Here is a 56,094-nt window from a genome sequence, read left to right as displayed (position 1 = left end):
GCTTCGTGCTCGCCGGTGACCAGCCCTGGTCCCGGATGCCCCTCGGCGACAAGTTCAAGGACGTCACCGTCAATCCGTCGGGTACCGCCGCGGCCGGCGCCGCAGACAACTACAACAGCGCGATCTGGCTCAAGGACTCCACGGTGCCCGGGAGCGGCGACGAGTACGCCGAGCCGCTCCGCTTCGGTCCGATCCCCTTTGGCTTGGCCAACAAGGCACTTCCGGGGGGCGATAACGTCCCCCAGTGCACCCCGAAGTTCTGGATCGACGACCACAGCCTCTTCTGCGTCGGCAAGGGCTTCTCACGCGTGGTGTTCTCGGACTCCCTCGACTCCGTGCAGAAGGTCGAGCAGCTCCTGCCCGACAACGACCGCGACAACAGCTCCGTCGCCCCCTCACCCGACCTGAAGTCCGTGGTGTTCCTGTCCCGGCAGGGCAAGGACGTCGCCGAGCTGTACCGCCTCGACCTCACGCCCGGCGCCACCCCCAAGAAGATCGGCTCCATCGCGCCCAACAGCCCCGGTGTGAAGTCCGAACTCCGGCTGGTCGCCTGGCAGTAGCCCACCGGCCGAGACTGCTGGCCGGTCCGTGACCCCGGGGCTTGCGGCGGCCATGGGTCGACCTGCTCGCGGTTTACGCCGGTGGCTGCGCGGCCGGCCACCGTGGTAGACCTCAACGGGGACCCGCCGTACCGCATGCGATGCCCGGGCACGACGACCTGGCGATGCCGGGCACGACGCCCCGAAGAGCTACCGGCTGGATCCTCCGCAGACCATCGGTGAGTTGACCCGCGAGCCGGACAGCCCAGGGCACTTCGCAGAGGCGGACCGCGTCATGTTCCCAGACCCGCCGGACAGAATCCGCTATCGGGAGCACTTCGTGGCCGCCTACCGGCTGCCCGGCAGTGACAGGCCGGACTTTGTGGTGGGCGGTGCCACGGGCTCGTTCGCGAGCCGGTCGGAGAGCTGGACCGTCTCCTCGACCCGACGCCTAGACCCGGGTCCTCCCCCACTCCGTACACGGTGTTTCCGGCAGGCCCGCTCCGCGGCTACTTCAAGTGCAGGGGCAACCGGATCGGGATGGTGCCCGGATGTGCCTGGGCGGCGGACCAGAACGGAACCACTATTGGGTTCATCGCCGACCACCGCGCCGGTGCCAACGCGGACGACCTACCCGATCTCGCCGCGCGCCCCCGGGCCATCCGCGAGGCGATGACGCACCAGGCGACGTAGCGCGAGAGTGTGACGGCGGTTCACGCCGGCATCTCGGCGGCCGGCCGGTCCGGCAGAGGCTCGGTGATGGCGGCCGCCGGGACGGCGGGCCGCACATTCGACGGCAGCGGGCGCAGCTACGGGTGGTGCTGGCCGTTCCCCCTTGGCCGGGGCCGGGCTCTGGTGGTCGGGCTGGGTGGTCACCCCGCGCCGGGGAGACGGCGCGGGGGTGCCGGTCCCGTACGGACGACGAGGGTCGCGACTGTTTGGGGAGTCGGCACCGACTGCGGCTTCACCCGGACATTCCTGGGCCGTGTGGAGCCGCTTCGTGTGTTCGGCCCGGAGACGGCCCCCGCGGCCCGGAGCGTTCCTGCTGGCATTGCGCCGAGTCGGGGCCAGACGTTGAACCATATGGCCGTTTGTGGCGTCTTCTGCCCCAGCACCTGTTCCGATCAAGGAGTTCCCCCACCGTGAAGGTCCACCCCGTCACCGCCCTGTTTCCGATGTTCGGCCCTGACGAACTCCTCGACCTTGCCCAGGACATCGAGAGCAACGGCTTGACCGAGCCCGTCGTCCTGGACGCCGACGGTGTCCTCCTGGACGGCCGCGCCCGACTCGCCGCCTGCGAACTGGCCGAGGTCGAACCCCGCTTCACCACCTATCAGGGCGATGATCCGGTCTGCCTGATCGTGGCCGCCAACCGCCACCGGCCGAACACCACCCCCGGCCAGCACGCCATGATCACCGCGATGGCCCGCTCACTCTCCCCGCACTCACTCCCGTCCGACACCGCCCACTGCGGCATCAACGTCACCCGACTGTCCATCGCCACCACCGTGCTCGAACACGCCCCCGACCTCGCCGAACAGGTCCGCACCGCCACCCTCACCCTCAACGCCGCCTACACCGCCGTCCGCAGACGAAAGGCCGACGCCAAGGCCCTCCTCGCCCAGCACGCACGACTGCGCCAGCACGCCCCCGACCTCGCCGAACAGGTCATCGCCGGCCACCTCGCCCTCACCGACGCCACCGCGGCCCTCGACGCCCGACAGGCGGAGGAACACCTCCGCCGACGCGTCGAGGAGATCGACGCCATCCGCCTCGCCGACGGCGACACCACGCCGGCCTTCGCCCGAACCGCCGAAGCAGGCGACATCGACTGGCACCACGCCCATCAGAAGGCCGAGCAGTACCTCGCCCGGCGCCACGACGCCATCCGCCACGTCCAGCACAGCCTGGCCGGCATCGCCGAACTCTGGAGCGCCGTCCAGGACCTCGCCCACCACCCCCGCAGCCCCTACGCCCGGGAAATCCTCAAGGGCCTCACCGGCCCGGCACGCACCCTCGCCAACCGCCTCATCGCTCTCGAAACCACCTGCGCGACAGGCGCAGCCTGACCCACACCCCGCCGCCGTTACGACTGTGACAGCGGGGAAGTCTTCTGCGGCGGCGGGGAAATGACCCACCGCCGCTGACCGGGGGAAGACTCCGACACGCTCCGACGGCACCCCGGACGCTGCACTTGGCTGGCGGCTTCGTGTCCACCCAGGGCCTGGCCGCTGACCGGCGCGCCGCCCTGCCCGCCCGGCTCCGGGCGGGCGGACACCGACAGCCCTCATGCCCGCAGCGCCCCGATGGCCGCCACGCTGCCAACCGAAGCTGCCCACTCCGCGTAAGCAGGGCCGCCGCACCGGCTTTACTGTCGTACGTTAACGATCATTAGCCTCGTATAAGTGGCAATACACGAGGCAACCTCTGTCGAAGCGATCCGCAACAGAAGGGCCTCCGCGCGTGACCCAGCACTTCGAGACCCCAGGCGCCGACAGGGCCGATCGTGACCCTGCCGCGACCGAGCACCGCGCCACCGACGCCGAGGCGCGCGCCGGGCTGGCCGACCGCGCGGCCGAGCGACTCTCCGCCGAACTGCGCAGGTACGGCCGACGGATCGACGAACTCGGCACCACGCTCGCGGCCCAGGCAGCGGCCGACCGACGCGAACGGCAGGCCGCCGCCGCCCACAGCGCACCAAGTGAACCCGGGCCCTCCGACAACTCTCCGTGGCACGGCCGGAGTTCAGCGACCGGCCTGACCCTGATCGTCGCCGGGCACGCCACCGACCCTGGGCTCGCCGACACCTCGATCCCCGGCGGCTGGCCGATGGTCAACCACGGCAAAGGCTGGGAGGTCGACCGTGGCCCGCACCGCGTGCCCTACAGCCCTCACCCCCACATCCCCACCCCGACGGAAGGCAGCGGGTGAGTAAAGCTCGTGGGGATGGGCGCCGCACAAGAGGCCAGTGATCGTCACTGCGGAGGTTGAAAACACCCCGGCAGGCTTCGGGCGGAGACGGCGCGGCATGGTCTCACCAGGGAATCGGCCCGCCCTCGGCCCAAAAGGCGCCCGTCGGGCCGTCCTCGCCCGCCGTCGCCAGGTCAACCGCCACGGCCGCGCCCTCCTCCGCCGTGCGTATCCCGGTGTGGCGGTTGAGGTCGGTCGCGCAGTAGCCGGGACTCACCGCGTTGACCAGGATCCCTTCGGCGCGCAGTTCATTGGCGTAGAGCACGGTGATCGCGTTCAGCGCGCTCTTCGAGGTGCAGTAAGGGAGGAGGATCGAGGAGTAGGCGGACCACGGGCTGTCGGGGTCGGCCAGGTGGGTGAGGGAGCCGAGTTCGCTGGACATGTTGACGATGCGTGCGGCGGCAGAGCGGCGTAGCAGGGGGAGCATGGCGTGGGTCACCGCGATGACGCCGAACACGTTGGTCTCGTAGACCTGCCGGACGGTGGCGGCGGGGGTTTCACTCGGTTCTTGCGGTCCGGCGGCGATCGCGGCGTTGTTGACGAGGATGTCGAGGCGGCCGAACGTGGCGTCGATGTGCTGGGCGGCGGCCTGGACCGAGGTCTCGTCGGTGACGTCCAGCGGTACGAACCGTACGTCGGCGCCGCCCACGCGAAGCTCCTCGGCCGCCGCCTCGCCACGTTCGGCGTTGCGGGCGCCGATCAGCACGGTGATGTCGAGGGCTGCGAGCCTGCGCGCCGTTTCCTTGCCGATGCCCTTGTTCGCGCCGGTGATCAGAGCAGTCTTCTGCGAAGTCGTCATGGCACCCAGCCTCCCCTCACCCACGGGCGTCAGGGAAAGACCGGAAGACTCTGGATCTATAGTCCACAGATATGAGTGAGCTAGAGGTGCGGGAGCTGAGGTACTTCATCGCGGTCGCCGAGGAACTGAACTTCAGCCGGGCCGCGCAACGCCTGGGGATGGCGCAGCCCCCGCTGTCGAAGGCGATCGCTCAGATGGAGTCCCGGCTCGGGGTACGCCTGCTGGAGCGCACCACCCGGCAGGTGAGGCTGACCAACGCCGGTCAGGTGCTGCTCGACCAGGCCCGGATCGCGGTCGACGCGGTGCACGCGGCGGCCCGGCGAGCACGCCGGGCCGGTCAGCCGACACCCCAGCTCGTCGTGGCGGTCAAACCGGGAGGCGATGCCGGGCTGCTGCGGGAGATCCTCGCCGCCTACCGGGGAACGGGTTCGCATCTGCCGCCGCCTGAAGTCGTCGTCGGCGGCAGCGGAGAGCCGATCGCCATGCTGCGGGACGGCCGTGCCGACGTAGCGCTGCTGCGCAGCCCGTTCGACGGTCAAGGGCTGGATTCCCAGACGCTCGTGGTCGAGCCGCGACTGGCCGTCCTCCCCGCCGGGCACCGCCTGGCCGGACGCCGGCGACTGCGGCTGACCGACCTCAAGGGTGAACCGATTCCGCGCTGGAAGGGGGCCGCCCCCTCCACCACCGCCTACTTCACCGGATACGACGGAGCGGAAGCAGGCGATGGCCACACAGGATTGGCGCCGGCTGACGCTCCTGAGGGGCCGCTCGTGGCCAGCGTCGAGCAACTCCTTGAGGTGGTCGCGCTGGGGCAGGCGGTGGCGTTCCTGTCACGCTCCACCACCGAGCGGCACCAGCGTCCGGACATCGTCTACCGGCCGGTCACCGGCCTCAGCCCCAGCGCGGTCATGGTCGCCTGGCCGGAGACGTCGCGATCCGCAGCCGTCGCCGCCTTCGTCCAAGCCGCCCACGACGTCGCCGCCCACCACCCCGACCACATGACCGCACTGGCCTGACCGCCGTACTCAACCCTGGTCGCGCCGACCACGCGCTTCTTTCCTCGCCCCGGTACCAGACAGCAACCGACGCGAAGAATGGCCAGCCCCCACCCGTCACCGTCATGCGCATGCCGCGGGAACACGACCAACAGGCAGTGATGACGACTGACCGCTAGCCGCTACCTTCAGTCACGGCAACTACACATAGTTACCTTTCGCTTGGTCGCGCCGACCCGCGCGGAGGGCCGACAACGCTACGGCGTCTGACCCGCGTCGGAGTCCCCACCTGCGCGGCGGCACCTGCCGCCGCCGCGCGGTGACGGCATGTCAGCCTATGGCCTCCCGGTCTGTATCCGCCCGGTCAGCAACTGGAGGACGGCACGGCTCCCTGCCGCAGGGTCGCCTGGTCGGGACTGCGCCTGCCGACAACCTCATCCCTGCAGCTCAAACAGCATGGCTTGTGCCGATCCGGGCAGCGGCTTCGTGCGCGCCGTCAGCATCACCTCCCGCACAGCGGGTTCATCGAGCCATGCGCCGAGCCGATCGTAGCCGGGCGCCAGCGGCGCCGTGCTGATCCTGCTGCCCCGAGACCAGTGGAGAACGAAGCCGAGAACGGTCTGGTGGTCCGCGGACGAGGGCCCTGCTCTGCGGCGCACGTACGCCTCCATCAGGCTGGAAGCCTCTCGGCCGAATGTCCCCGAGAAGTCCCAGCGGCCGGATCGGGCTAGCAGTCGCACGTAAAGTGCCTGGTCAGAAGGGTCGGGCCGTGGCCGTCGCCGAGGTTGACCCAAAGTAGGCGTACAGGCCAACCAGCTCGCCGAATCTGAGCAATTGTCAATACCCTTGGATCTGCTAGCTGGTCTGACGCGGAGGTGATGGTTCGGTGTCGGTGGGTGGCGTCAGCATGGTGGCGAGTCGGTCGACGCCGAATCCGCCGATCAGGAGGCGTTCTTTGCGGTTTCCGGTGAGGCGCTGGGTCCAGTCGACGAACCCGCCGTCCGCGATCTCCAGTTGCTGACCATGGATGGTTGCGTAGATCTTGTAGCACAGGTCGGTGTAGTAGCCGCGTCCGGTCACCCGGTCGGGATCGTCGATGATGTCGATGCCCGGTGTTCCGGCCAGCTCTGTACGTGTGCGGGCCAGGATCGGAGCGGCGGACTCGTCGAGGCAGGTGATGCGGATCTCGGTCCGGCGTACTCCAGCACGTGCCATCGCCCGGACGGCGAACTGTAGGTGCTCGACCAGGTGCTGTTGCTCGAAGGTCCGGCTGCCGGTGTCCCGGCCCGCGGTCACCAGGGCGAATAGTTGGAAGTGGGCGAGCATGCCGGGCGCGTCGAAGTGCTGGGCGCGCACGACTCGTTGGCTGGCGGCCATCCGGACCGGCACGGCCGAGCGGGGATCGGCGGCCAGGGCCTGGGATCTCCGGTGGGCTGCCTCCAGGGCCAGTGCATTGGTCGGGTCGGCTGCGACCTCGCTGCCACGAATGGTGGCGACGACCTTGCGCGGGTCGACGGTCGCCACCGCCGTGTGCGCTGCCAGGGGTACGAGCGGAGCCAAGGTGAGCATCTGGAAGTCGTCCGGCAGTGCCGAGAGCAGGAAGTCTTCGGCTCGTCGTATTTGTGCGAAGCCTGTCGGGGCCGGGGTCACGAACCGGTCGGTGCGATAGCGCCGCATCACCTCGGCCGGGGTGAGCCGATCGGCGCGGCGTCGGAAGACTTCCAGGAGCAGCGTGGTCAGATCCGTCCCGGTCAACCCGTTGGCCAGCAGGTCCAGGAGTTCCAGTCCGCCTGCCTTAGCCAGAACTCGTCGCAACGCCGGACCGGCCGAGTGTTCATCGCTCGTCATGGCGGACCAGTATCGCCTGGCCGGCATCGGGGAGACCATCGATTTCCGCGCATCGTGGCAGTTGTGCCGCCGCTCGGTCACGCTCCATCAGGACTCCGCGCTCGAAGGGGGCTCCAGGGCGGACGAGCGGGACGAGGTGGGCGCCGTTGACGGCCCCGCCATCGGACCTGGGCCGACTCGACGAGCTTGAACACCATCGCCAGGCCGGCGGCGCGCGAGCCGGCACCCTTGGTGACTTTCGTGCGGAGCCGGACGGTGGCGAAGGTCGACTCGAAGCTCTCTTGTCAAGCGGCTGCTGGGAAGGCGGTTCCCGAGGTCTTCCGGAGGGCCTCGTCCTTCCACATGTGACGGATGATGACGTTGGCGAGTTGTCGCTTGTGGGCCCGGCGAGCCTCGCGTTTCGTCTTGTTCTCGGCGATCTTCCTCGCGACGTAAGTACGGGCTGGCTCGTGGCATCTGACCTGGGTGACGTGCACGATGTGCAGGATCGAGTTCACGTTGCGGTTGCCACCGACATCGAGCCGATGGCGACGGGCCGGCCCATGGCCTTCGCCGGAAGACAAGGCGATGGGAGCCGACCCGCACCAGCGGGCGAACTGGGCCTCGGTGGTGAACCGGCAGGGGTCGCCGACCTCGACGAGCAGGTCCATGGCGGTCACCGGGCCGATGCCGCAGATCTCCGTGAGTGTGCAGCCGAGCTGTTCCAGCAGCGGCGGGATCCTCTTGTCGAGGATCTTGATCCGGCCGGTCAGCAGGCGGATGTCGTCCAGGGCCGCCTGCAGCCGGTCCAGTCGGACCCGGTCGACCGTGCTGAGTCCGTCCCACTGGCCCGCAAAGGTCTCCAGCATCTCGAGCTGTGGCAGTACGCGGCTGGTCGAGGGCAGTTGCGACCGGATGCTCAGCGGCAGCGAGACCAGGACCGCTTCTGCCTCGGTCAGCTGGCGCACGCGCTGCAGGATCAGCGAGTCCCGCCAGTCATGGACCGCGGTGAGCTCCTCCCAGGCCGCCTCAGGGGCCGCGTGCTTGCCAGCGGGCGGCAGTTGAGGATCGGCCAGGGTCTCGCGTGCGATCGCCTCGGCATCCTCGATGTCGGTCTTCGCGCGACGCCGGCGCCTTCGGCGTTCGGCCGTGCGGTTCGGTTGCACCTCACGGACGTCGTATCCGGCTGCGGACAGCGCCACGGCCACGGGCTGCCCCAGCGCGGCGGATCCTTCGACCCCGATCCGGTCGATGACCAGCTCCGTGTCGGTGAGGAACTCCAGGAGCTCGCCGATCCCCGCCGGGGTCACCGGGACGGAGACCACGTCGACCAGGTGGCCGTGGCTGTCGACCACCGCCAAGGTGGCGCTGTGCTTGTGCGGGTCTATCCCGCCGACACCATGTCCTGCTTCCAACTCCACTGCCTTTCCCAGAAACCGGCTACGGTGGGAGCGCGGGCCTCGTGGTGTCGGCAGATCTGGGTTGAGTCGGACAGGCTCTCTTCAAGCCAGGCACTCGAGGCCCGCGCTCACGGAACCGCCCGACACTTCGAATCCAGGGCAACCTGTCAGGCGCCAATCGCGTTCAGAGTCAGGGCGGACCGCTTCAAGCGCCGAACGGGGTAGCTACTCCCCGGTCGGTGGCAGAAGTACAACACCCAGATCGGGTTGGTGGTCCGCAGCTGGATCCAGTGCTCCGCGGGGTAGTCGTAGAGCTCCAGCAGCACGTCCTGGTCGTCAGTGATCTTGGCAATGGTCTTGGGGAACTTCGCTCCGTAGAGCTTGGCAAGGTCTGGACGGCCTGTTCGGCGTGCTCGCGGTCCTCGGTGTTGTAGATGTCCTGGATCGCCTTCTTCGCCGCCGGCTGGGCCGACTTCGGCGTGGCGTCCAGGACATTGGCCGTTTTGTGGACCCAGCACCTGCACGAGGGGCTGGGGCCGAGGATGCGGCCGTCAGCGGTTGCGGCGGGCGAGGACCTTGAGAACCTCGCGGGCGCCGCGGCGGTGCGCGCCGCATCCCATTGCCCGTGGCGCGCACCGCCTGACCGGCCAGGCCGGGGGTGGGACACCGCGGCTTCCATCGCAGGACCCAAACGGCGGTCCGGGTACATAGCGCCCGATGCTCCGGTGTCACTTCGTGATCTTGTTCCGGATTCGGATTGTGACTGAGCAGGCTGTCTGTCAACTGAGCGCGTTTCCTGTCACCACGGGCAGCGGCAGGTGGTGTTACTCGCTCCGGGTGGGTTCGGGCTGAAGTGCGGTGATGAACTGCAGGAGGCGTTCGTTGACCAGTTCGGGACGCTCCAGATTGAGGCCGTGGCCGGCCCGCTGAACGATCTCGGCCTGAACATTCGGGATCAGCGCGGTGACCCGCTTCAGCACCTGACGGGGCCGGAGCAGGGCACTGCGGCGTCCCAGCAGGACGAGGGTGGGCAGCTGGATCGAGCTCAGTTCCTCGTCGGTGAACGGTCTGGCCGCAGGGCGGGTGTTCGGCTTGTAGGTCCGCATGCCCAGCATCAGTGGAGCGATCATCTCGGACGGTGAGCTCAGGGCGGGGTTGGCGAGCAGGCGCCCGAGGGCGGGTCGGAGCGGTCGGGGGGCGAGCATTCCGAACAGCCCGCCGATCATGTGCGCGTAGAACCGCGCGGGGACCTTCTCGATCCCGCCGGGGTCCAGCGGGACGATCGAGGCGAGGCGCTCGGGTGCGTGAACGGCCTGGTTGAGGGCCAGCCATCCGCCATAGGACAGGCCGACCAGGTGGACGCGCTCCAGCCCGAGTCCGGCGAGGACCTCGCCGAGCCAGGCCGCGTTTTCCTCGGAGCCGGCCGCGACGGCGCGTTGCACGCTGCGGCCGGGGTCGTCCAGCGTGTCGATCGCGTAGACCGGGTGGTTCTCCCCCAGGGCGGCGATCTGCGGGTACCAATTGGAGGCGTGTCCGGCGTGGCCGTGCAGGAGCACGATCGGCTCGCCGGTTCGGGCCCCGTAGCGGTGGACATGGACGGTGCCGTAGCCGGTTTCGACATCCAATTCCTCGCGCGGGCCCGGCCACAGCTCCATGGCACGGTCGTACGCCTCGAGGAACTTCCCGCGGGCTTCCTCGCTGACGAAGCGTCCGACACTTGTTCTGGTCATGGTCCCCCCAACACGCGAAACAGCAGTACTTGATGGTATGTTTGTACCATAAAAGAGTTTGGAAGGAACCCGATGCCAAAGCTGGTGGACCATGACGAGCGACGGGCCCAGATCATCGACGCCTTGCTCCGCGCGGCGGCGGACACCGGGCTGCACGCCGTCACCATGCGGTCCGTCGCCACCGAGGCGGGCATCTCGGTGCGGCTCGTGCAGTACTACTTCGATACCAAAGAACAGCTGCTGCTCGCCGCACTCAACCGCCTGACGGCGCGCATGGGTGAGCGGGTCCGCGACCGGGTGAGGACGGCAGGCTCCTCACCGACTCCGCGCGACATCGTCGAAGCGGTCCTGCTCGAAGCGGTACCCACCGACGAAGAGAGCCGGATCTTCCACCTCGTCTACACCGAGTACGCGGTGCTCTCCATCACCGATCCCGCCCTCGGCGGCCAGCCGTTCCTCGCGGCACCCAACGAGATGGAAGGGTTCCTCGTCGGGCAGCTCGAAGCCGCCCAGCAGGCCGGGGACGCCGATCCACGCGTGGATGCCGGCCAGGAGGCCGTCGTACTCCTGTCCGTCTCTGCCGGCCTCGGCCTGAGCGTGCTGCTCGGCCAGCGCACGGCAGGCGACGCGACTGCCGTTCTGCACTACCACCTTGGTCGGCTCTTTCCCGGTTCCTAAGCCCCCACGAGTGCCGAGTCGGGACGCCAACCACCCGCTGGTGACAAGCAGTCCGTCATTCCGGTGACGACTGTCGCCGCAGCCGGCGCAGTTTGGTAGATGTGGCCGTCGCCGCCGACCGCGACCACGTGCGTGTCGCCGTTGACACCAGCGTCCGAAATCGAACCCACGGCGCCGATGTCACCGGTCTGGCCCGCGATGTCTGGGAACGATGACCAGTTGCCCGACGCGTCGCGGATCGCGTGGTGGATCCCGCCACCGCCGTTGACGATCACAGCGCTCCAGTACCGCCCCGGCGTCGGTAACGCCCGCGCTTCGTCCGCTGTCGAGCGCGCTCGAAACGGCAGTCCGTCCACGCCCTCACAGGCTCGCGAGGAGGCCGTCGAGCGGGGCGGTGTCCGGTCCGGTGCGAGAGCCTCGACGAGGAGACGGCCGTAGCGGATCTTGCGGCCCTTCTTCGTGCCGAGGAAGCGCCGCACCTGCTGATGCCGGGGCCGGCCGTGCTGTGCGGGCTGACGCTGGAAGGAATGCCAGGCACGGAAGTCGCCCTCAGCCCGGAGGATCTCCTCGACTGCTGCCGTGCCGAGCGCGCGGATCAGTTCGTCCTCCAAATCTGCGGTGCATACGTAGATGTCCCGGAGCGGAGCCTGTGACCGCGTCAGGGCCGCGTGGAAACCCACGGCAGGCGCGATCCGTCGGAGCCGCCCCTCACCGGGGACTTCGCCCGCGAGTAGCGCTCGGAATCGACGGGTTCTGGGCGGCGTCCCCGGCACTGTGTTCTCCTGGGACGCGCTGTCCGAGGGCTATCACCCCACTGGTGTGACTCGTACCTACTTGTCGGCTTCTTTTCGTTCCTGTTCGGGCCGCCCTTCCGGCGAGCCGGTCATCGATTTGGACCGGCCCTGGCTCGGTGCGCCGGTCGGGGCTGCGGTCGGGTTGGTCTCGGGCGAGCGTTGGCGGGCGAGAGCGAGGCTGGCCATGGTCGTGATCGCCATCGCGGCGATACCGACCAGCGCTGCCGTGGTGTAGGCGCCGTCCCTCGGGAAGAGACGGCCGGTGTCGGTGCCGGCGGCCAGGACCAGGCCGCCCATGGCGCTGCCCAGGGAGTACCCGACGCTACGGACGACATAGTTGAAGCTCATGGCGCTCGACGTCTCGCTCTTGGGGGTGACGGCCAGGATGACGCCAGGCATGGCGGCCGAGAAGCTGCCGACACCGAAGCCCAGCACGCCCATTGCTACGAACAGTTCGGCCAGGTTCGACCGGGCCGCCGCGAAGAGGACGAACCCGCCACCGACGACGACGGCGCTGCCGGCCAAGAGCAAGGGGGCGTCGATCCGCATCCGAACCCGAGGCGTGAGCTTGCCTGCGACGAACCCCAGCACGGAGAACGGGACCAGGACCAGCCCGGCGACGAAGGTGGTCAGCCCGAAGCCGTAGCCGGCGCTGTGCGGCGTCTGCGCGTACCGGGTGATGAGCGTGAGTAGGAGGTACATGCCGATCCCGCCGACGAACATGGCGAGGTTCGCCCCGGCGACCGCCGGATGCCGTACCGCCCGGACATCGACCAGGGGCGCCTTACTGCGCAGCTCGGAGGCGGTCCAGACGCAGAGCAGGAGCACGGCAACGATGGCGAGGACCACCGCCACGGCGAGGTGACGGCTCCATAGACTCGTCTCGCTCGCGAGGAACAGGACGAGGAACAGTCCACCCGCCAGGACGAGTGCGCCCGCCACGTCCACGTGAGCGGAGCGGCCTTTCGGAGCCACGGGCATGGAGCGCCACGCGGCCAGGAAGGCGATAGCGGTGACGAACAGACCGAGGCCATAGGCGGCCCGCACCCCGCCGAACTCGGTGAGCAGCCCGGCGAGCGGGTAACCGACGCCGGCCCCGATGATCGAGACCACCGAGATCAGGGCGATCGTGTCCGCGCTGCGCCCCTCGGGAAGATGGTCGCGGGCCACGCCCATCATCAGCGCCGTCAGACCGAGCCCGACGCCTTGGGCCGCCCTGCCGACAAGCAGCCACGCGAACGGCAGCGGCAGCACGGTGAGCGCACTGCCAGCGACGACGACCGCCAGCGTGGCGAGAATCGTGGCTCGTCGGTGTGGGCCGGCTCCGAGCCGGCCGAGGACGGGCGTAGCGACGGCGCCGCTCAGCAGCGAGATGGTCAGCGTCCACTGCGCGCTGTCGAGTGAGACGTGGAACGTGGTCGCCACGCTGGTGATGAGCGGCGTCCCGAGGCTGGCGACTGCCGCCACGACCAGGGCGATGAACATCAGGGAGGGGACCAGCAGCCGCGCCTCGGAGTGCTCCCGGGTCGTGCTCATCGGTGGCTCCCGGTCGTGACGTGGTCGAACAGGCCGGGACGGATGCGAGCCCGGACCCTTTCCGCCCACGGCTCGGAGTTTGCAGTGACCCTGCCGAGTGACCACCCTGTCACTGCTTCGGCCCTTCCTGATCTTGGCTGTCGAGCGCTGCGAGATGCAGCAGCGCCGGAAGGGCTGCCGTCAGGGCCTCGACCTCGTCGTCAGTGAGTTTGTCGATCAACCCCGCAAATGCCTGGGCGCCCGCCTGGCGCCGCGCGCGGACGTAAGACGCGCCGGCCTCGGTCAGCCACACCAGCGTGACCCGCTTATCGGACGGGTCGCCTCTCCGCTCGACCAGCCCGGATTCCTCCATCACCCGGACCAGGACGGTCATCGCGGGCTGGGTGACACCCTCAATCCCGGCTAAATCGGTGATTCGTCGTGGGCCGGTCCTATCCAGGGTGGCCAGGGTGGCAGCGGACGTGAGGCTCAGGTCACGTGGAAGACGCCTCACGGCCCTGGTGGCCAGTCCGTAGAGGGCCGACCCGATTGCAGTGGAGGCGCGACGAGTGGCATCTTGACGGCTCATGCTTGAAGCATAGCACTTTTATATGAATGCTTTATGCATCTCCGGGCCGGGACGGCCCGGTGAAACTCACCAGCTGGCGACCGTCCTCCAACGCCGCCACAGCGTCCACGACCCGCGCCGCGCCGTCCTCCTCAGCCATCGCGCGGGACGCCGCCTCCGCCCGCCCTCGCAAGGCCCCGCCCTCCACGGCCTGACGAATGGCGTCAGCCAGCCGGGCGGCAGTCAGCTCGGCGAACGGTATCGGGCGGGTAGCCGCGCCCAACCGGGTGAGCCGCCCGGCCCAGAACGGCTGGTCGGCCGTCACCGGGACCGGGACGCTCGGGACACCCGCCCGCAGCACCGCAGCCGCCGTACCGGCGCCGGCGTGGTGGACCACCGCAGCCATGCGTGGAAACAGGTGCGAGTGCGGGATCTCTCCGACCGTCAGCACATCGTCCCCGTCGGCCGCGATCCCGGCCCAACCCGACTGCAGGACACCGCGCACCCCCGCACGCCCCAGCGCGTCGACCACGAGGGCGCCAAGACGCTCACCCTGCCCCGCCGCCATGCTGCCGAAGCCGATGAACAATGGCGGTGGCCCCGCCCGCAGGAAGTCCTCGACCTCCGCCGAGAGGCGGTAGTCGGCCGCCACGTGCGGCCACCAGTTGCCGACCACCCGCAACCCCTCCCGCCAGTCCGCCGGGCGCGGCACCAGGGTGGGACTGAACCCGTGCAGGACCGGCCAGTTCGCCCTTTCCTGTGCGCGCCGTCGAGCCGTCGGGGAACACCCCGGCAGCCCCAACCGCGCCCGCAGCCGCCGCGCGGCACCCGTGTGCAGCCGGTCCACCACGCGCTGGCCGAACGCACCCGCCACCCGGTTGCCGAACCGGCCGAGGGAGCGGGCTGGGCCGACGACCGGCGGAAACTCCCTGGTCGGCAGGGTGGGTTGGAGGTAGACCCCGAGGCTCGGTACGTCCATTGCCTCCACCAGGTGCCAACCGAGCGGGGCGGTCGTGGTGGCGAGCAGGAGCAGGTCGGCGCCGGGGGCCGCCGCGTCGGCCAGCCCGTCGCCGAGCCGGTCGATGAAGGCGGCGGCCCGTGCCAGCAGTGCCGACCGCCCCTCCTTCCGCTCGGACGGTGCCCCGCGCGGGTCGACCGGCAGCGGACGGAACTCGAGACCGCTGCCGCCCACCAGTTCGCGGAAGGTCTCCGGCGCTGCCAGGGCGACCTCGTGCCCCGCGTCACGGAGGCGGGCGCCGAGCCCGGTGTACGGGGCCACGTCGCCGTGCGATCCGGCGGCCATGACGAGGATCCTCATCGCGTCACCTCCGGGCCCGTCCCGGTGCGCCGCTCAGCGTTGACGCCGATGGCGCTGCGGAGGTACCCGGCCAGGCCGGGGCGCTGCTCGGCCGGGGGCACGACGAGGGCGAAAGCCCGGGCGTCCGCCTCGTAGTCGTCGGCGATCCGGCAGTGCATCTCGGGCGGGCAGGGCGTGAACCAGCGGGTGATGTGCTGCCGGTGCTCCTCGGCGAGGTCCAGTACCACCTGATGGTCGGCCGGGAGCTCCTCGTCGAAGGCGGCCAGCACTCGTGCGCGCCACTCGGCGGCCTCCGCCATCAGCTGCCGCCAGTCCTCCTTGGTGTGCGTGGCGGCGCGGGCCAGCGACTCCTGGTGGCCCTCCCGTTCGCCCCACTTGAGGTGGGCGTCGGCGGCGTAGCTGAGGTCGAAGACGACGTCGCCGAAGACCTCGAACCGCTCCTCCGGGGTGAGGTCGATCCCGGTCCGCTGAACCTCGATCGCCCGTTCGGCGACGTCCACCAGCTTCTGCAGCCGCGCGATCTGCTCGGTGAGGGCGTCACGCCGGGCGATCAGGTGGTCCAGTGCGTTGACCTGCGGGTCCGCCAGGATGTCGGCGATCTCGTCGAGCGGGAAGCCGAGTTCCCGGTAGAAGAGGACCTGCTGGAGCTTGGCGAGGTCCGCGCCGTTGTAGAGCCGGTAGCCGGCCGGGCTGCGTTCACTGGGTGACAGCAGCCCGGAGCGGTCGTAGTAATGCAGAGTTCGGATCGTGACCCCGGCGAATCCGGAGACCTGTCCCACCGACCAGCTCATCTGCTCCTCCGTACATCCGTGCATCCGTGCGTTCGCTGCGCCCCACCGTGCGGCCTGACGTGGGGTAAGGGTCAACACGCGCAGCTCAGCGGCCGGGTGCCGGGCCGCGGGTTGCGCTTGCGGCCGGCCTTCAGGACCAGGGCGCAACGCGACCCAGCTGAACGGTGTTTGGTGCTGCCTCGATCCGAGGCCACTTACCGGTGGTTGCTCGTGGCCATTTCGAAGCGATCGGTAAGCGGTTCCGTCAGGCCGCCAACAGCTCGGGCGGCACGTGGCCCGCATCCGCTACTGCGCGAACTGCGGCGCCCGGCTCCCCATTCGTAGGTCGGCCCGGCGCCGGTACTGCGACAAACGTCTGCCGCTCGCAGGCGTACCGATCGCGGAGGGTCGCGGTCCTGGTGGTCAGCCGCCCCAACACGAAGCAGGGACAGTGAACCGCCGTCCGACCGCCGGCGTCGCCCTCCCCCACCCCCGGCCAGGCGGTTGGCTTTCCCCATCGCGACGCGGCTCGACCACGATGGCCCCACAACTCTCAGCCACGAGCAGCCGATTCCGGGTACACCGCCATCAGCCGATGCGCGAGCTGGCGCAGGCGGGCGGCGGGACCGCCGGACGGGTAGATCCCGCCGACGGCAAATGCGCCGACGATGGCGACATGAAGCTGATCGGCCAGAAGGGCACTGTCGGCAACGTCAAGTCGCTGTGTGAGTTCATGAAGTCTGCGGCCGAGCTCCCGCTCGTGCTGGAGGCAGCGCCGGCGGATGTCGACCTTGCCCGCGTCGAACTCTGCCGCGGTGTTGACGAACGCGCAGCCTCGGTAGCCGTCTCGGGTGGCGAGCTCCTCGATCCAGGCGAGCTGAGCCTCGAGTTCGGCCCGTGGATCACCAGGGTGTGCGGCTGCCTGGGCGTCCCATCGCTGCCAGAAGTCGTCATCGCGCCGTTGGAGGACGGCGAGGATCAGGTCGTCCTTGCTGGGAAACCACCGGTACAAGCTTGCCTTGGCCATGCCGGAGCGGCGTACGACTTCGTCGACGCCGACCGCGTGCGTGCCGTTCTCGTAGAAGAGCCGGGCCGCCGTGTCGACCAGGTGGTCGCGCACGGCGACCCCGCGCAACTGCTTGGGCTTGTCAGTCACGTTCGAATTCCTCGGTGTCCATCACGATGGCGACCTTGCCGAAGCCACGCCGATCCGACACCCACCGTTGTGCTTCGGCCGCACGGGTCAGACCGTACTCGCCGCCGATGACCACCCGCAGCCGGCCGGCGTCGATCCGAGACGCGATACGGCTGAGTCCTTGGGGATCGGGCTCGACGAGGCACGAGGCGACGCGGATCCCACGGTCGGCTCCATCAGCGGTGTACGTGGGGATCGACCAGGCGGTCGCGAGGGCGATCGAGCCACCGCGGGTGACACGGTCGAAGAGCGAGCGGCCGAACTCACCGCCGACGAGATCGATGACGGCGTCGAACCGCCCCGCCGAGGCGATCTGCTCAGGCTCGTTGTAGTCCACGCAACTGTGAGCTCCCAGGCCGAGGAGTGTCGCGTGGTGACTCGGCCGCGCGAGCGCGACGACCTCGGCACCGCGGTCTGCGGCGAGCTGAACGGCGAGGTGACCCACTCCGCCCGATGCTCCGCTGACCAGGACCCGACCGCCGGGCTCCACGTGCGCGGCATCGAGCATCTGCCCCGCGGTCAGCGCCGACATGGGCATGCACCCGGCCTCGGCGAACGAAGCGGAGGCCGGCATCGCCACGACATGGTGGGCGGGAACGGTCATGTACTCGGCGTACGTGCCGGCGGGGTAGGGGAACCAGGCGAGCCCGAAGACCCGGTCCCCGACGGCGTGGCGGGTGACGCCGTACCCCACGGCATCGACGACACCGGCGACATCCCAGCCAGGAATGAACGGCAGGCGCATCGACTGCTCGTAACCGGCGTTGCGACCGGTATGCATGTCGATGGGGTTCACGCTGGTGGCGCGAACCCGGATCCTCACCTCGCCGGCCATCGGCTCGGGTCGATCGACCTGCACGATCTGGAGCGGTGATCCCCACTCGACGTGCTGCGCCGCCATCATGGTCGCGAGGCTGGGCCGACGAGTTCCGACGATCACGACTCCCCCACGAGGTCGGTCGCCGCGACGCCGCACTGCCGTGCGAGGGCTGCGACGTCGAAGTGGAAGCTCTCCCAGAGCACCTTCCCCTCCCGGAAGCGGAAGAGGATGAACGCGTTCACCCGGGCCGACTCGCCATTGGGTACAGCGCCGCCGACGGTGAATGCCGGTGTGAGGCTGATGTACCCCCAGCAGCACAGCGTCCGCCCGTCCAGTGCGTAGCCGTCCAGGTCCACCTGGTAGTCCGGCGCGAAGGCGAACCAGTTCTCGAGCACCTTCGTGATCGCGGGGCCCTCGTGACGCGAACCGAGGGTGGGTGACTCCAGCACGGCTTCAGGGTGGTAGATCGCTGCAGCAGCCTGAGCATCCTGGTGGTTCTTGGCTGCGGCCAACTGCCGGACGATGCCGATCGCACGTTCTCGCGTTATCGGTTCCTCGAGCGTCACCACGGGCGTCTCCTCGTGAGGTAACAAGACGGATCGGTCTTCATTCATGTGGCCCTTTCTAAACGAGACAGATCTGTCTTGTCAATGGTGGGATCCTGGCAGTTCACTCCGACTGCGCCTGCGAACACGTCTCCTGACTGACCATCACGATCGCCGGACCTCCCGGCGCGGTGAAGCGCCCCGACCGGGGCGGCAGCGGCGCAGAATGCGGTGAAGGCCCGGTTACGGCTCCATCGTCGGCGAGGTCGCAGCGTGGAGGGTGGCGTCGTCCCAGCCCTGGCCGTACCAATACAGGCCGGCCAGAACGGGTAGCGCAGCGGCAGCCCCGACGGCGCCGGAGAGGTGAGCGGCTTGCTGCTCGACGACCAGAGCAGTGGCACCGGCGTAGCCGAGGGCTGCTCGGCAGGCGAGTACGACCCGCGGCAATGCTGGGCTTGCGGTACAGACGCCCGACGACGGGCCGCAACCGGGGGCCGCGCGGCGGCGTCCACGCGAATGCGAACGGTTGCCCAACCGTCGTACTCCTGGGGGGAATTCCGCACATGCCGATCAACGATGCCGTACCCGCGCCGCCGCCGCACGGCTCCCTGCCGCCCTGCCCGCGCTGCGCGCTGACCGACCAGGTCCGCAGCGTGCCGGCCGTCCACCTGAGCGAGCGGCGGAACGTCACCGTGCGCGCCTCCGGCCATGACGGCCGCACCGAGACCCGCGAAGAGGTCTCCGCCCTCGGCCGGGCCCTGGCGCCCGCGCCGCCGACGACCAGCACGGCGGTCCAGGCACTGGTGGTCCTGGGCCTCGTGACGCTGGTCGGGGCGGTCTTCACCTTCATCCAGGGCGCCATGGCGCGCGACGCGCCCGTCCACCAGAAGCCCGACCTCTCGCCGCCGGACTGGGTGACCAAGCACCCGGGGTTCCCGAACGACTTCCCCACCGACCTCCCGGGCGTCTTTCCGAAGGCCGCTCCGGCGTCCCCGGCCACGCACGCGGCGGGTCCGCTCGCCAGCGCGAACGACGCGCTGCTCCCGCTCTGGGGGTCGTACCTGATCCTGGCCGTCGCGATCGCCCTGCTGGCGGGCGCGACCGCGCTGTTCCTCTCCAGGCGGCGGCGTCTGGAGGGCCGGCCGCAGGCCGAGCGGCTCTGGAACCAGGCCTGGTACTGCGCCCGTTGCGGCACCGCGCACTTCCCGCCCACCGCCGGGCAGGGCACCGAGGCGCTCGGCCTCGCGGAGTTCCGCAAGGCGGTCTGGACGGCGGGCGGCTACGGCGACCTCGCCGAGCGGTACCGGCCGTAGGCGTGTCGACAGGTCCCGCCATGTCGGCCGGCCGCGCCCCGTTGTGGCCGACCATCAGGATCAGAGACCATTCCCCGCCCCCACATGCGGACAGGTCGCACCCTGCGCTCCCTGACCGGGTACAGCTTCGCGTGCAGCACCAGCACCTCCCACCATGGATCATCCGGAACGGACACCAGAGCAGCCACCAGCTCCCGCTTCGCGGGGCTGAACAGCACAAGCGGGCCCAACTCCTGCGCGGCGTGGGCCTCCACGCACCCCGGGCACTCCAGCCGGTCGCCGTACATGCTGGTGGGGCGGCTCGGGGTCGGCGACATGGGCGCGGTGTACCTGGGGCCGGTCGGCCGGCGGGCGGACCGTCGCGGTCAAGGTGATCAGGCCGGAGCTGGCAGAGGACGGGTCCTTCCGTGCCCGCTTCCGGCACGAGGTCGCCGCGGCCGGCCAGTTCTCGGGGGCGTTCACCGCGCCCGTCGTCGACACCGACACCGAGGGGGGACGCGCCTGCCGGACGGTTTCCTCGCCGCTGCCTTCGCGCACTGGCTCTGTGACGCCGACAGACGGTCAACCCGTGCGAGCGTGCTCCTTCGACAGAGGCGTCGCCCGTGGGCCCGGGCCCGGTTCTGGGGGTGCCGACCGGGCGCCGGTCAGCCGGTGGGTGTGCCGACCTGGTCGCGTTCGAGCGCCGATCGCAGGGTCGAGAGGGCGCGCGCGACCGTTGACAGCGAGCGGGCGTCCAGCGTGCCTCCGAGCAGTTCGGCGAGGCTGCCCGTGAAGGTCTGCTGCGCCTCCTCGACGAGCAGCGCGCCGTCGTCGGTCAGGGCCAGCAGCGAGGACCGGCGGTCCGCCGGGTTCGGCCGGCGGGCGGCCCACCCCTGCTTCTCCAGGCGGTCGATGCCCTTGCTGGTCGCCCCGACGCCGATGGCGAACTCGGCGGCGAGGTCCGCGACCCGGCACCCGGGATGGTCGCGCAGGTAGCTCAGGAACTCGTACTGCGAGGTGACGATCCCGTGCCGCTCGCGGAGACGGTCGTTGAGGGCGTTGTACAGGCGCGTCTCGCACCGGACGAGGTCGGCGAACAGCTCGGACAGGTCGGCCCCGGCGCGGTCTCCGCTCGATGTATATTCCATGGCATATAGTGTACAGGAAGCTACTTATGGCGGGAGTGTGCCCATGAGCAGGGAGCAGCGCATCCGGATCGACGAGGTCCTGCGGCAGCCGGGCCCCGAGGGGCCCCGGTCGGTCGAGGAGATCCGGGCCGGATTCCGGGAGTTGATGGCCCGGATGATCGTGCCCCACGGCAGCATACGAACGGCGCAGACGACGCTCGGCGACCGGCCCGCGCTGCGCGTCGAACCGAAGGGTGGGCCGGCCGAACAGGCGGAGGGCGGCTCTGCCGCCGGGACGATCCTGTACTTCCACGGCGGCGGCTGGGTGTTCGGCTCGCCCGAGACCGCCCTCTCGCTGACCGGGAACCTCGTGGCCAGGACTGGCCTCGGGGCGTACTCGCTGGACTACCGGCTCGCCCCCGAACACCCCTTTCCGGCCGCGATCGAGGACGCCCTGTGCGCCTACCGCGCCCTCCTCGACCGCGGCGAGGCGCCCTCGGCCATCGTCTTCGCGGGGGACTCCGCCGGTGGCGGCCTGGCGGTCACCACCTGCCTCGCCGCCCGGGATGCGGGCCTCCCTCTCCCCGCTGCCATCCTGGCCTTCTCCCCGGGTACGGACGCGACCCGGACCGGCGAAAGCATGGACACCAAGGAGGGCATCGACCCGATCTTCACCCGCGCGGGCCTCGAACACACCGGAGCCATGTACCTCGCCGGAGCCGACCCGCGCCAGCCCCTGCTGAGTCCGGCTGTCCACGCCGATCTGACCGGCCTTCCCCCGATGCTGATCCAAGTCGGTACCAACGAGGTGCTGCTGGACGATTCCACCCGCCTGGCCGCGCGGGCGAGGGCAGCGGGCGTGGACGTCATCCTCGACGTCACCGCCGACGTGCCGCACGTGTTCCAGTCGTTCGCCGGCGTCCTCGACGAGGCGGACGAGGCATTGGACCGTGCCGCCTTCTTCCTGCGTCAGCGGATCCGCGCCGGAGGCGCCACGCGGACGTCGGCCGGATAGGCGCGCACCGGTCGCCGGTTCGCTCGCGACCGGGCGCCAGGGCGATTGCCGCTCGCCGCGACGCATCGTGACCGAGGCTGGACGCGCCACTTCCGGAATCGGCTGGAGCGCCCCGACTGAGCGAGGCACAGGCCCGGAGCGGCGCCGCTCCGGGCCGCCCAGCTCAGGAAGCCGTTCCTCCTGATGGTTACTGCAATTAGCGGCCGAGTCCGTTCCACCAACTACCCGGACCGCTACATCGGTCACCGTGACTCCCCTGTGTGGGTCGAACCGGAAGACAGCGCCAACCTGGCACCCGACGCGACCTTCCTCAAAGCGATCCGTATCGACTGACGGGGAGGAAGACGGTCACTGCGCTACTGCGAAGCAGCCCTGGCCGCATGCCCTGGCTGCTGGACGTCGATGTTGGTGTCCTGGCCGCAGGGCAAGCGGCGGGGCACCACGGCCCGGCCGCGGCGCGGCGGTCAGGGCAGTTCGTCGGCGATCGCGTCGAGGAAGACGGCGAGTTCGGCTCTGGCGGCCGGGTCGGAGACGGCGTCGGGCAGCGCTTGTCCCGCCAGGTGGATGTGCTCTCTGATCCGCGCTTCGAGCCAGGTCCGGCCGCCGCACGCTTCGATCAGGGCGGCGACCTGCACGAGTCGGTCGGGGTCGGGCTCGCTGGTGTCGTCGTAGAAGGCGGCCAGCTGGTTCCGGGCCGGGCCCTGGGAGTCGAGCGCGTAGGCCACGAAGGCCCGGCTCTTGCGCTGGCGCAGGTCGGCGAGGGAGTCCTCCAGGGACTCGCGTGAGCGGCTCCAGACGCCTTCCCAGTCGTCGAAGAACGCCATGGCCATCCCGGCGTGGTAGCCGAACCGTTCGGCCGCCGCCACTTCGGCGTCCGTGGCTCCGCGTACCAGCGCGCCGACCAGTGAGACACCGGCGGTGGGCAGCGCGATGGTGCGCTCCAGCAGGTCGAGCGAGTTCCGCAGGCTCATCCGCGAACTGCCCTCGGACTCCAGGTCGCGGATCTGGCCCGAGCAGCACTCCCGGATGGCGAGGGCGGCGCGGCGGCTCAGTTCGACCGCGACCCGTGGCTCTTCGGCGGCCAGGAGCTCGAAGGCCAGGCAGTGGAGGGCGACGCCCACCTGGATCGCGGCCGGTACGCCGAACGCGTTCCACAGCGTCGCCCGGCCCTTGCGGATCAGCTCGCGGTCGATGATGTCGTCGTGGACGGTGCCCGCTGCGGACATCAGTGTGCCCGCCACGGCGGCATTGCGGACGCCGTCCCACGCTTCCTCGGTACTGCCCGCACACAGCAGCGACATCAGTGCCGGACGCCGACGGAATCCCACCGGGGTGGATGACCGCCCGTCGGCATCGATCCAGCCGAAGTGGTACTCCGTCATGCGCCGGACGGGTTCGCTGAGCCTGCTCGTCGCCTCGCGCAGTGCGGGCTCCATGTAGGCGATCACATCGTCGGTGATCTGCTGTGAGGTTCGTACGGTCCGCAAAGGGGCCTCCTGCAGTGGTGGGCGGAACCGGCGCGGGTGTTCGGTGCCTCGGGGGGAGCAAGGGCGATCGACCGGGAAACCCCTCGGAAGGGCTCCGTCACCCGGCGTCACACGTTGTTCCACTATCGGGGATCGCCGTCGGCAATCGCGCAATCTCGCGGTGATGGGCAGGCTTCGCGCCGCCGCCGGGCGCTGGTGCTGGCGCTGATCGACGGCGCGCGGCGGCCGCGTGTCGTCGCCGTCCAGCACCGTGTATTCCAGCGCGAACCTCGCGGACACCCACGGTCTGCACTGGGAGGCGCGCTGGTGGCAGCCCTGGGAAACCGCGGATTGCCCCCACGGGATCAGACCCGAATCCGCAGGTAGTGGCGGTGATCGGTGACTGATACGACGACAGGTGCGCTTTCGGTTTGAGTGGACGTTAAGTCCCTTTTCTCTCGGCTCGTGATCGCTCGTTCGTGTGAACGTTGGCCGTACTGGCGTGCCAGTCGTGGTTCGGGTGATGTTCTGCGGCGCATGGACAGACGGGCGTATCCGAGCGACTTATCGGACGAGCAATGGGCGTTGATCGAGCCGATGATCACGGCCTGGAAGCAGGACCGGGTGGCGCGATCGGCGACCGGGGATCCGGGGTCCTGTGATCTGCGGGAGATCGTGAACGCGGTCTTCTACCAGAACCGGACGGGCTGTCAGTGGCGCTACCTGCCCCATGACCTGCCGTCCTGGTCGGCGGTGTTCTACTACTTCGGCCTGTGGCGCCAGGATGGGCTCGACCAGCGGATCCAGGAACTCCTGCGTTGCCAAATCCGGGAGAGGGCCCGCCGATTAGAGGACCCGTCCCTCGTGATCATCGACACCCAGTCCGTCCGCGCGGCCGCCGGTGTTCCGAAGAGCACCACGGGACTGGACGCGAACAAGAAGGTGTCGGGCCGCAAGCGGGGACTGGCCGTCGACGTCATGGGGCTGATCATCGGTGTCGTCGTCCTGGCCGCCTCCGCCCACGACAACGCCGCCGGCACCGCCCTGCTCGACCAGGCCGCCGAACGGTGCGGGATGCGTCTGGAGAAGGCCCTGGTGGACCAGGGCTTCAAGGACGAGGTCGTCATCCACGGTGCACTGCTGGACATCGACGTCGAAGTCGTCCGCCGCAACCCGGCCGACCAGGGCAAGGGCTTCGTCCCGCAGCCGAAACGGTGGGTGGTGGAGCAGACGAACGGCACCTTGATGCTGCATCGACGCCTCGCCCGCGAGTACGACCACCGGCCCGACACCTCCGCCTCACGCGTCTACTGGGCCTCCACCGCGAACATGACCCGCCGCCTCACCACACCAGCCCCGGCCTGGCGCGACACCCTTGGACTGGCCGCGTGAACGTCGCCCGAACTCCTGGCAGACCTCCAGACCCGGCAGGACGAGGCCGCCGCCCGGGCCGCAGAACTACGGGTCCGGATTGAAGAGCTCGCCGCCGACCTGACCGAGACCGAAGCGCGGCTCACGGACCTGGCCACCACCCGAAAGATCATCGCGGAGGTCACGCCGGCAGGAGCCGAATCCGAACCACCCGAGACGAACACCACCTACCAGGCAATCGTGAATGCCTTCAACCAGCACCCCGACCAGGCATTCCGGGCACGCGAGCTGCACAAACTCCTCGGCATACCCACCGACGAGGCGTCCGTCAACATCACCCGCAGCCGCCTCGGACGCCTCACCCGCCAAGGCTTCCTCACCCAACCCGGACGAGGCCGCTACCAGAAACGGACTTAACGTCCACTGAGAAGATCGGGGTTCCTACACCGTGACCAGCTCAAACGTGAAAGTGCACCTGTCGAGTGAAGACGATATCGCGTCGCCGTACCGTATCCGGTGCCCCCGGTCGTCGCTGGACCAGGCTGAACGCTCGGGTGGGGGTGCCGAACGGGTCGCTGACGGAGAACGGCGGCCTGGTGCTGGTGGCCGAGCTGGACCGGACGCTGGGGATCACCGCCGCCCTGGACACTGGGATCGGCCCGGTCAAGATGCGTGACCGTGGCCTGTCGGGCGGGGAGTTCGCGCTGGCGTTGGCGGCAGTGCAACTGTGCGGCGAGGACCACTTGGTCGGCTTCGACCGGCTGCGTGCGGACACGGTCGGCGAAGGGCTGCTGCCCGCGCCCGTCCCGGCCGCGACGACGGCCGCCACCTTGGCCGCCCGCTTCAAGCAGGTGCAGCGCGAGGGCCTGGAACGGGCCTCGTCGCAGGTCACCGCCCGTGCGCTGGCCGCACTCCCGATCACCGAACGAGCCCGGATCCTGACCGGGCCGGTGACGATCGACCTGGACGCCAAGGACATCGAGGTCTACTCCACGCGCAAGGAGCAGGTCGTCCGTTCCTACAAGGGCGAGATCGCCGGACGGGTGCACGCCGCGCACTGGGCCCAGGCCGGTGTGCTGTTCTTGGGTTCTAGGAGTCGTTGCAACACCCCAGTTCAGGGGATGCATTGGACTTCGAGATCCGCAAGGACCGGACGGCCCAGGGGCCTGTGAAGCTGCGCCGGGAACGGGAGGCATACTCCCGGCTCATGCAGCAGGGCTACACGAACACCGAGGCGTGCCGGATCGTCGGCATCGCCCGCCGGACCGGCCAGAAGTGGCGTCACGGCCGCGGAGCCGAGCAGCGGCAGAAGGCGGCACCACCGATTCGCATGGTGGTGCCGCCTTCCGGTGTCTCCCGGTATCTGAGCGAGGACGAGCGGATCCACATCGCCGACCGGCTGCGGGAGAAGGCCACCGTGCGGGCCATCGCCGCGGAGCTGGGCCGCAGTCCGTCCACCATCAGCCGGGAGATCCGCCGCAACCGCACCGAGGGCACTCGCGGGCAGTGGCACTACCGTCCGCACGCCGCCCAGGCCAGGGCGGACGCTCGCCGGCCCCGCCCCAAGGCCCGCAAGATCACCGAGAACCCCGAGCTGCACGCCGCCGTCCAGGCGATGCTGGACGAGCAGTGGAGCCCGGAGCAGATCTGCCACGCTCTACGTCGACAGTTCCCCGACCGGCCGGAGATGCACGTGGTCCACGAGACCGTCTACCAGGCGCTCTACGTCCAGGGCCGCGGCGAGCTGCGGCGCGAGCTCGCCGGTGCCCTGCGCTCAGGCCGGGCCCGCCGCAGGCCCCAGCGGCAGGCCAACTGCCGGCGTTCCCGCTTCACCGACCCGATGGTCATGATCAGCGAGCGCCCCGCCGAGGCCGAGGACCGGGCCGTCCCCGGCCACTGGGAGGGCGATCTGATCCTCGGCAAGGAGCACAAGTCCACGATCGGCACCCTGGTCGAGCGTTCGACCCGCTACGTGATGCTGCTGCACCTGCCCGGCGACCACACCGCCGAGACCGTCCGCGACGCCCTAGTGGCCACCGCCCGGACACTCCCGGTCCAGCTGAAGCGGTCCCTGACCTGGGACCAGGGCAGCGAGATGGCCAGGCACGCGGAGTTCAGCCTGGCCACCGACATCCCGGTCTACTTCTGCGACCCGGCCAGTCCCTGGCAGCGCGGCTCCAACGAGAACACGAACGGCCTGCTGCGGCAGTACTTCCCCAAGGGCACCGACCTGTCGGTCCACACGCCCGAGCACCTGGCCGCCGTCGCCGACCAGCTCAACCGCCGCCCACGCAAAACGCTCGGCTGGGAAACCCCAGCCGAGCGTCTGGCTAAACTCCTCGCGGCCTAGACAACCGACCACGTGTTGCAACGACCACTAGAAACCGCCGTTGGCCGCGGACCTGCTGGACGGCCGCTCGGACGGCCGCACCCAGTCCCCGGACCAGATCGACCGGGCAGTGGACGCCGCGCGAGCCGCCGGGGCCACCGGCCGGATCTTGTTCCAGGGCGACTCGGGCTACTACTCCGGGAAGGTCGCCGAGAAAATCGTCGCCCGTGGTGGACTGTTCCGGCTCGGCGTCCCGCGTTCCAAGCCGCTGTGGCGGGCCGTGGCGCGGGTGTACGAGGATGACTGGACCGACGCGCTGGACTACCCGGGCGCGCAGGTCGCGCTGCTGGACTACGCGCCCACCGGATGGCCCGACGGTACCCGCGTGATCGCCCGGCGGGTGCGCTACGACGCCGCAGAACTGTCCGCCGACCCTCGCTCGCGCCGCTCGCGCACCGTCGGCCGCGACCAGCTCGCCCTCGTGTTGGACGGTATCGCCGACACCGCGTACGCCTACTCCTTCATCGCCACCGACGAAGAGCTGGACCTGGACGAGGAGATCGCGAGGGCGGAGTGGGAGTTCCGCCGCCGCACAAGCATCGAGGAGCTGTTCCGCGACACCGCCCACGGCGCCGGCCTGAACCACCTGCCCTCCGGCTCCCACGCGGTCAACAGCATGTGGATGTGGGGCGCGCTGCTGGCCTACAACCTGTCCGCCTGGCTGCAGATGCTCGCTCCGATCGGCACGGCACGTCGCCGGATCGCCACCGTTCGGCGCCTGCTCATCGCCCGCGCCGCCCGCTGGACGCTCACTGCCCGCCGCCACGAACTCCACTTCACCACGGCAGCGGCCGATTTGATCGCGCAGGCGCTGGCCCGGATTCGCGCCCACCGGCCCCTCCTGCCCGCCTGACCGACCGCCCGACCCGGGCCCGAACCACCCCCAACCGCCCTGGAAAGCCGCCCACCCGGCACGACAGCCGGGCCCTCGACCTACCCGGACACACCACAACCGCACTGACAGCCAGCACAGAGATCAACTGATTGACCGTCGGCCACTATCTGCGGATTCGGGTCAGAGGTCGGGGGTGGTGCTGGTGAGGCGGTGGGTGACATGGTGACAGTTGGTGTGCGACGCTGCGGAGTGCTCGCCGTCGGGCGGGCTGCGGGGGAAACCGGGGGGTTGCCGCATGGGGCACGGGGTGCCGTTGTGTACGGGTCGGCGGGGCGGCCGGGCGGTGGGGGTGCTGCTGGTCGTCGTCGGCCTGGTGGCGGCCGCGGTGGCGCTGCGGTCGGACGGGGGGCTGCTGGGGAGGGCCTCGGCCGGGCCGGTGACCACGATCGGGCTGGTGGTGCTGCTGGGGCTGGGCTGGGCGGTGCTGGTCGGACGGTTCGCGGTGCGGTTCCGCGAAGAGGTGCGGACGCTGGACGGGCCGACGCCGCAGGCGGAGCGGCTGCGGGAGGCGGCCGCGCTGCTACTGCCGCTGGCCGCCGGCGCGGTGCCGGTGCTGATGCTGGTGTTCCACTCCCGGGTCGGCGCCGGGCTCACCCTGCCGCACCCGGTACCGCTGCCCTCGCTCAGCCCCAAACCACAGCCGGCCGCACACGCGCCGTGGCCGCAGGTGCCGGTGGAGGCGGGCGGGCTGCTCGGGGGAATGTTCGCGGCCCTACTGGGGGTACTGGCCCTGGCGGCGGTCGCTCTCGCGGTCACCCTCCTCGCGCTGCTGCGTCGCCGACGGGCGGGCCGACCTGCGGCGCCCGCGCCCTTGGCCGCCGCGCCGACACGACAGGAGGAGGTCCTCGCCGAGGCCGTCGCCTCCGGACGCAGGGCGCTGGAGGGCGGGGACGCACGGGCGGCGGTCATCGCGTGCTACGCGGCGATGGAGGGCTCGTTGGCGGCCTCCGGGGTCGCACGGAAGGCGTCGGAGAGCCCGACGGAGCTGCTGGAGCGGGCGCTTGCCGACCGGCGGGTCGACGCCGTGCCGGCACGGAAGCTCACCGCGCTGTTCCGGGAGGCCCGGTACTCCACTCACGAGCTGGACGAGAACCATGTACGCCGAGCCCGGGCAGCACTGGACGAGATCGCCGCCGGGCTCGCGGACGCCGCGGACGTGACGGGGGTCGGCGATGAACGGTGAGTCGACCAAGCCGGCGGACGCGTCGAACGTTACGGACGCTACGGATCCCCAGAGCGTCGTCCCGGGGTCGGTGCGGCACAGCCTAATCGAGCTCACCGTCGCCGCCGTCCTCGCCGAGGTGGTGTTCGCCCTGGTGGGCGGGGTGCCCGCGGCGACTGCCGGGGCGGTGCTGCTCACCACCGCCGCCCTGCTCACCGCCCGCTACGTGGCCGGCGCCGGTGTCGGGGGGTCGACCTGGGGCCGCCGGCCGCGGTTGATGGAGGCGTACGAGCCCGGCCTCGGCGACTGGCGCTGGACCGTCCGTCAGGGGCTCGACCCGCAGGGCGACACCGGGCCGCTGCGCACCCGCCTGCAACGGCTGTTCACCGTACGGCTCGCGGAGGTCCACGGCCTGCACCTGCCGGCCGACCGCGAGCGGGCCGCCGAACTGCTCGGGCCCCGGCTGTGGCCGTGGATCGACCCGGAGGCGCCGGCACCCGCCGAGACCTTCCCGGCCCCGGTGCTGCGCGCTCTCGTCGAACGCCTCGAATCGCTGTGAGCCGCGGTGATCCTCAGTAGGCCACGCCGCGTTCCGAAGTCCCTTTCATTCACCGACAGTTGCGCAGGAGAGCCATGTCCGTCCTTCCCGACGCCCCCGCCGATCCGATACCCGCGCTGACCCCGCAGGAGGCCGGTGAGCACGCCCGCGCGGTGCTCGAGGAGATCGAGCGGGCCGTGGTCGGCAAGCCCGAGGCGCTGCGGCTGGTGCTGCTCGGCGCCCTGGCCGGTGGGCACGTCCTGATCGAGGACCTGCCCGGGCTCGGCAAGACCCTGCTGGCGCGCTCGTTCGCCACCACCCTCGGCCTGGACTTCCGTCGGATCCAGTTCACCCCCGACCTGCTGCCCTCGGACGTCACCGGCGCCCCCTTCTACGAGCGCGGCAGCGGCGAGATGGTCTTCCGGCCCGGCCCGCTCTTCACCCAGCTGCTGCTGGCCGACGAGATCAACCGGACCCCGCCCAAGACCCAGGCCGCCCTGCTGGAGGCGATGGCCGAGGGCCAGGTCTCCGTCGACGGCGCCACCCGGACCCTGCCGCAGCCCTTCCTGGTGATCGCCACCGCCAACCCGATCGAGTACGAGGGCACCTACGCCCTGCCCGAGGCCCAGCTGGACCGGTTCCTGGTCCGCGTGCGCATGGGCTACCTTCCGGTCGGCACTGAGGCCGCGATGCTGCGCGCCCGGCTCGACCGGGCCGCGCCGGAGGCGGTGCTCCGGGCCGTCAGCAGCCCCGCCGAACTGCTCGCCATGCGTGCGGCGGTGGAGCGGGTGGAGGTCGACGACGACCTGGTCGAGTACGTGGTCGCCCTCGTCGACGCCACCCGCAACGACCGGCAGATCCAGGTCGGCGCCTCGCCCCGCGGCGGCCTCGCCCTGATCCAACTCGCCCGGGCCCGAGCCATGCTGGAGGGTCGCGACTACCTGACTCCGGAGGACGTCAAGGCGCTCGCCGTCCCCGCCCTGGCCCACCGCATCACGCTCGCACCGGAGTTGTGGGTCCGACAGATCGAGGCGGACGACGTGGTCACACGCCTGGTCGACTCCGTCCCGGCGCCGCAGACCCTGCCCCGCGCGGCCGTCCGGTGAACCCCACACGAACCGCCGGCGACGCCGGCGGGCAGCCCGACGATCGGACCACCGACCCGGCCACGCGTCGAACCGCCGATCCGGCCACCGACCGGGCCGCCGAGAAGCTGCGCACCCTGGCCGCCGCCCGCAGCGCCCGAGCCACCGCCGCCGGCCTGCCGGACAGTCCGCCCTCGCCGCACTGGCGGGCCGACGAACGCACCCTGCGCCTGCTCACCGTGGCCACCGCCGGTGCCGGCGCCGCCCTGCTCACCGGCCACGCCTGGCTGCTCGCCCTGGCCGCCGGCCCCGCCGTCCTGCTCGCCCTCGCCTCTCCCGGACACACCCGCCCCACCCGGCTGTCCGTCGAGGCCGCCGTCGAACCGCGGCGCTGCTTCGAGAGCGAGCACGTCACCGTGCGGATCACCGTGGGGCACGACGGGCACATCGGCCCGCCGGAGCCCACCGTGGCGCTCGGCCCGGACGTCGCCCTGGACGCCCTCACCGTCACCGCGGACGGCGTGGACCTCGTCCTGCGCCCCGAGAGCTGGGGCCGGCGACGCCTCGGCGTCGTCGACCTCGACGTCCCCGACGCCGGCGGCCTGACCCGCCGCACCCTGCGCACCGACCTCGGCACCGTGGACGTCTTCCCGGTGCCCACCGCCGCCCGCCTCACCCCGATCCCGGTCCGGCTGCCCGAGCGGATCGGCGAGCACACCGCCGCGCACGAAGGCACCGGCGTCGAGGTCGTCGGCGTACGCCCGCACGTGCCGGGTGAGCGGCAGCGACGCATCCACTGGCCCTCCACCACGCGCCGCGACGCCGTGCAGATCAACCAGTTCGCCGCCGAACGCGCCGCCGACGTGGTCGTCCTGCTGGACGCGCTGGCCGACTTCCGCGACGCCGCCACGGGGAGGCGCAGCCTCGACGAGACGCTGCGCGCCGCCGCCGGACTGACCCGCGCCTACCTGCGCCGGCACGACCGGATCGGCCTGGTCGCGGTCGGCGGGCAGTTGCGCTGGCTCACCGCGGGCAGCGGGGAGCGGCAGTTCTACCGCATGGTGGAGAGCGTGCTGGAGGTCCGACAGGACCGCCCATGCCGCGGGCCCGTACCACCCAGGATCCCGCTCCCGGCCCTGCCCGCCCGCGCCCTCGTCTACGCCGTCACCCCACTCGCCGACCAACGGATCCTCGAGGTCCTCGGGCAGGTCCGCGAGCGGGGCAACCCGCTGGTCGTGGTCGAGATCCCGGTCGGCGACCCGGCGGTGGAGCCCGGTGACGCGACGGACGCGCTGGCGCTGAGGCTGTGGCGCGCCGAACGGGAGGCGATGCGCTCGACGCTGCGCGGGCGCGGCATCCCGGTGGCCCGCCACACCCCGGGCGAGGCACTGGACCTGGCCCTCGCGCCCCTGTTGCGGCGTCGGATCGAGGGAGCGACCCGATGACCCCCTTCCCTGACCCGACGCCATCCTCCGCCCGGTGGGCGCCGCGCCTCGATCGCGCCGCCCTGCGCGCCGTCGGCGCCGCCCTGGCCCTCGCCGCCGCCGGGGTCGGGGACGGCGGCAGCGGGACCGCGGTCGACCGGTTCGGTCCGGCCGCCTCCGTGGCCGCCGCCGCCTTCGCCCTGTGGGCCTCCCCGCCGTCGGAGGGCGGCGCACCGACGGCGACCCTGCCCGCAGGACTGACCGCCACCCGTACCACGGCCCTCGCCACCGGCTCCGTCCTGCTCGCCGCGCTCGGCGAACCGGCGCCGTGGCGGGCGCTCGTGGTGACCGTCCTGCTCACCGGCTACCTGCTGCTCCTGGACGCGCTCGACCCGCGGCATCGGCCCCGCCGACCCGCTTCCGCGGCCGCCGCCACCCTCGCGTCCCTGCTGGTCCTGCCGGCCGCGTTCGCCCCCACCGCGGCGCTCGCGTGGTCCCGCCCCGTCGCCCTGCTGGGTCTGGCGGCCGCCGCCTGCGGCACCGGCCTCGCCCTGTGCCCACCGGGTGCCCCCTCATCGCCGGACCCGCCGTCCCCGAGCGACGAGCCGGCGCAGGGTGACGCTGCCAGGCATTGATCGGGAGCGGCACGCCTGTCTGGTGGCGCTGGGATTCCTGGAGCGGTCATCCGGGGGCCGCCGGGCAGGGGCTGAGCGAGGAACAGCCGGCCGAGTCCGCTCGAAGGTCCCCGCCCCGCGACCGCCGTTCCGGCCGGTACGTCACACTGTCGCGAGCAGTCGAGCACCACCAACGGACGGGGGCCGCAGGATGGGCGGGAAGAAGCAGAAGAGACCGCCGGCCGAGGGGGTCGTACGGCCGAAGCGGACGCCGAAGCGGAAGCCCGCGAAGGACCGGCGGGCGTCGGCCCGGACGGTGCGGTGGACGGCGGGACTGGTCGCCGTGCTCGCGCCGCTGCTGATCGTGGGGCTGATGGTGGGCGCGGGGAATCCGGACGTGGCCGCGCCCTGCACGGTCGCCGCCGTGGTCGTGCTCGTCGCGGCGCTGGGCGGGCTGATGGTGGTGCGGACCAGCGGATGGGTCCTGTGGCCGGGAGTGCTGCTGGGGATCGTGATGCTGGCCCTGCCCACGGCGGTGTTCCGGGCGGAGGTGACCGCGCACCGCGCGGTGCGGACCGACGTGGTCGTCACCTGGGTGCACGAGGAGCGGGACCGGCGCGGGCACGCCGGGTGGAAGTGCGGGATACGCCGTCCGGACGGGCAGCCCGTCCCGCACGGCGAGTTCGTCGGTTCGGGCTGCTCCGGCCCGCAATCCACCGGCGCCACCGCCACCGTCCTCCTCGACCCGGACGGCTGGGTCCCCCCGGCCGGGACGGACCTGGACCTGGCCTTTCTCAGCGAGGGTGCCTACGCCGTGGGCGCCGCGGCCCTCCTGTGGGCCCTCATGACCGTGGGAGCCGCCCGCCGCACCCTCCGGGAGTCCCCGCCGCGCGCCGAGCGCCGGTAGGGGCTGTCTTGGGACTCTCGTCTGCGGGTCGGCCGGGCCAGGGCTCTCATCAGATCCTCAGGCACACACCGTCAGGCTCTTCCCGCGTACGGACGGCGGGAACGGGAGGAGCGGGGCGGTGCGGGGATTCATACGGGCTCGGCGTCGGCTGCGGGCGCAGGCCGGGCGGGTTCTTCGGCAGGCCGGATGGGTGGTCGTCGCGTTCGCGGCGGTCATGGCGACGGGGGCGGCGGCCAGGGTGGTGGCGCATGCGGGTGCGAAGCCGCTCGAGGTCGTGTGCGGGCGAGCCGAGGCTGCGGGGCACCATCGGCTCGCGATGCGCTACTGCCGGGGAGATCAGGGGCGCCGGATGCCCGTGGTGCGTCCGGCGGACGGGGCGTCAGCGCCAGGGCACGGCGGGGCTCATCAAATCCTCAGGCTTCCGCTGTGATGATCTTCCACGTCGGCGGCCGCGCCTTCCCGCTCCCCCACGGGGAGGCGCTCCGCCGATGCTGCCGGCTCGCGGCCGTGGACGACGGACGTGAGCCGGCGAACGGTCGTCGACAGCGCACGTCGGCGCCTGCGGCCCCGCCGGCGGCCACGGCTATCCTGTCCCGCATGCGCGTACTGGTGGTCGAGGACGACGATGACCTGCGGTTCGCGGTGGCCGCAGCACTGCGCGGCAGCGGTCTGGCCGTCGACGAGGCCGCCGACCTCCCCGCCGCGGACGAGGCGCTGTTCGTCACCGCCTACGACTGCGTCGTCTTCGACCGGATGCTGCCTTCCGGCGACTCGGCGGCGTACGTCCAGCGAATACGGCGGGAGGGCCGGACGGTGCCGGTACTGTTCCTCACCGCCCGGGACACCGTCGCCGACCGGGTCGAGGGCTTCGCGACCGGTGGCGACGACTACCTGGTCAAGCCCTTCGCCGTCCCCGAACTGGTCGCCCGGATACGGAACCTGTGCCGGCGCACCGCCGTCGCCCGCCCGCCGGTGGTCCGGTGCGGCGGCCTGGAGATCGACACGGCCCGCCGCACGGTGCACCGCGACGGTGTGCTGCTCTCCCTCACGACCAAGGAGTTCGCCGTCCTGGAGACCCTCGCCGCCCGGCCCGGCGAGGCGGTGCGCCGCACCGAACTCATCGAACGCTGCTGGGACGAGCTGACCGAGCCCAACTCCAACGTCGTCGAGGTCCTGGTCTCACAGCTGCGCCGCAAACTCGGCGATCCGCCGCTGATCCACACCGTGCGCGGCGTCGGCTACCGGCTGGAGTCTCAGGCGTGAGACCACCGGCCCCGGCCGGCCTGATCCGTCGGTCGCGCCGTCGTCCGCACCGCCGTCTGCGCCGCCGGGTCCCGCCGACGCCGGCCGGCCGGATCCGCCGGCTGCGGCGGCGCATCGCGCTGCTGTTCGCCCTGGTCAGCGCCGCCGGGCTGGTCGGCATGACGGTCATCGCCGTGCGCGCGGACGACTCGTCCTGGCGCGCCCAGGTCGATGTCGACCTCAAGCTCCGGACCGGTGAGTTCGTCGCCGACCTCCGGTACGACGACGCGGGCGCACTCGAATACCCGGATCCGAAGGAGGGCGGGTACGACTGCCCTCCTGTGACGCTGTTCACCGGCACCGCGGACCGGCTCACCGCCCTCGCAGGCCCGCACCGGCCCTGCCTCGCGGTCCCGGCCCCGGCGGCGCAGGAGCTCGCCGCCGAGGCCGGCAGGGAGCAGGACGTCGCGTTGACCACCGCCCGGGCGGACAACGGACACCAACTGCGCCTGTCCGCCCAGCCGTTCGCCGGACCACCCGGGGAGAACGCGGACGCCGTCGTGGTCGCGGCCGTTGACATCTCCGGAAGCCAGAACGACCACGAACGGCTGACGCTGCTCCTCACCGTCGTCTGCACGGTCCTGGTGGCCGTCTCCGCGTTGGCCGGCCGCTGGCTCGCCGGGCGGGCCGTCCGACCGGCGCTGACCGCGCTCGACCAGCAGGAGGCGTTCTTCGCGGACGCCGCCCACGACCTGCGCACCCCTGTCGCCTCCCTGCGGCTGCTCGCCGAGACCGGCCTGCGCGGCGAGGCCGACTCCACCGAGGTCATGCGCCGCACGCTGCGCCAGTCGACCCGGATGAGCGAGCTGGTCGACGACCTGCTGACCCGCGCCCGGCTGAAGGCCGGCGCCGTTGCGCTCGACCTCGAACCGCTGCGGCTCGACCAGCTCGTCGACGCCGTGGTCGCCGACACCCCGGTGGACAGGCACCGGGTGCGCGTCGAGTCGGTGCCGGTGGTCGTACTCGCCGACGCGGGCCTGCTACGCCGTGCCGTCGCCAACCTGCTGGGCAACGCGCTCGCCCACGGCCACGCCCCGGGCGAGCAGGCCGACATCGAGATCACCGTCGGCGCGGACGGCACCGTCGCCGTCGACGACGCCGGGCCGGGTGTGCCACCCGAACAGGCGCAGTCGCTGTTCGAGCGCTTCCACAGCGGCGCCGGGTCGAGCGGCCTGGGGTTGTCGATCACCGCCTGGGTGTCGCACGCGCACGGCGGCTCGCTCACCGTGGAGCGCAGCGCGCGGGGCGGGGCCCGCTTCCTCCTGCGCGTCCCCGTCCACAAGCGGCCCTGAGCGTCCTCGCCTACCTCCCGCAGCAGGTGCCCGGCGCCAGCCTCGTCGACAGCGACAACTGGCCGTCACTGCCGTCGGGTTACTGGATCGTGCGCGCCCCCGGCGCGTTCGCCAACGGCTACGAGGCGCTCGCCTTCTGCGCCGAGTACGGCCCCGAGCACTGCTCCGGCCGGTACCTCAGCGAGGACCGCGACGACCGCGGCTACCTCTGCCAGGCCTCCCCCGCGCCCGATCCCGCCGCCTGCCGCCGCCCCGACGACCGGGCCTGAACCGGGCTCCCCCCGGTACTGACTACCGATACTGAACGGAATCGGAGCAGTGCACCGATCAGTCCACCGCCCGGACGCCCCGTGCGCGGTGGCCCGACGCGGCGCCGCCGTCCGCCTCGGCACCGCCGCCCTGGCCACGACCGCGCTGGGCACCGGCGCGCTCGGTTCCTGCCCTTCGTCCACCACGACGCCGCCCCGGTGAACCTTCGTGGTCGTAGATTCAGACGTGCAGCGGCGCGGCTCCGGGGTCGCGGCCGAAGAATCCCGCGAGCCGGTCGTACGGCGGCGCGTCCTCCGGCACCGCGACCTCCGGGCCGAAGCTGTGACTCTCCTCCTCCGGCCCCCGGAACTCGGGCTTGAGCGCGCCGCGCGCCCAGGCGAGCGAGGCGAGTGCCACCTCGTGGTCCAGCCCGTCCGTGGACTGGCCGGTCGCGCGTGCCAAGTCCCAGGCGTGGACGGCGAATTCGGCAATCGCCTGGTCGACCGGGAACCGGGCGGGCAGCATGCCCATGCCGGGGACCTCAATCGTGCCGGAGAGGTCCCCGGCCGCCCGCCAGGCGTCCATCAGTTCCTCGGCGCCGGCCTCGAAGGCGTGCAGCCAGTCGTTCTCGACCCGCTCGAAGGGCTGCGACCAGTCGGGCCGGCCGCCCTCCGCCCGGACGGTGAACTGCCTTACGTCGTGCAGCAGATGGCTGATCAGCATCCCGACGTCCCACGAGCGGCACGGCGTCGGATGACCGGCCAGCTCGACGCCCACCCCGTCGATCAGCCCCGCGGTCTGCGCGAGCGCCCGGGCGAGCAGGTCGATCGGGTCTTCCGTTGCGGTCATGGCGCACCCCTCGTGGGCCGGTACACGTGGTCGGACCCGGCGATGGTAACCGCGTCCACAGACAACGGCCCGGCCTCCGGCCCCGACGCCACGCCGGAACCGGAAGCCGGGCCGCCACCGGCACCGTCAGGCCGCGAAGCCGCCGTCGACCGCGAGCTCCGCGCCGGAGACGTACCGGCCGTCCGCGCTCACCAGGTACGCGACGGCGCCCGCGACGTCCGTGCCCGCGCCGTACGTCCCGAGTGCGGTGAGCCCCCGCTGGAACTCGGCCGAGTCGCCGTCCGCCGGGTTCATGTCGGTGTCGATCGGCCCGGGGTGGACGACGTTCACCGTGATCCCGCGCGGGCCGAGCTCCCGGGCCAGCGCCTTGGTCAGTCCGATCGTCGCGGCCTTGCTGGTCGCGTAGAGGCTGGCGCCCGGGAAGGCGACGCGCCGGGCGATGCAGCTGCCGATCGTGACGATCCGTCCGCCCTCGGCCAACCGGTCCGAGGCCGCCTGCGCGAACAGGAACGGGGCCCGGACGTTCACCTCCAGCACCCGGTCGACGTCCTCCAGCGCCATCTCGCCGATCGGGCCCAGCACGCCCACGCCGGCGTTGTTCACCAGGATGTCGAGCCGCCCGAACCGCTCGGCGACGGCCGCGACCACCGCCTGCACCTCCTGCGGGTCCGCGCTCTCGGCCCGCACCGCCCAGCCGCGCCGCCCGAGCGCGGTGATCTTCGCGGCGACGGCCTCGGCCCGCTCGGCGCCGCCCTGGTAGGTCAGGGCGACGTCGGCGCCGTCCTCGGCCAGCCGGAGCGCGACCGCCGCCCCGATCCCCCGGCTGCCGCCGGTCACCAGGGCCACCTTGCCGTCGAGCCTCGCCGTACCGTTCATCGTCATATCTCCAGAACTCCTCGTCCCGTTGTCGGACATGACTCGATCCTCGGCCGCGGCGCCCGGGACGTCCGGCGGTATTCGGACGTCGCGTTGAATCTTCAACGACAACCTGAACCGCCCCGCGCACACCCCTTCATGCCGGCGCCCGGTAGTACGACCCGACCGCCGGCTGGCCCGTGTAGTTCGGCCCGGCTCCCGCGTCCGCCCCGACGTAGCGGAACGGCGGCCGCACCGCCCGTCCGCCCTCCAGCACCAGCAGATAGACCGGCGCGGCACCCAGTCCGCGACCGCCGTCGCGACCAGCCGCAGCCCGGGCAGCGCCGCCACGTCTGGCGGCGGCGCCAGCGGGCCGACCAGGTCCACCCCGGTCAGCTCCACCCCGTCCGGCTGCCGGCGCGCCGCCTCCGCGAGCGCCCGACCCTGCCCGCTGCACAGGTCCAGCCAGCCGGGCGCCTCGCCGACACGCCGAGCGGCCAGCTGCCCGGGCCAGCCCCACCCCGCCGACACGCCGAGCGGCCACCCCCGGTCGAGGGTGGCCGCTCGGTGCGTGCGTGAGGAGGCGTCAGACGGTGAGGGTCTGCCCGGGGAAGATCAGGTCCGGGTTGCCGCCGATGACGCGGGCGTTCTTGCCGTACAGCGTGTCGGTGGCGACGCCGAACTTGGCCGCGATGTCGCTCAGCGTGTCACCGCTCTTGACGGTGTAGGTGCCGCCGGAGGTGTTCTTCCCCACCCCGGACGGGGGCGACGCGGGCTTGGCCGGCTGCTGGAACGTCTGCGGTGCCTTCTGCCGGGTCTTGGGCGTCGACTTGGCGGCCGGCTTCGCGGCAGGCTTCGACGCGGGCTTCGAGGCCGGCTTCGCCGGTGCCGCCGGCGCGGTGTCCTCGGAGGTGTCGACCGCCGCCGGCGCGCCGCCCTTGCTGAGGCCCGCCTTGCGGGAGCACACGGGCCACGCTCCGGGGCCCTGCGAGGCGAGCACCTTCTCGGCGACGGCGATCTGCTGCGCCCTGCTGGCCTGGTTGGCCTGCGGCGCGTACGCGGTGCCGCCGTACGCGGCCCAGGTGGAGGGGGTGAACTGCAGTCCGCCGTAGAAGCCGTTGCCGGTGCTGATGCTCCAGTTCCCGCCGCTCTCGCACTGGGCGACGGCGTCCCAGGCGGAGGTGGTCGCGGCGGAGGCCGAGGTGGCCGTGACGAGGCCGGCCACGGGCAGGGCCGCGACGGCGGCACCCGCGACGACGGCCATCCGGACGCGGTTGCGCTTGGGAGCGGCGGTCGCATCGGTGGCAGTGGTGGTGTCGGTGGCAGCGGCGGTCTCGTGACGGAAAGTCATGAAGTTCCTCTCGTCAAGCCCCGGGCAGGCAGGTGGAACCAGACCCGGGACAGGGCCAGTTGTCGCGCTTGCCTCACTCGATGGACGGCTCTGCACGTGTCGGACGTGCCGCACCGTCCCGGCCACCTCCGCTCGCCGACGGCCTGTACGAGCCGGTCGCGTCGGCGGGCACGGCCCTCGCATGCCGGGTGTCAGTCGGCGGGCCGTGCGTCGGGGTGAACCCGGGTGGCGCTCGTTGCGCCGCCAATGAAGCTAGGGGGCCATCCCGGCGCGCAGCAAGCAATTCTTGGACGCCGCAGGTCAGTTGACTGTTACCGCCGGTATCGATCAAGGAGCGGGGCTCAGTTCGACCAGGTTTGACCGCATTTTCAAGATCAACCGGTCAACTTCCGTGCCCCCGCTCACATCTGTCGATCGGTAGGATCCGGCGCATTGTCTACCGACAGCAACCGAGATCTGACACACCGTCACCGCAGCAACCGGAGTTCCCGACTCCATGCCGCCGCCACGTGGCATCCGCCACACCCACCACGCTCCGCGACCACATGGATGCGCTCAGTCGTGGCCGTCCAGCTCGGCGTCCCGCGCCAGCAGCGCCGCCTGCACCCGGTTCTCGCAGCCCAGCTTCGCCAGGATCCGGCTGACGTACGTCTTCACCGTCGCCTCGCTCATGTGGATCCGCGCCCCGGCGTCGGCGTTCGACAGGCCCTCACCGAGCAGCGCCAGCACCTCCAGCTCACGCTCGGTCAGCACGTCTAGGCGGCGCCGGGCCTGCGCGCTCCGGGCGGCGGCCGAGCCGCTGCGCCCGGACGCCAGCGAGTCGACGATGTGCCGGGTGGCGGCCGGCGAGAGGAAGGCGTTCCCGCTCGCGGCGGCGCGCACGGCCTGGATCAGCTCGGCCGGCGCGGTGTCCTTCAGCAGGAAGCCCGCGCCGCCCGAGGTCACGGCGCGCAGGACGTTCTCGCGCTCACCGAAGGTGGTGAGGACCAGCGCCCGTGCGCCGGGGGCGGCCTTCGGCAGCTCCGCGAGCGCCGTCAGCCCGTCCATCACCGGCATCTGGATGTCCAGCAGCACGACGTCCACCCGGTGCGCCCTTACCAGTTCCAGCGCCTGCCGCCCGTCGGCGGCCTCCGCGACCACCTCGATGTCGTCGGCGGAGCCCAGGATCATCCTGATACCGGCTCGGATGAGCGGCTCGTCGTCGGCGACGAGGACTCGGATCACGCTGGTCATCCCCTCAAGCGGTGCTGGTGCCGGTGCCGCGGCACGGTACGTCGGCACCATCCTCACATCCGGGCCGACGGCGCCCTCCGGCCGGTCAGTTCTTCGCCTCGTAGTGCTGCTTGTCCACCAGCACCCCGTCCTTGAAGCAGAACCGCACCACGTTGTCCCGGTCCCACTTCTCGCTGACGTCGCTGGACAGGTAGTACCGGCAGTGCGAGCCCGCGGGCGCCGGCGGGCCGCTCCCCTTGAAGGTGTCGGTGAAGAAGCCGTTGCCTGAAGGCAGTTCGCGCATCACGTCGGCCTCCGACCGGCCGAGCCGGACGTCGTCGTACACCGACGTCTTCACCGTCGCGTCGCCGGTGGCCTGGACGAACGCCCACAGGCCCCAGACGAGCAGGCCCAGCACGGTCAGCCCGACGGCGACCACGCCGACCGCGCAGCCCAGCGCCGGGCTGCGCCGCCGCGCGCCGCCGCCGTCCGCGACCGGGGGCAGGCCCTCCAGCACCCAGTCATCGACCCCGGCGAGGCCCGCGACGCCGTCGCCCGCGCCGTCCGCCGTGCCGCCGTACGGGAGCACGGCGGCCAGCCGGAAGCCCTGGTCGGGCGTCTGCCCGGCGTGCACCATGCCGCCCACCAGCCGCGCGCGTTCGCGCAGGCCGGTCAGCCCCTGCCCGCCGCTGACGACCTGGCCCGTACCGGCGCGCACGCCGACGGGCTCCGGCGCAGCCGGGTTGGTGACCTCCACAACCAGGGCGTCCGGCTCGTAGCGGAGCGCGACCCCGATCGGCGCGCCGGGGGCGTGCTTGTGCGCGTTGGTGAGCGCCTCCTGCACGATCCGGTACGCCGCGTGGTCGACGGCGGCGGCCAGCGGGCGCCGTTCGCCGTCCCGCGAGAGCGAGACCAATGTCCCGGCGGCGCGCGAGGACTCCACCAGCCCCTCGATCCCGTCCACGCCGCCCCGGCCGGGCGCTCCGCTCGCGCCGGCGGGCGCCGGCGGGACGGCCGTCGACTCGTCGTGCAGGACGCCGACCACCTCGCGCAGCTCGCGCATCGCGGCCACCGCCGCCTGCCGCAGCACACCGACCGCCTCGCGCTGCCGGTCGGTCAGGCTCCGGTCCACCTCCAGCGCGCCCGAGTGGACGGAGATCAGCGCGAGCTGGTGGCCCAGGCTGTCGTGCATGTCCTGGGCGATCCGGTGACGCTCGCGCAGCCGCGCCTGGTGCACCACCATCAGACGCTCGCGCACCAGCTGGTCGTTGCGCTCGCGCAGCGCGTCCTCCAGCTCGCGGCGCTGCGCCTGGTAGCGGCCCCACAGCGCGGGCAGGACGGCCATCAGCAGGAAGCCGCCGAGCGAGAGCCCGACCAGCAACTTGGGCGACGCCGTGCCCACGTCCTTCAACACCCCGGTCACGGTGAACAGCACCCAGCTGAGGACGAAGGTGCCGACCAGCGGGCCGGCCCGGCGCACCCGGGCCCCTGCTGTCCCACCTGCGAGGACCAGCAGCAGGAACGGACCGGGCGCCCAGCCGGTCGCGGCCGCCGTCACCAGCAGCACGCTCGCCGGGAAGGCCCGCCGCAGCAGACACAGCACCGCGGTGCCGAGGCCGACCGGCACGGCGTAGCCGGTGTGGCCGGCCCACTCCAGCAGGACGGCGAGCCCGCCCATCACCAGGGCGAGCAGTGCCTCGCGCACCACCAGCCAGGGCCGCCAGGGCCCTGGCAGCGCCTTTCCTACCGCCTTCTTCCAGGCCCGTGCAATCGCGTTCACCCGCTGAGGCTAGCCGGATGGACGAACCGGCCGCCGTCACCGTTCGTAGCGCCTGCGGCCGACGAAAGTCGTGATCCGAGGGTTCACCCGGCCGCCGTGCCCCGGAACTCCGTGAGCAGCAACGCGACGTCGTCCACCCGGTGCGTCGAACCGACCTCGCGCAGCAGCCGGTCGGCGAGCGACTCCAGCCCGGCTCCGCCGGGTGAGTGCCCGAAGGCGACCCGCAGCCGGTCCACACCCTGGTCGATCGGTACCGCCGGATCCTCCACCAGCCCGTCCGTGTAAAGGGCCATCACCGAGCCCGCCTCCAGGCACAGCTCACTCACCGGGTACTCCGCCCCGTCGTCGACGCCCAGCAGCGGCCCGCCCGGCACGTTCAGTGCCTCCGCCCGGCCGCCGGGTTGGCGCAGCAGCGGCGGCAGGTGCCCGGCCCGGGCGATCCGGAGGGTTCCGTCGGCCGGGGTCAGCCGGACGAGGCAGCAGCTGGCGAGCAGCCCCGGGTCGAGGTCGAGGAGCAGCCGGTTGGTGCGGGCGAGCACCTCGCCGGGCGGTTCCCCGCCGCTGGCGAAGGCGCGGACGGCGCTGCGCAGCTGGCCCATGGTGGCGGCGGCGCCGACGCTGTGGCCCTCGACGTCGCCGATCACCAGGGTGAGGTCGCGCCCGGTGACGATCGCGTCGTACCAGTCGCCGCCGATCTCCATGCCCTGGGTGCCGGGCAGGTAGCGCGCGGCGATCCGGATGCCCGGCACGTTCGGCAGGCGGTGCGGCAGCAGCGCCTGCTGGAGGCCACGGGCCAGCGCGAACTCGGCGTCGTAGAGGCGGGCGCGCTCCAGGGCCTGGGCGATGAAGCCGCCGAGGGCGGTGAGCAGGCCGCGCTCCTCCACGGTGAAGCGGTGCGGCTCGTCGAAGCCGAGGATGCAGCTGCCGACCGGGTGGCCGGAGGCGATGAGCGGCAGGAAGGCCCAGGCGCGCATCTCGTCCAGGGCGATGCCGGGGTAGGCGGCGGCGAGTTGGCGGACGTTCTCGAAGAAGATCGGTGTGCCGGTGCTGAGGGCCTCCGCGCCGGGGATCCGGGCGGCCACCGGAGTGCCCTCGAAGCCGTCCAGGAAGCCGTCCGGGTAGCCGCTCTGCGAGACCAGGTGGAGGCGCTTGTCTCTGACGGCGTAGATGGCGAGCTCCTGACCGCCGAAGGCCGGGAGGATCTGCTCGGCGACGGCCTGGCAGACGTCCCGCACACTGGCCGCCTCGGTGAGCGCGCTGGCGAGCTGGAGCAGGTGGTAGGTGCCGCCGATGTCCGGGCGGGTGCCGGGCGGCGGGGCGGCGGGCGGCTCGGCCGCGCCCGCCGGCGCCTCCGCGGCGACCACCCGGCCGGTGACGCCGTGCGCGTCCGGGTAGAGCGAGAAGGCCAGCCAGCCGTCCGGCGGGCGGGCGGCGAGGAAGGCGGTGGGCTGCTGGGAGAGCATCGCGGCCCGGTAGCGGTTCTCGTAGAAGGGGTCGGCGAGCCAGGGCAGCACCTCCCACGGATGGTGGCCGATCAGCTCCTCGCGGGCGGCCTGCAGCAGCGGCTCCACGCCGCGGTTGGCGTAGGTGATCCGGCCGTCCGGGTCGAGCGAGAACACACCCTCGCGCAGCCGCTCGACGGCCGCGGCGGCGGCGGTGAGCGTGCGGACGTCCAGAACGGCGCCGACCAGATGGGTACGGCCGTCCTCGATCGTGGACGGGACACGCGCCCACAGCTCCACCGGGTAGGGGTTGCCGTCGCGCCCAAGCACCCGCACCCGCGCGGCCAGCACCTCGCCGCGTTCCAGGGCGAGCTTGGCGGCGGCCCGGAACTCGGCCCGGTCGCCGGGCGCGATCCTGCCGGTGAGCGTGGTGACCCGGCCGTCGAACTCGCCGGGCGCGAAGCCGAAGATCTCCCGGAACTGCTCGTCGGCGGCGAGCGCGCCGGTCGCCACGTTCCAGTCGAACAGCCCGACCCGGGTGGTCGGCGCGGACGGCGGCGCCAGCTCCACCACCGGGTTGTCGCCGTTCGCTTCTACCATGTGCCCTTCCGCCTCCAGACCGGCCAGCCCGACCGCCAGCCGCTCCGCCGCCGACCGCAGCCGCCGCGGCGCGCCCACCGGCACCCCGTCGTCGGAGGCCACCCACAGCACGCTCAGCACCCCGAGCCGCTCCTCGCCCGCCGTCACCGGCACATAGGCGGACGCGAAGTCGTAGGGCATGCCGACCGCGAGCTGCGGAAAGCGCCGCATGGTGTCCTCGGTGTCGGCGAGGGTGATCGTCCGTCCGGTGCGGAAGGTGACCGCCACCGGCAGCGGCCCGGCCGCCGCGACCCGCCGGAACGGGCTCATGATCGACAGCGGCACCCCGGCTATGGTGCACAGCACCAGTGAGCGCCGGTCCCGCGAGCGCAGGTACACCATCGCCCCGTACGCCCCGGTGCTGCCGAGCACCGCACGCACGCACGACGCCAACAGGGTGTCCCGGTCCGTCACCGCCCCGGCGGCGGTGTCGGGCCGCCCCGCGTGCTGACGGTGCCGGTCCGCCGGCGCACCCTGGCGCATGCTCTTTTGCTACGCCGGGCCCCGGGGCGTGTCAAGGCGAGCCCGAGGCGCCCGCCGCCCCCTCGCCGACCACGGCACCGGACAGTGAGCGAGTCCGGCAGTTCGGGGACCGTTCGATATCCTCCGATATCGACCGGCAGCACCAGGGCTGCCCCCGGCGAAGCGAGAGCCAGCATGCAGTCGTCCTCGTCCGAGCGAACCGCCGGGCAGGCGTCCTGGCAGTGGGACGGGGAGGCGGACGGTGCGGACGAGGCCCCCGGGGACGTGGTCGGTGCGGGCGGGGACGGGCCGAGGCTGAGCCGGCGCGGGCTGCTGGTCGGGGCCGGGGTGCTGGCGGCCGGCGCGGCGACCTGGGCATTCGGCCGGCCGGGCGCGGACCAGCCGGCCCCCGCGCCGACGAAACCGCACCCCACCGCCCTCTCCGGGCCGACCCCGCTCTGGACGTACCGCGGGAGCGAGGCGGCGATGCCGGAGCGGCTCACCGGCCGGCCGGGCCGCCCGGTCTTCGCCACCAGCACCGGCCTCCAACTGCTCGACCCGGCCACCGGCGACCCGACCCGCATCATCCGCCTCGCGCCACCGGACCGGGACCTCGGGAGCGACGACCCGGCCTCCGGCCGCGCCGTCATGGTCGCCGACCGCGTCTTCACCATCTCCCGGGGCCACATCGACGGCCGTCACCTCACCGACCCGGCCGCCGACGTGACCGTCGCCCTGCCCGACGGCCTGAACGACGACGTCGTGCTCGCCGGCTGCGACGGCACCACCCTCTACGGCACCGCGTACAGCCGGCCCAAGAAGGGCGCCACGGCCCTGGGGCGGCAGGTGTTCGCGCTGCGCATCGCGGACGGCGCGCTCCTGTGGACCTCCCCCGCCGACACCGGCGAGCAACTGCTCACTCCCGCGGCCGGCCCCGACGGCGCCATCGCCGCCATCCGCAGCCCGGAGGGCCGCGCCGAGCTCGTCATCCGGGACGCCGCGACCGGCCGGCAGCGCTGGACGGCGCAGGGCAACGAGAACCTGCGCTGGTGCACGGTCGGGCAGCGGGCCGTCTACGTGCCCGACGGCTCCGGCGGCCTGCGCGCCCTGGACCTGGCCACCGGCACCGAACGGTGGAGGTTCTCCCCCACCCCGCCCGCGCAGTGGCGCACCATGCCGCCGGTCGCCGACTCCGGCATGCTCTACGTCCCGCGTGACAACGGCCTGGTCAGCGGCCACGCCGAGACCGCGCCGGGCGGCCTCTGGTCGCTCCAGCTGCCGTTCCTGCTGGACCGCCGCAGCCACCCGCTGGTGGTCAACGGCGTCGTCTACGTCCCCGGCCCGGCCGCCGCCGGCGTCTGCGCGATCGACGCGACGCGGGGCAGGCTGCTCTGGACCTTCCGCGACTCGGGCCCCGGCAAGGACGTGTGGTCGCTCGCCGCCGACGACGACCGGCTCTACGCCGGCCACGACGACGTCCTGCACGCCCTGCCGCTCGCGAGGGTCTGACGGACGGGGCCGGCATGCAGGTACGCCCGATCTCGCCCGAGCGGCTCGCCGAGTTCCTCGCCGACCGCATCACCGCCCTGCCCGGCGCGGGGCAGCGGTGGCTGCGGGTCGCCGTCGACGGCGCAGCCGCGGCCCGCCCAGGAGCACTCGCCGACGCGCTCGTCGAACCGCTGCGGCTGCGCGGCCGCCCGGCCCTGCGGGTGTCCGCCGGGGACTTCCTGCGGCCGGCCTCCGTCCGCCTCGAGTACGGCAAGCGCGACCCGGACGCCTTCCACGACCTCTGGCTGGACGACGGCGCCCTGCTCCGCGAGGTGCTCGACCCGCTGGAACCCGGCGGCACCGGCCGCGTGCTGCCCTCGCTGCGCGACCCGGCCACGGACCGCGCCACCCGCGCCCCGTACACCGGGCTCGCGCCCGGCGGCGTACTGCTGCTGGACGGCGCCCTGCTGCTCGGCCGCTGGCTGCCGCTGGAGCTGACCGTCCACCTCGCCCTCACCCCGGCCGCCCTCGCCCGCCGCACCCCGCCCGACGAACAGTGGACCCTGCCCGCCTTCTCCCGCTACGAGGCCGAGACCGCCCCCGCCGAGGCCGCCGACGTCACCGTCCGAGTCGACGACCCGCGCCACCCCGCCCTGGTCGTACGTCCCTGACACCCCCGGGTAGTCCCCTCAACGAGCCGGCCGCCTGCTCCTCGTCTGCTGCACCGGTGCCGGGCCGCGCTGGCAGTACGGACACCAGTACGCCACCCGGTCCTGCGGCGGAGTGCCCTGGCGGGCGGTCAGCACCAGGCTGCCACACCGGGGGCAAGGGCGGCCGGCGCGGCCGTAGACCCAGTGCTGGTGGCCGCGCCGGGTGTCGCCCGTGGTGATGTGGCCGGGGCGCAGCTTGTTGACTTCCAGCAGTTCCCGGGCGCGTTCCACCACGCGGTCGGGGCTGCGGAGTTCGCCGACCGGGGTCCACGGGGTGACGCCGGCCAGGAAGCTCAGTTCGTTGGCGTAGACGTTGCCGATCCCGGCGAGGTTGCGCTGGTCGAGCAGGGCGTCGGCGAGCGGGCGGCCGGGGTGGGCGAGCAGGCGGTGGACGGCTTCGACCGGGTCCCAGTCGGGGCCGAGCAGGTCGGGTCCGAGGTGGCCGACGGCGCGTTCCTCGTCGGTGGTGCGCAGCAGTTCGACGACGGGCAGCCGGTAGCCGACGGCGGTGCCGCGCTCGGTGCCGAGGACGGCGCGGATCTGCCAGGCGGGGCCGCCGCCCCAGCGTTCGCCGGGGCGGTAGATCTCCCAGCGGCCGTCCATCCGGAGGTGGGTGTGCAGGGTGAGGCCGCCTTCGAGGCGGGTGAGGAGGTGCTTGCCACGCGGGGCGACCTCCAGGACCCAGCGGCCGGCGAGTGCGGCGGTGGCGTGCGCGGGTACCCGCAGGTCGGCGCTGGTCAGCTGCACCCCGGCGAGGGTGTCGCGCATCCGGGCCGCCGCGCGGTAGACGGAGTCACCTTCTGGCATGTCTCCATCCTGCCCCGCGCGCCGGCCCGGTGCGGGCTGCTGCCGGACCGGCGCCGTCGCCGCTACCGCTCGCCGGGTGACATCACGTGCGTGTCCCGGACGACGACGACCGGGCAGGGCGCGTGCTCGGTGAGGTGGCGGCTGACGGAGCCGAGCAGCGCACGGGAGAAACCTCCGAGGCCGCGGCTGCCGACGACGACGAGCGCGGCTCCGTCCGCGGCGTCGAGGAGGGCCTGGGCGGCGTTGCCGGGCATCACGGTCTCGCTGATCCGCACGCCCGGGTCGTCGCCGAGGACCCTCGTGACGGTCTGGGCGAGGGTCTTCCCGGCGAGTTCCTCCGGGTTGTACCCCTCGATGGGCGGCACCCTCATCCCGACCCCGCCGTAGAAGGCGGGGTACTCCCAGGCGGCGATCGCGTTGACGGTGCCGCCGACGGCCTTCGCGTAGTCGACCGCCCACCGCAGCGCGTGCTCCGAGGCGGGCGAGCCGTCCACGCCGACGACGATCCGGGGAATGGCGCTCATTGGCGTTTCTCCTTACCGTGCCTTGCCGGGTGTCGACGCGGTTGCGTTCCGACACCCGAACATCGATCACATCAGACATACGGCCCGAAATCGCCGCGCCGGGAACGCGTTCGGCGGTCCGTTCGGGTGAGCGCGCGGGCGTCGGCCGGGCGGGTTCAGCTCCGGTAGGCGGCCCACGAGCCGGCCATCCGCTGGACCTGGCCCGGGGTGAACTGGGTCATGCAGGAGTCGTAGCTGTAGTCCATGAAGTTGTGGATCGGGTCGAGCCCCGGCGTCGTGCAGGTGTGGCGGCCCTCGGGGCAGCCGTAGGAGGGGCTGCCCTCCGCCGGGGTGTCGTCGACGTAGTCGCCCGGGGACGGGCAGCCGCCCTGGAAGGTGTGGAAGAGGCCGAGCCAGTGGCCGGTCTCGTGGGTGGCGGTGGAGCCCTCGTTGTAGTTGGGGGCCGAGCCGCCGGGCAGGGAGGCGTCGAGGACGACGACGCCGTCGTCGGTCGGGTCGGACCGGTAGGAGTTGGGGAAGGTCGCCCAGCCGAGCAGGGACTGGCCGAGGTTGGCGGTGTAGAGGTTGAGCGCGCCCGCACCGCCCTTGCGCAGGGCGCTCTTCATGGCGCGCTCGGCCGGCGAGCCCGGGGTCATGCCGTTGTACCAGCCGGCGTTGTCGGTGTAGTCGGTGCCGGCCAGCGCGAACTGGAACCCGGTGGGTGTGTTGCCCTGGCCCCGGCCCCCGTAGGTCGAGTTGAGGTGGTCGATCTGGGCGGCGACGGTGCTCGCGGCGAGATTCCCGGTGCTTCCGGCGTGGATCACGTGGACGTACACCGGGACCGTCGTGGTGCCGCCCTCATGGGTGTGGACGGGGAGCTGGGCGAGGCGGGCGCGGAGGTCGGCGTCCATGGCCCGGGCCCGGGCCGCGCTGACGGCGTTCGGGTCCCGCCCGGCGTGACTGTTGGCGGGCCTGCGGGCGGCCGCGTCGGTGCCGTCGCACACGGAAGCGGCCGCGGCGGGCGCCGGCACGGGGTGCGGGGCCGGGGCCCCGAGCTGGCCGAGGCCGGCGGCGGCGACGAGCGCGGCGGCGCAGGGGAACAGGCGGGGGGCACGCGAGGGCACCCGGACAGAACGACGCATCTGCGCTCCTGACAGGGGAGTTGACGGAGTGTCGGCAGCTTCGGCCGCGCGCGGACTCGCCGACCCTACGACGCCGCGAAGACGATCTCCCGCAGGGCGCGCGCGGCGGCCCGGTCGAGTACCACGGCCGACGCACACCCGGCCGGCGGGTTCCCGGTGCCGGCGAGCCCGTCGTGCAGCCGCCGGGTGGCGGCCCGGTGGCGGGCGAAGGCGTACCGGGAGACGGCCTGCCCGCGGGCCTGCTGGCCGTCGCGCGCCTCGGCGGCGTCGGCGTCGAGCAGCAGCAGGTGGACGCGTCGGCCCTGCCGTGCGGCGGTGGCGGCGAGCCAGGACCGGACCCAGGGCAGCGTCCCGCAGTCGTGCACCGCGAGCGGCCCGCCGTCGAGCACCGCGCGCCGCAGCCGCCGGTAGTGGGTGAACCGGACGAGCGGGCGGTAGAGCGCGTACGGGAGGCGGGCGGGCAGCCGGGCCGCGTACTCCTCGCGGACCGGCTGGGAGTCGACGACGGGGGCGCGGACGCTGCGCCGCAGCAGGGTGCTCTTGCCGCTGCCGGGCAGGCCGGAGACGACGAGGAGGTCACCGGCGGGGTAGTGCAGCGCCGCCGGGGCGGGGCCGTGCCGCAGGTCGTGCAGGCCGTGCGGGCGCAGCACGGGGACGGCCCGGGCGGGCCGAGGCGGCGGCACCCAGGGCACCGCCGCCTCCGCCCGTCGCGTCCTGGTCACCGAGCTTCCCCCCTGCCGTTCTCCCCATGGAGCATCCCGCACTGCCAAGAGAGAGTAAAGAGCCGTGGTCAGGCAGGCTGCGGAGGGGGTGCCGGTCCGCCGATCCGCGGGTCTCCTCGATTCTTCGGCGCTGACGACGCGGCGGTCACGGAGCAGAACCGGCCAACGTGCGGCGCGTCCCCGAGGTGGCCAAGGTCTCAGCACGGAAGCGTTACGCCCCGCCGCGCCCGCCGGACGGCTCGCCTACCGTTGGACGGATGTTCGCCCCCTCCGACAAGCCCTCCGGGCGCTCCCCCGACGAGCCGGCCGGCTGCCCGCTGCCGGGCATCGTCGCCGCCTTCACGCCCCGCCTGGCCGAGTTCGCCTTCGAACCCGGCCTCGTCGCGAAGATCGACCAGCATGCCGCCGAGCTGCGCGAGCTGCTGTACGCGCAGGGGCCGGAGCTGCTGCCGCGGCGGCTGGACCGGGCGGAACTGTCGGACTACGCGCTGGGCTTCCTGGACGAGCTCGCCGAGATCGGCTGGCGGGAGCCGGTGGGCTACGACTTCGCGGTCGGCCGGCTCACCGCGATCTGCTGGCTGGTGCGCGAGCAGGGCCTGCTCGCGGCGTGACGACGCACCGCTTCGACGGGCCGGGGTCGCTGCCCTGGTCAGGCTCAGCCCATGGCGACGTGACCTGATCCCCCCGGGTGATCCGGGCCCACTCCCCGGCCCGTCCTGGCCGCGCGTACAGTGGCGGTCCACGGGCAGAGCGGCCGGGCGGGAGGGTGCGGAATGAGCGGGAGCACGACGGACGGCGGCACGGCCGGACACCGGGCGTTGCAGTGGCGGGTCCGGCCCGAGCGGCCCGGCGCGGCGGTCCTCGTGCTGCACGGCGGCGAGGAGCGCAACCTCTCCCGGCCCGGACTCCTCAACCTGCCGCTTCTGCGGATGCACGGCTTCCTCCGCGCGCTGCGTACGGACACCGCGGGTGCCGACGTCGCCATCGGCACCGTCCGCTACCGCCACCGCGGCTGGAACGACGAGCGCGCCGACGCCGCCCGGGACGCGCTCGCCGCACTCGACGACCTCGCCGAGGAGCTCGGCCCGGTGCCGACCGTCCTGGTCGGGCACTCGATGGGCGGCCGGGCGGCCCTGGCCGCGGGCGGCCACCCGAACGTCACCGGACTGGTGGCGCTGGCCCCCTGGTGCCCGCGCGAGGAGCCGTGCGAGCACCTGGCCGACCGCGACGTCCTGATGCTGCACGGCGACCGCGACAAGGTCACCCCGCCCGCCGACACCCGCGCCTTCGCCGCCCGCAGCCGTGCCGCCGGCGCCCGCGTCTGCGGCTACACCGTCACCGGCAGCGGCCACGCCATGCTCCAGCGCATCCCCGACTGGCACCGCGCCACCGCCCGTCTGGCCACCGCGCTGCTCGGCCTGCGCGACCTGCCCGCCGAGACCGTCTCGGCCCTCGCCCTGCCGTCCGCCTCCCGCGAAGCCCTCACCCTCCCGCTCCCCCGCCAGCCCCGCACCTTCTCCCCCGTCCACCGCTCGCCGGTGCTGCCCACCGACGTCTGACGGCGGGGACGGTCACAGGCGGCCGGCCGGCAAGCCCGCCAGTTCCGCGCGGGCACGGTCCGCCAGGCCGTGCGCGCCGCACCGGACGGCCAGGCCCAGCGCCTGATCGAGGTGGCGGCGCGCCTCGGCCGGGCGGCCGGCCGCGGCGACGGCCGAGCCGAGGTCGGCCAGCGCGAGGGCGTGCTCGTACCGGTTGGGGGCGTCCGCCAGCCGGTGGACGGCCTCCTCCAGCATCGCCAGGGCGGAGGGTCCGTCGTGGACCGCCGCGCACAGTCGCAGCGTGCTGCCGACCGCCGTGCCGGGGCCGAACTCCCGCGCGCGGCGCACCGCCTCGGCGGCCAGCTCCCGGGCCCGGTCCGGGTCCTTCGGTGCGACGGCCAGCGCCAGGTGGCCGATCCACGGCGCCCACACCGGATTTCGCCAGCCGCGGGCGTCCAGCGCCGCCCCGGCAGCCGTCAGGGCCTCGGCCGCGCCCGCGAGGTCGCCCCCGGCGAGCAGCAGCCTGCCGTACAGCGTGGGGGCGTCGGGCAGCACCATGACCGTGGGGTACGGCGGCCCGAAGTCATACGTCCGCGCGAGTTCCCACGCCTCGTCGGGGCGGCCCCGGGCGAGCAGGGTGTCGGCCAGGACTCCGACGGCGAACCACTGCAGGGGGATGCCCGGTGCGATGCGCTCCGCGGTCAGCAGGGCGCGCCGCAGGAAGGTCTCGGCCTCGTCGAGGGCGCCGCTCCTGAACCGGAGCAGGCCCATGAGGAAGAGCGCGAACCCCAGGTGGGCGCCGCTCCACCCGGCGACCTGGTAGGCCAGGACCGCCTCGCCGAACAGGGCCTCCGCACGGTCCACCCGGTCCGCGTAGAGGTAGCTGATGCCCAGGATGCCGGGCAGTTCGAAACCCCAGGTCGTGTCGGTCCAGCCGAGGCTCGCCGGCAGTCGGCCGTCGTCGGTCACCGACTCGGCGAGCGCCATCGCCCCGGTGACGTCGGCGCCGCGCAGGACGAGGTCCCAGCAGCGCAGCACGGACACGGCCGCGGTCAGGCCGTCGTCCCCGGGCAGGTGCCGGCTGTACTCCGCCAGCCGCCGCGACCGGTCCGGGCCGTCCGGCTCCTCGGCCTGGAAGGTCTCGAACATGAACTGCGCCACCTCCAGCCGCCGCCGGCCCGGCCCGGCGGCGGTGCGGGCCGCCTCGTCGGCGCAGACCGCGGCCGCCTCGCCGAGCCGGTTGCTGTGGGCCAGCGCCTGGGCGAGCCGGAAGGTGGCGTCCACCCGGAGTTCGGGCGTGAGCCCGTACTTCTCGTCGAGGGCGAGGCGCAACTGGTTGACCGTGGCGGCCGGGTCGGTCAGCAGCGCCGAACAGCCGAGCTCGTACAGGACGGCGGCGCGGTCCTCGTCGTCGGGCGGCTCGCTCATCGCCCGGCGCAGGCAGCGCACCGCCGCTTCGGGGGCGCCGATGGCCAGGTGCTCGGCAGCGGCGAGGCGCAGCTTGCGCACGATCTCGTCGTCGCCCTCCGGATGGGTCTCCAGCAGGTGGCGGGAGGCGGCCAGCAGGCCCAGACCGGCGTTCTCGACCTCGGTCGCGGCCATTCCGTGCATGCCGGTGCGGGTGGCGGGCGGCATCGACTGGTAGATCGAGCTGGCGATCAGCGGGTGGACGAACTCCAGCCGTCCGTCGGCCGTGGAGGTCAGCACGCGGTGGCGGCGCAGCTCCCGGACGGAGTCGGCGGCGGCGTCCGGGCCCTGGGCGCAGATGGCTCCCGCGAGGTCCTGGCGGATGCCGGTGCCGAGCAGGGACGCGGCCCAGGCGAACCTGAGGGTGCCGGGCCCGAGTTTCTCCACCCAGTGGCCGAGGGTCATTCCCATGGCGTCGGCGGCGAGTTCGCGCAGCTGTCCGGCGTTCGTCTCGACCGGATCCAGGCGCTGGTTGCGGACCTCGCGCAGCAACTCGGCGGTCTCGTACGGGTTTCCGCCGGTGACCGCCCACACGTGGCGGCAGAACGCGTCCTCGGCCGCATCGCCCAGTGCGGCCCGGACCAGGTCGGCGACCGAAGCGGGCTGGAGCGGTCGCAGCTCGTGCAGGCGGTCCGCCCGGCCGACGATGGTCTGCCGGAACTCCGCCACTCCGTCGGGGAATTCGTCCCGGCAGGCGAACACGAGCAGCACCGGGAGCTCGCGCGAACGGACCGTGAACCCCGCCAGCCAGCCGAGGGACTCCGGATCGGCCCAGTGCAGGTCGTCAACCATCACGGCCAGCGGCGCCCGCCGTCGCAGGAGCTGGATCAGGACGAAGTCCAGGCCGTCCCGCACCCCCTGGGGGTCGAGCCGGCCGGCCGGCGGCAGCAGGCCCGCGGCCGGTCCGACGATGTCGAACCACGACCCGAAGACCTCGTCCCGTTCACTCGCGGACAGTTCGGCCAGCGCGGGCTGGAGCAGCTGGCGCACCACGTGGAACGGCTCGTTGCGGCGCTGCTCGCCGCCGCGGGCGAACAGCACGGTGCACCCGGCGTGCTTCGCCAGGCGGCGCGCCTCGGTGAGGAGGGAGGTCTTGCCGAGACCGGCCGGCCCGACGTAGAGCAGCAGTTCCCCGAGCGCGATGTCGCCCCGCTCCTCCACGCGCCGGCAGACGGCGCGGACAGCCTCCGCGGCCGACGCGATCTCCGGCTCCCGCTCGCGCAGCGCGGGCCGGTCCGGACCTCCGGTGCCTACCGGCCCTCCTGGCACTCCTGGTCCTCCTGGCTCCACGGCATCGCCGGGCCACCCCGGTCGTTGGTTCGCCTGGTCGGCCACCCCGCACGTCCTTTCCCATGCCCGTGCCTGCCTACCGTCGCGAGGCTAGCGCCATCCGCCCGACGGCGAGGCGGGATCCGCCCGAACCGCTAGACTGCCGCGGCTCCGCCGCCCGGCCGGCGGGCGTGTCCGCTTCGCGGTGTCGTCGGCTCCGTGCTGTCGTTGACCCCATGTTCACTTCACCCCACGCCCGGGTGACCCTGACAGTCGTCACCGCCGTGCTCCTCACCGCGGGTGCCACGGCCACCGCGGCCCCTGCGCCCGGCCTGCGCGACGTCACCGCGCAGCAGTGCCGGGATGCCGGCGGGACGGTGGAGGGCTCCGGCTACTGCGTGGGCGCCGACGGCGATGACGAGTGGGGGGAACCCCTCGACGGGCAGGCCGTCAACCCGGACCCCAACCTCTGGGAGCGGCAGTAAGGGCGCCCCCCGCGATCCCCCGCGCTGATCAGCCGCTACGCTCTGGGCCGCGCCGCGCCACCGGGCCCGGCGGAAACGAACCGTCACGGGGGAAATTCCTTTGCGCTACCTGGTCCGCGACCGCATGTTCGCCTTCCACGAGGAGGCCTGGATCGAGACCGAGCACCGGGAGAAGCTCTACCGCGTCAACCGGAAGTTCCTCCGGCTGCGCCGCACCTTCGCCCTGGTCGACACCCGCGGCGAGCACGTCGCGAGCATCGTCCGCAAGGCCTTCACCATCCACCACACCCTGCTGATCAAGCAGGACGGCGAGCTGACGGCCAAGATCAGCAAGAAGATGTTCACGCTCTTCGGCGACCGCTTCAAGGTCCGCCTGCGGGACGGCCGCCGGCTGACGATAGCCGGCAACCTCTGGGACCGGGAGTTCGACATCCGCCACGACGGCACCACGCTCGCCCACATCTCCCGCCGCTGGTTCACCATCCGCGACGCCTACGCCGTGGACGTCCTCAGCCAGCAGGACGCCCTCATCCTGCTGATCCTGGCCGTCTGCGTCGACCACACCCTCCAGGACGCCAAGGGCGACCAGGTCACCAACCTCTGACGGCCCGACGGCCCCGCCCGAAGGCGCGGGGCCGTCCGCTCTTCCCGTGGGTCAGGAAGACCGTGCGTACGTGCGCGTGACGGTGCCCTTGGGGTCCGTTTCGAGGTAGCCGGTGCCGTAGTCGTCGATGCGGTAGACCATGAGGCAGGGGGTGCCGTCCATGAGGTCGGAGTCGACT

At 72.4% G+C, this 56,094-nt stretch carries 56 protein-coding genes and 3 pseudogenes (2 of these 59 only partly in view); 29 read left to right on the top strand and 30 right to left on the bottom strand.

The annotated features are described in order from the left end of the window. From F7Q99_RS27210 to F7Q99_RS27200, 3 genes are all read left to right on the top strand, one after another. On the top strand, positions 1–560 hold the 3' end of the coding sequence (locus F7Q99_RS27210) for a hypothetical protein (protein ID WP_153465585.1). 664 nt of this gene lie to the left of the window's left edge; 560 of the gene's 1,224 nt are visible here — the last part of the coding sequence; its start codon lies off the left edge, out of view; it ends in the stop codon at positions 558–560. Between the two features lie 1,121 nt (positions 561–1,681). Then, positions 1,682–2,608 (top strand): ParB/RepB/Spo0J family partition protein, encoded by a 927-nt coding sequence (locus F7Q99_RS27205; protein WP_153465584.1) that lies wholly within the window; start codon positions 1,682–1,684, stop codon positions 2,606–2,608. A 394-nt stretch (positions 2,609–3,002) separates the two neighbouring features. After that, positions 3,003–3,470: a hypothetical protein gene (locus F7Q99_RS27200; RefSeq protein WP_153465583.1), complete on the top strand. Its 468-nt coding sequence runs from the start codon at positions 3,003–3,005 to the stop codon at positions 3,468–3,470. A 103-nt stretch (positions 3,471–3,573) separates the two neighbouring features. Here the strand turns inward: F7Q99_RS27200 and F7Q99_RS27195 are convergent, their stop codons facing one another. Continuing rightward, complete coding sequence (locus F7Q99_RS27195) at positions 3,574–4,308, bottom strand: SDR family oxidoreductase (RefSeq protein WP_195911181.1); 735 nt, start codon at positions 4,306–4,308, stop codon at positions 3,574–3,576. 71 nt (positions 4,309–4,379) lie between these two features. On the opposite strand from F7Q99_RS27195, the gene F7Q99_RS27190 reads away from it, so the two are divergent. Further along, on the top strand, positions 4,380–5,324 hold the full coding sequence (locus F7Q99_RS27190) for a LysR family transcriptional regulator (protein ID WP_153465582.1): 945 nt from the start codon (positions 4,380–4,382) through the stop codon (positions 5,322–5,324). Between the two features lie 413 nt (positions 5,325–5,737). Here the strand turns inward: F7Q99_RS27190 and F7Q99_RS27185 are convergent, their stop codons facing one another. From F7Q99_RS27185 to F7Q99_RS27160, 6 genes and pseudogenes are all read right to left on the bottom strand, one after another. Further along, the gene (locus F7Q99_RS27185; protein WP_153465581.1) at positions 5,738–5,974 is read right to left on the bottom strand and encodes a hypothetical protein; all 237 of its coding nucleotides are present in this window, start codon (positions 5,972–5,974) and stop codon (positions 5,738–5,740) included. A 184-nt stretch (positions 5,975–6,158) separates the two neighbouring features. Continuing rightward, positions 6,159–7,151 carry a hypothetical protein gene (locus F7Q99_RS27180; RefSeq protein WP_230210333.1) on the bottom strand — a complete coding sequence of 331 codons (993 nt, stop codon included), beginning with the start codon at positions 7,149–7,151 and terminating at the stop codon, positions 6,159–6,161. Beyond that, positions 7,138–7,423: pseudogene (locus tag F7Q99_RS27175) on the bottom strand (IS256-like element IS6120 family transposase); the annotation flags it as partial. The pseudogene F7Q99_RS27175 and the gene F7Q99_RS27180, both read right to left, overlap by 14 nt. A gap of 12 nt (positions 7,424–7,435) precedes the next feature. After that, on the bottom strand, positions 7,436–8,545 hold the full coding sequence (locus tag F7Q99_RS27170) for an IS110 family RNA-guided transposase (RefSeq protein ID WP_195911180.1): 1,110 nt from the start codon (positions 8,543–8,545) through the stop codon (positions 7,436–7,438). A gap of 245 nt (positions 8,546–8,790) precedes the next feature. Next, positions 8,791–9,050: pseudogene (locus F7Q99_RS27165) on the bottom strand (transposase); the annotation flags it as partial. A 304-nt stretch (positions 9,051–9,354) separates the two neighbouring features. After that, complete coding sequence (locus F7Q99_RS27160; protein WP_230210332.1) at positions 9,355–10,260, bottom strand: alpha/beta fold hydrolase; 906 nt, start codon at positions 10,258–10,260, stop codon at positions 9,355–9,357. 72 nt (positions 10,261–10,332) lie between these two features. Here F7Q99_RS27160 and F7Q99_RS27155 point away from each other — a divergent pair, with 72 nt between their 5' ends. Continuing rightward, positions 10,333–10,938 (top strand): TetR/AcrR family transcriptional regulator, encoded by a 606-nt coding sequence (locus F7Q99_RS27155; RefSeq protein ID WP_153465577.1) that lies wholly within the window; start codon positions 10,333–10,335, stop codon positions 10,936–10,938. On the opposite strand, the gene F7Q99_RS27150 is transcribed toward F7Q99_RS27155, so the two are convergent. The 9 genes and pseudogenes from F7Q99_RS27150 to F7Q99_RS27110 all read right to left on the bottom strand — a co-directional run bounded on the left by F7Q99_RS27150 (position 10,935) and on the right by F7Q99_RS27110 (position 18,487). Then, on the bottom strand, positions 10,935–11,294 hold the full coding sequence (locus F7Q99_RS27150) for a hypothetical protein (RefSeq protein WP_153465576.1): 360 nt from the start codon (positions 11,292–11,294) through the stop codon (positions 10,935–10,937). The two genes, F7Q99_RS27155 and F7Q99_RS27150, sit on opposite strands and share 4 nt — an antisense overlap. Before the next feature lie 4 nt (positions 11,295–11,298). Beyond that, positions 11,299–11,594 (bottom strand): annotated as a pseudogene (locus tag F7Q99_RS27145) (ATP-dependent endonuclease); the annotation flags it as partial. 174 nt (positions 11,595–11,768) lie between these two features. Beyond that, positions 11,769–13,268: an MFS transporter gene (locus F7Q99_RS27140; protein ID WP_153465574.1), complete on the bottom strand. Its 1,500-nt coding sequence runs from the start codon at positions 13,266–13,268 to the stop codon at positions 11,769–11,771. Between the two features lie 109 nt (positions 13,269–13,377). Further along, entirely contained in the window at positions 13,378–13,836 is a 459-nt protein-coding gene (locus tag F7Q99_RS27135) for a MarR family winged helix-turn-helix transcriptional regulator (protein WP_230210331.1), read from the bottom strand. Between the two features lie 31 nt (positions 13,837–13,867). Continuing rightward, positions 13,868–15,133 (bottom strand): glycosyltransferase, encoded by a 1,266-nt coding sequence (locus F7Q99_RS27130; RefSeq protein ID WP_153465572.1) that lies wholly within the window; start codon positions 15,131–15,133, stop codon positions 13,868–13,870. Further along, positions 15,130–15,924 (bottom strand): MerR family transcriptional regulator, encoded by a 795-nt coding sequence (locus F7Q99_RS27125; RefSeq protein WP_153465570.1) that lies wholly within the window; start codon positions 15,922–15,924, stop codon positions 15,130–15,132. Before F7Q99_RS27125 ends, F7Q99_RS27130 begins: the two co-directional genes overlap by 4 nt. A 532-nt stretch (positions 15,925–16,456) precedes the next feature. After that, positions 16,457–17,059, bottom strand: coding sequence for a TetR/AcrR family transcriptional regulator (locus tag F7Q99_RS27120; protein WP_326847153.1), 603 nt, complete (start codon positions 17,057–17,059; stop codon positions 16,457–16,459). Beyond that, positions 17,052–18,002 carry an NADP-dependent oxidoreductase gene (locus tag F7Q99_RS27115; RefSeq protein WP_153465569.1) on the bottom strand — a complete coding sequence of 317 codons (951 nt, stop codon included), beginning with the start codon at positions 18,000–18,002 and terminating at the stop codon, positions 17,052–17,054. The genes F7Q99_RS27120 and F7Q99_RS27115 overlap by 8 nt, the downstream gene beginning before the upstream one ends. Before the next feature lie 32 nt (positions 18,003–18,034). Beyond that, entirely contained in the window at positions 18,035–18,487 is a 453-nt protein-coding gene (locus F7Q99_RS27110) for a nuclear transport factor 2 family protein (protein ID WP_326847152.1), read from the bottom strand. 539 nt (positions 18,488–19,026) lie between these two features. Between F7Q99_RS27110 and F7Q99_RS27100 the strand changes: the two genes are divergently transcribed. Then, positions 19,027–19,776: a hypothetical protein gene (locus tag F7Q99_RS27100; protein WP_153465564.1), complete on the top strand. Its 750-nt coding sequence runs from the start codon at positions 19,027–19,029 to the stop codon at positions 19,774–19,776. Positions 19,777–20,420: 644 nt separating this feature from the next. On the opposite strand, the gene F7Q99_RS27095 is transcribed toward F7Q99_RS27100, so the two are convergent. Further along, positions 20,421–20,903, bottom strand: a complete 483-nt coding sequence (locus tag F7Q99_RS27095; RefSeq protein ID WP_153465562.1) for a MarR family winged helix-turn-helix transcriptional regulator — start codon at positions 20,901–20,903, stop codon at positions 20,421–20,423. Between the two features lie 43 nt (positions 20,904–20,946). On the opposite strand from F7Q99_RS27095, the gene F7Q99_RS27090 reads away from it, so the two are divergent. Together F7Q99_RS27090 and F7Q99_RS43740 are read left to right on the top strand one after the other, a co-directional pair. After that, the gene (locus F7Q99_RS27090) at positions 20,947–21,897 is read left to right on the top strand and encodes an alpha/beta hydrolase (RefSeq protein WP_153465560.1); all 951 of its coding nucleotides are present in this window, start codon (positions 20,947–20,949) and stop codon (positions 21,895–21,897) included. A 183-nt stretch (positions 21,898–22,080) separates the two neighbouring features. Then, on the top strand, positions 22,081–22,230 hold the full coding sequence (locus tag F7Q99_RS43740) for an AbfB domain-containing protein (RefSeq protein ID WP_153465559.1): 150 nt from the start codon (positions 22,081–22,083) through the stop codon (positions 22,228–22,230). A 131-nt stretch (positions 22,231–22,361) separates the two neighbouring features. On the opposite strand, the gene F7Q99_RS27080 is transcribed toward F7Q99_RS43740, so the two are convergent. Continuing rightward, the gene (locus tag F7Q99_RS27080) at positions 22,362–23,384 is read right to left on the bottom strand and encodes a polyprenyl synthetase family protein (RefSeq protein WP_153465557.1); all 1,023 of its coding nucleotides are present in this window, start codon (positions 23,382–23,384) and stop codon (positions 22,362–22,364) included. 516 nt (positions 23,385–23,900) lie between these two features. Here F7Q99_RS27080 and F7Q99_RS27075 point away from each other — a divergent pair. The 15 genes from F7Q99_RS27075 (at position 23,901) to F7Q99_RS27005 (ending at position 36,813) form a co-directional block, all read left to right on the top strand. Next, a complete protein-coding gene (locus F7Q99_RS27075) occupies positions 23,901–24,755 on the top strand; it encodes an IS5 family transposase (protein WP_153463757.1) in 855 nt (284 codons plus the stop codon). A gap of 219 nt (positions 24,756–24,974) precedes the next feature. After that, the gene (locus F7Q99_RS41555) at positions 24,975–25,151 is read left to right on the top strand and encodes a hypothetical protein (RefSeq protein ID WP_230210274.1); all 177 of its coding nucleotides are present in this window, start codon (positions 24,975–24,977) and stop codon (positions 25,149–25,151) included. Between the two features lie 143 nt (positions 25,152–25,294). Further along, entirely contained in the window at positions 25,295–25,906 is a 612-nt protein-coding gene (locus F7Q99_RS27065; protein ID WP_195911179.1) for a transposase, read from the top strand. 35 nt (positions 25,907–25,941) lie between these two features. Further along, positions 25,942–27,084, top strand: coding sequence for an IS30 family transposase (locus F7Q99_RS27060; protein WP_407697877.1), 1,143 nt, complete (start codon positions 25,942–25,944; stop codon positions 27,082–27,084). 40 nt (positions 27,085–27,124) lie between these two features. Further along, positions 27,125–27,976, top strand: coding sequence for a transposase (locus F7Q99_RS27055; RefSeq protein WP_153465552.1), 852 nt, complete (start codon positions 27,125–27,127; stop codon positions 27,974–27,976). A 289-nt stretch (positions 27,977–28,265) separates the two neighbouring features. Beyond that, positions 28,266–29,201, top strand: coding sequence for a DUF4129 domain-containing protein (locus F7Q99_RS27050; protein ID WP_153465550.1), 936 nt, complete (start codon positions 28,266–28,268; stop codon positions 29,199–29,201). A gap of 70 nt (positions 29,202–29,271) precedes the next feature. Next, the gene (locus F7Q99_RS27045; RefSeq protein WP_195911178.1) at positions 29,272–29,739 is read left to right on the top strand and encodes a hypothetical protein; all 468 of its coding nucleotides are present in this window, start codon (positions 29,272–29,274) and stop codon (positions 29,737–29,739) included. Positions 29,740–29,813: 74 nt separating this feature from the next. Continuing rightward, the gene (locus tag F7Q99_RS27040; protein ID WP_153465548.1) at positions 29,814–30,824 is read left to right on the top strand and encodes an AAA family ATPase; all 1,011 of its coding nucleotides are present in this window, start codon (positions 29,814–29,816) and stop codon (positions 30,822–30,824) included. Further along, the gene (locus F7Q99_RS27035) at positions 30,821–32,248 is read left to right on the top strand and encodes a DUF58 domain-containing protein (protein WP_326847151.1); all 1,428 of its coding nucleotides are present in this window, start codon (positions 30,821–30,823) and stop codon (positions 32,246–32,248) included. The genes F7Q99_RS27040 and F7Q99_RS27035 overlap by 4 nt, the downstream gene beginning before the upstream one ends. Further along, positions 32,245–32,862 (top strand): hypothetical protein, encoded by a 618-nt coding sequence (locus F7Q99_RS27030; RefSeq protein WP_153465546.1) that lies wholly within the window; start codon positions 32,245–32,247, stop codon positions 32,860–32,862. The genes F7Q99_RS27035 and F7Q99_RS27030 overlap by 4 nt, the downstream gene beginning before the upstream one ends. A gap of 190 nt (positions 32,863–33,052) precedes the next feature. Further along, positions 33,053–33,748 carry a hypothetical protein gene (locus F7Q99_RS27025; protein ID WP_153465544.1) on the top strand — a complete coding sequence of 232 codons (696 nt, stop codon included), beginning with the start codon at positions 33,053–33,055 and terminating at the stop codon, positions 33,746–33,748. 597 nt (positions 33,749–34,345) lie between these two features. Continuing rightward, the gene (locus F7Q99_RS27020; protein ID WP_153465542.1) at positions 34,346–35,011 is read left to right on the top strand and encodes a response regulator transcription factor; all 666 of its coding nucleotides are present in this window, start codon (positions 34,346–34,348) and stop codon (positions 35,009–35,011) included. After that, a complete protein-coding gene (locus F7Q99_RS27015) occupies positions 35,008–36,342 on the top strand; it encodes a sensor histidine kinase (RefSeq protein ID WP_326847150.1) in 1,335 nt (444 codons plus the stop codon). The genes F7Q99_RS27020 and F7Q99_RS27015 overlap by 4 nt, the downstream gene beginning before the upstream one ends. Before the next feature lie 26 nt (positions 36,343–36,368). Continuing rightward, positions 36,369–36,611, top strand: coding sequence for a hypothetical protein (locus tag F7Q99_RS27010; protein ID WP_153465540.1), 243 nt, complete (start codon positions 36,369–36,371; stop codon positions 36,609–36,611). A 49-nt stretch (positions 36,612–36,660) separates the two neighbouring features. After that, positions 36,661–36,813 (top strand): hypothetical protein, encoded by a 153-nt coding sequence (locus tag F7Q99_RS27005; protein ID WP_153465538.1) that lies wholly within the window; start codon positions 36,661–36,663, stop codon positions 36,811–36,813. Positions 36,814–36,831: 18 nt separating this feature from the next. On the opposite strand, the gene F7Q99_RS27000 is transcribed toward F7Q99_RS27005, so the two are convergent. The 6 genes from F7Q99_RS27000 to F7Q99_RS26975 form a co-directional block, all read right to left on the bottom strand. After that, complete coding sequence (locus F7Q99_RS27000) at positions 36,832–37,440, bottom strand: TIGR03086 family metal-binding protein (protein WP_153465535.1); 609 nt, start codon at positions 37,438–37,440, stop codon at positions 36,832–36,834. 126 nt (positions 37,441–37,566) lie between these two features. Next, positions 37,567–38,322, bottom strand: a complete 756-nt coding sequence (locus F7Q99_RS26995) for an SDR family NAD(P)-dependent oxidoreductase (RefSeq protein WP_153465534.1) — start codon at positions 38,320–38,322, stop codon at positions 37,567–37,569. A 559-nt stretch (positions 38,323–38,881) separates the two neighbouring features. Then, entirely contained in the window at positions 38,882–39,646 is a 765-nt protein-coding gene (locus tag F7Q99_RS43305; protein ID WP_153465532.1) for a transglycosylase family protein, read from the bottom strand. Positions 39,647–40,201: 555 nt separating this feature from the next. Then, complete coding sequence (locus F7Q99_RS26985) at positions 40,202–40,870, bottom strand: response regulator transcription factor (protein WP_326847264.1); 669 nt, start codon at positions 40,868–40,870, stop codon at positions 40,202–40,204. 94 nt (positions 40,871–40,964) lie between these two features. After that, positions 40,965–42,638: a sensor histidine kinase gene (locus tag F7Q99_RS41540; protein ID WP_153465528.1), complete on the bottom strand. Its 1,674-nt coding sequence runs from the start codon at positions 42,636–42,638 to the stop codon at positions 40,965–40,967. An 83-nt stretch (positions 42,639–42,721) separates the two neighbouring features. After that, positions 42,722–45,202, bottom strand: a complete 2,481-nt coding sequence (locus tag F7Q99_RS26975) for a SpoIIE family protein phosphatase (RefSeq protein ID WP_153465526.1) — start codon at positions 45,200–45,202, stop codon at positions 42,722–42,724. 174 nt (positions 45,203–45,376) lie between these two features. On the opposite strand from F7Q99_RS26975, the gene F7Q99_RS26970 reads away from it, so the two are divergent. Next, positions 45,377–46,690: an outer membrane protein assembly factor BamB family protein gene (locus F7Q99_RS26970; RefSeq protein ID WP_153465524.1), complete on the top strand. Its 1,314-nt coding sequence runs from the start codon at positions 45,377–45,379 to the stop codon at positions 46,688–46,690. A 14-nt stretch (positions 46,691–46,704) separates the two neighbouring features. Further along, positions 46,705–47,340, top strand: coding sequence for a nucleoside/nucleotide kinase family protein (locus tag F7Q99_RS26965; protein WP_153465522.1), 636 nt, complete (start codon positions 46,705–46,707; stop codon positions 47,338–47,340). An 18-nt stretch (positions 47,341–47,358) separates the two neighbouring features. Here the strand turns inward: F7Q99_RS26965 and F7Q99_RS26960 are convergent, their stop codons facing one another. The 4 genes from F7Q99_RS26960 to F7Q99_RS26945 form a co-directional block, all read right to left on the bottom strand. Beyond that, a complete protein-coding gene (locus F7Q99_RS26960; RefSeq protein ID WP_153465521.1) occupies positions 47,359–48,186 on the bottom strand; it encodes a DNA-formamidopyrimidine glycosylase family protein in 828 nt (275 codons plus the stop codon). A gap of 62 nt (positions 48,187–48,248) precedes the next feature. Beyond that, entirely contained in the window at positions 48,249–48,710 is a 462-nt protein-coding gene (locus F7Q99_RS26955) for a universal stress protein (RefSeq protein ID WP_153465519.1), read from the bottom strand. Positions 48,711–48,865: 155 nt separating this feature from the next. After that, complete coding sequence (locus F7Q99_RS26950) at positions 48,866–49,831, bottom strand: zinc metalloprotease (RefSeq protein ID WP_153465517.1); 966 nt, start codon at positions 49,829–49,831, stop codon at positions 48,866–48,868. A 65-nt stretch (positions 49,832–49,896) separates the two neighbouring features. Next, positions 49,897–50,553, bottom strand: a complete 657-nt coding sequence (locus F7Q99_RS26945) for an AAA family ATPase (RefSeq protein WP_326847149.1) — start codon at positions 50,551–50,553, stop codon at positions 49,897–49,899. 257 nt (positions 50,554–50,810) lie between these two features. Between F7Q99_RS26945 and F7Q99_RS26940 the strand changes: the two genes are divergently transcribed. Together F7Q99_RS26940 and F7Q99_RS26935 are read left to right on the top strand one after the other, a co-directional pair. Continuing rightward, complete coding sequence (locus F7Q99_RS26940; protein ID WP_153465515.1) at positions 50,811–51,164, top strand: DUF6401 family natural product biosynthesis protein; 354 nt, start codon at positions 50,811–50,813, stop codon at positions 51,162–51,164. 162 nt (positions 51,165–51,326) lie between these two features. Next, positions 51,327–52,112 (top strand): alpha/beta fold hydrolase, encoded by a 786-nt coding sequence (locus F7Q99_RS26935; RefSeq protein ID WP_153465513.1) that lies wholly within the window; start codon positions 51,327–51,329, stop codon positions 52,110–52,112. Between the two features lie 12 nt (positions 52,113–52,124). On the opposite strand, the gene F7Q99_RS26930 is transcribed toward F7Q99_RS26935, so the two are convergent. Beyond that, positions 52,125–54,827: an ATP-binding protein gene (locus F7Q99_RS26930; RefSeq protein WP_326847148.1), complete on the bottom strand. Its 2,703-nt coding sequence runs from the start codon at positions 54,825–54,827 to the stop codon at positions 52,125–52,127. A gap of 236 nt (positions 54,828–55,063) precedes the next feature. Here F7Q99_RS26930 and F7Q99_RS26925 point away from each other — a divergent pair, with 236 nt between their 5' ends. Next, positions 55,064–55,312 carry a hypothetical protein gene (locus F7Q99_RS26925; RefSeq protein ID WP_153465511.1) on the top strand — a complete coding sequence of 83 codons (249 nt, stop codon included), beginning with the start codon at positions 55,064–55,066 and terminating at the stop codon, positions 55,310–55,312. Between the two features lie 100 nt (positions 55,313–55,412). Then, a complete protein-coding gene (locus tag F7Q99_RS26920) occupies positions 55,413–55,916 on the top strand; it encodes an LURP-one-related/scramblase family protein (protein WP_153465509.1) in 504 nt (167 codons plus the stop codon). Positions 55,917–55,967: 51 nt separating this feature from the next. Here the strand turns inward: F7Q99_RS26920 and F7Q99_RS26915 are convergent, their stop codons facing one another. Next, on the bottom strand, positions 55,968–56,094 hold the 3' portion of the coding sequence (locus F7Q99_RS26915) for a serine/threonine-protein kinase (protein WP_153465507.1). Its footprint extends 1,541 nt past the window's final position; the window shows 127 of its 1,668 coding nt (coding positions 1,542–1,668); its start codon lies off the right edge, out of view — the gene reads right to left on this strand; its stop codon occupies positions 55,968–55,970.

The sequence above is a fragment of the Streptomyces kaniharaensis genome, assembly GCF_009569385.1.
Lineage (GTDB): Bacteria > Actinomycetota > Actinomycetes > Streptomycetales > Streptomycetaceae > Kitasatospora > Kitasatospora kaniharaensis.
The sequence above is the reverse complement of the archived record's forward strand: the minus strand, read 5'-3'. Positions and strand labels throughout refer to the sequence as shown.

Coding starts and splice junctions, on each gene's coding strand:
- F7Q99_RS27195 (WP_195911181.1), bottom strand. CDS start 4,308: ATGACGACTTCGCAGAAGACTGCTCTGATCACCGGCGCGAACAAGGGC.
- F7Q99_RS27190 (WP_153465582.1), top strand. CDS start 4,380: ATGAGTGAGCTAGAGGTGCGGGAGCTGAGGTACTTCATCGCGGTCGCC.
- F7Q99_RS27185 (WP_153465581.1), bottom strand. CDS start 5,974: ATGGAGGCGTACGTGCGCCGCAGAGCAGGGCCCTCGTCCGCGGACCAC.
- F7Q99_RS27180 (WP_230210333.1), bottom strand. CDS start 7,151: ATGACGAGCGATGAACACTCGGCCGGTCCGGCGTTGCGACGAGTTCTG.
- F7Q99_RS27160 (WP_230210332.1), bottom strand. CDS start 10,260: ATGACCAGAACAAGTGTCGGACGCTTCGTCAGCGAGGAAGCCCGCGGG.
- F7Q99_RS27155 (WP_153465577.1), top strand. CDS start 10,333: ATGCCAAAGCTGGTGGACCATGACGAGCGACGGGCCCAGATCATCGAC.
- F7Q99_RS27140 (WP_153465574.1), bottom strand. CDS start 13,268: ATGAGCACGACCCGGGAGCACTCCGAGGCGCGGCTGCTGGTCCCCTCC.
- F7Q99_RS27135 (WP_230210331.1), bottom strand. CDS start 13,836: ATGAGCCGTCAAGATGCCACTCGTCGCGCCTCCACTGCAATCGGGTCG.
- F7Q99_RS27130 (WP_153465572.1), bottom strand. CDS start 15,133: ATGAGGATCCTCGTCATGGCCGCCGGATCGCACGGCGACGTGGCCCCG.
- F7Q99_RS27125 (WP_153465570.1), bottom strand. CDS start 15,924: ATGAGCTGGTCGGTGGGACAGGTCTCCGGATTCGCCGGGGTCACGATC.
- F7Q99_RS27115 (WP_153465569.1), bottom strand. CDS start 18,002: ATGATGGCGGCGCAGCACGTCGAGTGGGGATCACCGCTCCAGATCGTG.
- F7Q99_RS27100 (WP_153465564.1), top strand. CDS start 19,027: ATGCCGATCAACGATGCCGTACCCGCGCCGCCGCCGCACGGCTCCCTG.
- F7Q99_RS27095 (WP_153465562.1), bottom strand. CDS start 20,903: ATGGAATATACATCGAGCGGAGACCGCGCCGGGGCCGACCTGTCCGAG.
- F7Q99_RS27090 (WP_153465560.1), top strand. CDS start 20,947: ATGAGCAGGGAGCAGCGCATCCGGATCGACGAGGTCCTGCGGCAGCCG.
- F7Q99_RS43740 (WP_153465559.1), top strand. CDS start 22,081: ATGGTTACTGCAATTAGCGGCCGAGTCCGTTCCACCAACTACCCGGAC.
- F7Q99_RS27075 (WP_153463757.1), top strand. CDS start 23,901: ATGGACAGACGGGCGTATCCGAGCGACTTATCGGACGAGCAATGGGCG.
- F7Q99_RS27060 (WP_407697877.1), top strand. CDS start 25,942: ATGCAGCAGGGCTACACGAACACCGAGGCGTGCCGGATCGTCGGCATC.
- F7Q99_RS27040 (WP_153465548.1), top strand. CDS start 29,814: ATGTCCGTCCTTCCCGACGCCCCCGCCGATCCGATACCCGCGCTGACC.
- F7Q99_RS27030 (WP_153465546.1), top strand. CDS start 32,245: ATGACCCCCTTCCCTGACCCGACGCCATCCTCCGCCCGGTGGGCGCCG.
- F7Q99_RS27025 (WP_153465544.1), top strand. CDS start 33,053: ATGGGCGGGAAGAAGCAGAAGAGACCGCCGGCCGAGGGGGTCGTACGG.
- F7Q99_RS27020 (WP_153465542.1), top strand. CDS start 34,346: ATGCGCGTACTGGTGGTCGAGGACGACGATGACCTGCGGTTCGCGGTG.
- F7Q99_RS27000 (WP_153465535.1), bottom strand. CDS start 37,440: ATGACCGCAACGGAAGACCCGATCGACCTGCTCGCCCGGGCGCTCGCG.
- F7Q99_RS26995 (WP_153465534.1), bottom strand. CDS start 38,322: ATGACGATGAACGGTACGGCGAGGCTCGACGGCAAGGTGGCCCTGGTG.
- F7Q99_RS43305 (WP_153465532.1), bottom strand. CDS start 39,646: ATGACTTTCCGTCACGAGACCGCCGCTGCCACCGACACCACCACTGCC.
- F7Q99_RS26975 (WP_153465526.1), bottom strand. CDS start 45,202: ATGCGCCAGGGTGCGCCGGCGGACCGGCACCGTCAGCACGCGGGGCGG.
- F7Q99_RS26970 (WP_153465524.1), top strand. CDS start 45,377: ATGCAGTCGTCCTCGTCCGAGCGAACCGCCGGGCAGGCGTCCTGGCAG.
- F7Q99_RS26965 (WP_153465522.1), top strand. CDS start 46,705: ATGCAGGTACGCCCGATCTCGCCCGAGCGGCTCGCCGAGTTCCTCGCC.
- F7Q99_RS26960 (WP_153465521.1), bottom strand. CDS start 48,186: ATGCCAGAAGGTGACTCCGTCTACCGCGCGGCGGCCCGGATGCGCGAC.
- F7Q99_RS26955 (WP_153465519.1), bottom strand. CDS start 48,710: ATGAGCGCCATTCCCCGGATCGTCGTCGGCGTGGACGGCTCGCCCGCC.
- F7Q99_RS26950 (WP_153465517.1), bottom strand. CDS start 49,831: ATGCGTCGTTCTGTCCGGGTGCCCTCGCGTGCCCCCCGCCTGTTCCCC.
- F7Q99_RS26940 (WP_153465515.1), top strand. CDS start 50,811: ATGTTCGCCCCCTCCGACAAGCCCTCCGGGCGCTCCCCCGACGAGCCG.
- F7Q99_RS26935 (WP_153465513.1), top strand. CDS start 51,327: ATGAGCGGGAGCACGACGGACGGCGGCACGGCCGGACACCGGGCGTTG.
- F7Q99_RS26925 (WP_153465511.1), top strand. CDS start 55,064: ATGTTCACTTCACCCCACGCCCGGGTGACCCTGACAGTCGTCACCGCC.